This is a genomic window from Enterobacter cloacae complex sp. 418I7 (genome assembly GCF_050030705.1).
Taxonomy (GTDB): domain Bacteria; phylum Pseudomonadota; class Gammaproteobacteria; order Enterobacterales; family Enterobacteriaceae; genus Enterobacter; species Enterobacter intestinihominis.
In genome coordinates this window covers 512,883-570,553 of sequence record NZ_JBLGUU010000001.1, presented here as the reverse complement: position 1 = coordinate 570,553, position 57,671 = coordinate 512,883, and the positions used below count along the sequence as shown (strand labels likewise).

The 57,671-nt window shown below is 52.9% G+C and carries 48 protein-coding genes, 1 tRNA gene and 2 pseudogenes (2 of these 51 cut by a window edge); 27 read left to right on the top strand and 24 right to left on the bottom strand.

All coding sequences use genetic code 11. The features are described 5' to 3' along the window. Both trpS and ACQG0S_RS02750 read left to right on the top strand, forming a co-directional pair. On the top strand, nt 1–286 hold the end of the coding sequence (gene trpS, locus ACQG0S_RS02755) for a tryptophan--tRNA ligase (protein WP_048965579.1). Its footprint begins 719 nt before the window's first position; the window shows 286 of its 1,005 coding nt (coding positions 720–1,005); its start codon lies beyond the left edge, outside the window; its stop codon occupies nt 284–286. 176 nt (nt 287–462) lie between these two features. Beyond that, entirely contained in the window at nt 463–804 is a 342-nt protein-coding gene (locus ACQG0S_RS02750) for a hypothetical protein (RefSeq protein WP_048965580.1), read from the top strand. A 55-nt stretch (nt 805–859) separates the two neighbouring features. On the opposite strand, the gene ACQG0S_RS02745 is transcribed toward ACQG0S_RS02750, so the two are convergent. The 4 genes from ACQG0S_RS02745 to ACQG0S_RS02730 all read right to left on the bottom strand — a co-directional run bounded on the left by ACQG0S_RS02745 (nt 860) and on the right by ACQG0S_RS02730 (nt 2,844). After that, complete coding sequence (locus ACQG0S_RS02745) at nt 860–1,357, bottom strand: Hcp family type VI secretion system effector (protein ID WP_048965581.1); 498 nt, start codon at nt 1,355–1,357, stop codon at nt 860–862. A gap of 18 nt (nt 1,358–1,375) precedes the next feature. Continuing rightward, on the bottom strand, nt 1,376–1,708 hold the full coding sequence (locus ACQG0S_RS02740) for a DUF1493 family protein (RefSeq protein ID WP_048965583.1): 333 nt from the start codon (nt 1,706–1,708) through the stop codon (nt 1,376–1,378). Then, nucleotides 1,702–2,160: an STM2901 family protein gene (locus ACQG0S_RS02735; protein ID WP_048965584.1), complete on the bottom strand. Its 459-nt coding sequence runs from the start codon at nt 2,158–2,160 to the stop codon at nt 1,702–1,704. The genes ACQG0S_RS02740 and ACQG0S_RS02735 overlap by 7 nt, the downstream gene beginning before the upstream one ends. Nucleotides 2,161–2,376: 216 nt before the next feature. Beyond that, nucleotides 2,377–2,844, bottom strand: coding sequence for a SymE family type I addiction module toxin (locus ACQG0S_RS02730; RefSeq protein ID WP_074142845.1), 468 nt, complete (start codon nt 2,842–2,844; stop codon nt 2,377–2,379). A 448-nt stretch (nt 2,845–3,292) separates the two neighbouring features. Between ACQG0S_RS02730 and ACQG0S_RS02725 the strand changes: the two genes are divergently transcribed. Together ACQG0S_RS02725 and ACQG0S_RS02720 are read left to right on the top strand one after the other, a co-directional pair. Continuing rightward, nucleotides 3,293–4,306, top strand: a complete 1,014-nt coding sequence (locus ACQG0S_RS02725; RefSeq protein ID WP_048965585.1) for an HNH endonuclease domain-containing protein — start codon at nt 3,293–3,295, stop codon at nt 4,304–4,306. Beyond that, the gene (locus ACQG0S_RS02720) at nt 4,306–4,890 is read left to right on the top strand and encodes a class I SAM-dependent methyltransferase (RefSeq protein ID WP_048965586.1); all 585 of its coding nucleotides are present in this window, start codon (nt 4,306–4,308) and stop codon (nt 4,888–4,890) included. The genes ACQG0S_RS02725 and ACQG0S_RS02720 overlap by 1 nt, the downstream gene beginning before the upstream one ends. Before the next feature lie 37 nt (nt 4,891–4,927). Here ACQG0S_RS02720 and ACQG0S_RS02715 read toward each other — a convergent pair whose 3' ends face one another. The 3 genes and pseudogenes from ACQG0S_RS02715 to ACQG0S_RS02705 form a co-directional block, all read right to left on the bottom strand. Beyond that, nucleotides 4,928–5,362, bottom strand: a complete 435-nt coding sequence (locus ACQG0S_RS02715) for a hypothetical protein (protein WP_048965587.1) — start codon at nt 5,360–5,362, stop codon at nt 4,928–4,930. Then, nucleotides 5,359–6,060 (bottom strand): hypothetical protein, encoded by a 702-nt coding sequence (locus tag ACQG0S_RS02710; RefSeq protein ID WP_063138015.1) that lies wholly within the window; start codon nt 6,058–6,060, stop codon nt 5,359–5,361. The genes ACQG0S_RS02715 and ACQG0S_RS02710 overlap by 4 nt, the downstream gene beginning before the upstream one ends. Nucleotides 6,061–6,280: 220 nt before the next feature. Next, nucleotides 6,281–6,490 (bottom strand): annotated as a pseudogene (locus tag ACQG0S_RS02705) (hypothetical protein); the annotation flags it as partial. Between the two features lie 263 nt (nt 6,491–6,753). Here ACQG0S_RS02705 and ACQG0S_RS02700 point away from each other — a divergent pair. Together ACQG0S_RS02700 and ACQG0S_RS02695 are read left to right on the top strand one after the other, a co-directional pair. Continuing rightward, nucleotides 6,754–8,397, top strand: coding sequence for an AAA family ATPase (locus tag ACQG0S_RS02700; protein WP_426749991.1), 1,644 nt, complete (start codon nt 6,754–6,756; stop codon nt 8,395–8,397). Nucleotides 8,398–8,483: 86 nt separating this feature from the next. After that, nucleotides 8,484–10,385, top strand: a complete 1,902-nt coding sequence (locus ACQG0S_RS02695; RefSeq protein WP_426749989.1) for an N-6 DNA methylase — start codon at nt 8,484–8,486, stop codon at nt 10,383–10,385. An 80-nt stretch (nt 10,386–10,465) separates the two neighbouring features. On the opposite strand, the gene ACQG0S_RS02690 is transcribed toward ACQG0S_RS02695, so the two are convergent. From ACQG0S_RS02690 to rraB, 8 genes are all read right to left on the bottom strand, one after another. After that, nucleotides 10,466–13,528 (bottom strand): type I restriction endonuclease subunit R, encoded by a 3,063-nt coding sequence (locus ACQG0S_RS02690; protein WP_048966657.1) that lies wholly within the window; start codon nt 13,526–13,528, stop codon nt 10,466–10,468. A 6-nt stretch (nt 13,529–13,534) separates the two neighbouring features. After that, complete coding sequence (locus ACQG0S_RS02685; protein WP_048966658.1) at nt 13,535–14,749, bottom strand: restriction endonuclease subunit S; 1,215 nt, start codon at nt 14,747–14,749, stop codon at nt 13,535–13,537. Next, nucleotides 14,750–16,240, bottom strand: coding sequence for a type I restriction-modification system subunit M (locus tag ACQG0S_RS02680; RefSeq protein ID WP_202815650.1), 1,491 nt, complete (start codon nt 16,238–16,240; stop codon nt 14,750–14,752). It lies immediately after the preceding gene. A 5-nt stretch (nt 16,241–16,245) separates the two neighbouring features. Further along, nucleotides 16,246–17,745: a type I restriction-modification system subunit M gene (locus ACQG0S_RS02675; RefSeq protein WP_048966660.1), complete on the bottom strand. Its 1,500-nt coding sequence runs from the start codon at nt 17,743–17,745 to the stop codon at nt 16,246–16,248. A 331-nt stretch (nt 17,746–18,076) separates the two neighbouring features. After that, nucleotides 18,077–18,161: transfer RNA gene (locus ACQG0S_RS02670), tRNA-Leu, on the bottom strand. A 106-nt stretch (nt 18,162–18,267) separates the two neighbouring features. Continuing rightward, nucleotides 18,268–18,990 (bottom strand): hypothetical protein, encoded by a 723-nt coding sequence (locus ACQG0S_RS02665; RefSeq protein ID WP_048966661.1) that lies wholly within the window; start codon nt 18,988–18,990, stop codon nt 18,268–18,270. Nucleotides 18,991–19,020: 30 nt separating this feature from the next. Beyond that, nucleotides 19,021–19,779 carry a tRNA isopentenyl-2-thiomethyl-A-37 hydroxylase MiaE gene (gene miaE / locus ACQG0S_RS02660; protein WP_048966662.1) on the bottom strand — a complete coding sequence of 253 codons (759 nt, stop codon included), beginning with the start codon at nt 19,777–19,779 and terminating at the stop codon, nt 19,021–19,023. Nucleotides 19,780–19,825: 46 nt separating this feature from the next. Continuing rightward, nucleotides 19,826–20,251 (bottom strand): ribonuclease E inhibitor RraB, encoded by a 426-nt coding sequence (gene rraB, locus ACQG0S_RS02655; RefSeq protein WP_017694625.1) that lies wholly within the window; start codon nt 20,249–20,251, stop codon nt 19,826–19,828. A 99-nt stretch (nt 20,252–20,350) separates the two neighbouring features. Here rraB and argL point away from each other — a divergent pair, with 99 nt between their 5' ends. The 3 genes from argL (at nt 20,351) to xynR (ending at nt 22,736) form a co-directional block, all read left to right on the top strand. Next, nucleotides 20,351–20,446: a putative translational regulatory protein ArgL gene (gene argL / locus ACQG0S_RS02650; RefSeq protein WP_213014385.1), complete on the top strand. Its 96-nt coding sequence runs from the start codon at nt 20,351–20,353 to the stop codon at nt 20,444–20,446. Continuing rightward, on the top strand, nt 20,416–21,420 hold the full coding sequence (argF, locus tag ACQG0S_RS02645) for an ornithine carbamoyltransferase (RefSeq protein ID WP_023299201.1): 1,005 nt from the start codon (nt 20,416–20,418) through the stop codon (nt 21,418–21,420). Before argL ends, argF (ACQG0S_RS02645) begins: the two co-directional genes overlap by 31 nt. Before the next feature lie 554 nt (nt 21,421–21,974). Next, a complete protein-coding gene (gene xynR / locus ACQG0S_RS02640; RefSeq protein ID WP_048965767.1) occupies nt 21,975–22,736 on the top strand; it encodes a DNA-binding transcriptional repressor XynR in 762 nt (253 codons plus the stop codon). On the opposite strand, the gene ACQG0S_RS02635 is transcribed toward xynR, so the two are convergent. From ACQG0S_RS02635 to ACQG0S_RS02615, 5 genes are all read right to left on the bottom strand, one after another. Next, entirely contained in the window at nt 22,721–24,331 is a 1,611-nt protein-coding gene (locus tag ACQG0S_RS02635; protein WP_048965765.1) for a glycoside hydrolase family 43 protein, read from the bottom strand. The two genes, xynR and ACQG0S_RS02635, sit on opposite strands and share 16 nt — an antisense overlap. 11 nt (nt 24,332–24,342) lie before the next feature. Next, entirely contained in the window at nt 24,343–25,779 is a 1,437-nt protein-coding gene (locus tag ACQG0S_RS02630) for an MFS transporter (RefSeq protein ID WP_426749983.1), read from the bottom strand. Between the two features lie 226 nt (nt 25,780–26,005). Further along, nucleotides 26,006–27,973 carry a xylonate dehydratase YagF gene (gene yagF / locus ACQG0S_RS02625; protein WP_217073549.1) on the bottom strand — a complete coding sequence of 656 codons (1,968 nt, stop codon included), beginning with the start codon at nt 27,971–27,973 and terminating at the stop codon, nt 26,006–26,008. Between the two features lie 14 nt (nt 27,974–27,987). After that, nucleotides 27,988–28,896: a 2-keto-3-deoxygluconate aldolase gene (yagE, locus tag ACQG0S_RS02620; protein WP_048965861.1), complete on the bottom strand. Its 909-nt coding sequence runs from the start codon at nt 28,894–28,896 to the stop codon at nt 27,988–27,990. A 235-nt stretch (nt 28,897–29,131) separates the two neighbouring features. Continuing rightward, a complete protein-coding gene (locus tag ACQG0S_RS02615) occupies nt 29,132–29,584 on the bottom strand; it encodes a YhcH/YjgK/YiaL family protein (RefSeq protein ID WP_048965862.1) in 453 nt (150 codons plus the stop codon). A 675-nt stretch (nt 29,585–30,259) separates the two neighbouring features. On the opposite strand from ACQG0S_RS02615, the gene arcA reads away from it, so the two are divergent. From arcA to ACQG0S_RS02590, 5 genes are all read left to right on the top strand, one after another. Further along, nucleotides 30,260–31,480 carry an arginine deiminase gene (gene arcA / locus ACQG0S_RS02610; protein WP_045620964.1) on the top strand — a complete coding sequence of 407 codons (1,221 nt, stop codon included), beginning with the start codon at nt 30,260–30,262 and terminating at the stop codon, nt 31,478–31,480. Nucleotides 31,481–31,490: 10 nt separating this feature from the next. Beyond that, nucleotides 31,491–32,402, top strand: a complete 912-nt coding sequence (gene arcC, locus ACQG0S_RS02605) for a carbamate kinase (RefSeq protein WP_022646884.1) — start codon at nt 31,491–31,493, stop codon at nt 32,400–32,402. 129 nt (nt 32,403–32,531) lie between these two features. Further along, a complete protein-coding gene (gene argF, locus ACQG0S_RS02600) occupies nt 32,532–33,536 on the top strand; it encodes an ornithine carbamoyltransferase (protein ID WP_038415176.1) in 1,005 nt (334 codons plus the stop codon). A gap of 46 nt (nt 33,537–33,582) precedes the next feature. Next, complete coding sequence (locus ACQG0S_RS02595; protein WP_022646882.1) at nt 33,583–34,986, top strand: YfcC family protein; 1,404 nt, start codon at nt 33,583–33,585, stop codon at nt 34,984–34,986. 80 nt (nt 34,987–35,066) lie between these two features. Continuing rightward, a complete protein-coding gene (locus tag ACQG0S_RS02590) occupies nt 35,067–35,546 on the top strand; it encodes an arginine repressor (protein WP_003863366.1) in 480 nt (159 codons plus the stop codon). Nucleotides 35,547–35,549: 3 nt separating this feature from the next. Here the strand turns inward: ACQG0S_RS02590 and ACQG0S_RS02585 are convergent. After that, a pseudogene (locus ACQG0S_RS02585) lies at nt 35,550–35,667 on the bottom strand (hypothetical protein). Between ACQG0S_RS02585 and ACQG0S_RS02580 the strand changes: the two are divergent. The 5 genes from ACQG0S_RS02580 to gbpA all read left to right on the top strand — a co-directional run bounded on the left by ACQG0S_RS02580 (nt 35,647) and on the right by gbpA (nt 39,240). Beyond that, a complete protein-coding gene (locus ACQG0S_RS02580; RefSeq protein ID WP_022646880.1) occupies nt 35,647–35,751 on the top strand; it encodes a pyrBI operon leader peptide in 105 nt (34 codons plus the stop codon). The pseudogene ACQG0S_RS02585 and the gene ACQG0S_RS02580 sit on opposite strands and share 21 nt — an antisense overlap. Before the next feature lie 34 nt (nt 35,752–35,785). After that, complete coding sequence (gene pyrB / locus ACQG0S_RS02575; protein ID WP_003863368.1) at nt 35,786–36,718, top strand: aspartate carbamoyltransferase; 933 nt, start codon at nt 35,786–35,788, stop codon at nt 36,716–36,718. Nucleotides 36,719–36,730: 12 nt separating this feature from the next. Beyond that, nucleotides 36,731–37,192: an aspartate carbamoyltransferase regulatory subunit gene (pyrI, locus tag ACQG0S_RS02570; RefSeq protein WP_003863370.1), complete on the top strand. Its 462-nt coding sequence runs from the start codon at nt 36,731–36,733 to the stop codon at nt 37,190–37,192. A gap of 73 nt (nt 37,193–37,265) precedes the next feature. Beyond that, nucleotides 37,266–37,652, top strand: coding sequence for a 2-iminobutanoate/2-iminopropanoate deaminase (ridA, locus tag ACQG0S_RS02565; protein ID WP_003863373.1), 387 nt, complete (start codon nt 37,266–37,268; stop codon nt 37,650–37,652). 136 nt (nt 37,653–37,788) lie between these two features. After that, nucleotides 37,789–39,240, top strand: a complete 1,452-nt coding sequence (gene gbpA, locus ACQG0S_RS02560; RefSeq protein ID WP_048966074.1) for an N-acetylglucosamine-binding protein GbpA — start codon at nt 37,789–37,791, stop codon at nt 39,238–39,240. Nucleotides 39,241–39,322: 82 nt separating this feature from the next. Here the strand turns inward: gbpA and ACQG0S_RS02555 are convergent, their stop codons facing one another. Together ACQG0S_RS02555 and mgtA are read right to left on the bottom strand one after the other, a co-directional pair. Further along, on the bottom strand, nt 39,323–41,707 hold the full coding sequence (locus ACQG0S_RS02555) for a beta-N-acetylhexosaminidase (protein ID WP_063138008.1): 2,385 nt from the start codon (nt 41,705–41,707) through the stop codon (nt 39,323–39,325). A gap of 200 nt (nt 41,708–41,907) precedes the next feature. Beyond that, a complete protein-coding gene (gene mgtA / locus ACQG0S_RS02550) occupies nt 41,908–44,616 on the bottom strand; it encodes a magnesium-translocating P-type ATPase (protein ID WP_022646877.1) in 2,709 nt (902 codons plus the stop codon). Nucleotides 44,617–45,002: 386 nt separating this feature from the next. Here mgtA and treR point away from each other — a divergent pair, with 386 nt between their 5' ends. The 4 genes from treR (at nt 45,003) to ACQG0S_RS02530 (ending at nt 50,084) form a co-directional block, all read left to right on the top strand. Next, the gene (gene treR, locus ACQG0S_RS02545; protein ID WP_022646876.1) at nt 45,003–45,950 is read left to right on the top strand and encodes a trehalose operon repressor TreR; all 948 of its coding nucleotides are present in this window, start codon (nt 45,003–45,005) and stop codon (nt 45,948–45,950) included. Between the two features lie 127 nt (nt 45,951–46,077). Then, nucleotides 46,078–47,496 carry a PTS trehalose transporter subunit IIBC gene (gene treB / locus ACQG0S_RS02540; protein ID WP_022646875.1) on the top strand — a complete coding sequence of 473 codons (1,419 nt, stop codon included), beginning with the start codon at nt 46,078–46,080 and terminating at the stop codon, nt 47,494–47,496. A gap of 51 nt (nt 47,497–47,547) precedes the next feature. Continuing rightward, entirely contained in the window at nt 47,548–49,203 is a 1,656-nt protein-coding gene (treC, locus tag ACQG0S_RS02535; protein ID WP_048966077.1) for an alpha,alpha-phosphotrehalase, read from the top strand. Between the two features lie 134 nt (nt 49,204–49,337). Beyond that, complete coding sequence (locus ACQG0S_RS02530) at nt 49,338–50,084, top strand: oligogalacturonate-specific porin KdgM family protein (RefSeq protein WP_048966078.1); 747 nt, start codon at nt 49,338–49,340, stop codon at nt 50,082–50,084. 8 nt (nt 50,085–50,092) lie between these two features. Here ACQG0S_RS02530 and ACQG0S_RS02525 read toward each other — a convergent pair whose 3' ends face one another. Then, complete coding sequence (locus ACQG0S_RS02525) at nt 50,093–50,752, bottom strand: MurR/RpiR family transcriptional regulator (RefSeq protein WP_048966079.1); 660 nt, start codon at nt 50,750–50,752, stop codon at nt 50,093–50,095. Nucleotides 50,753–50,931: 179 nt separating this feature from the next. On the opposite strand from ACQG0S_RS02525, the gene ACQG0S_RS02520 reads away from it, so the two are divergent. From ACQG0S_RS02520 to nrdD, 4 genes are all read left to right on the top strand, one after another. Next, nucleotides 50,932–52,329: a PTS fructose transporter subunit IIC gene (locus ACQG0S_RS02520; protein ID WP_074142844.1), complete on the top strand. Its 1,398-nt coding sequence runs from the start codon at nt 50,932–50,934 to the stop codon at nt 52,327–52,329. Nucleotides 52,330–52,339: 10 nt separating this feature from the next. Beyond that, nucleotides 52,340–54,937 (top strand): glycoside hydrolase family 38 C-terminal domain-containing protein, encoded by a 2,598-nt coding sequence (locus tag ACQG0S_RS02515; protein ID WP_048966080.1) that lies wholly within the window; start codon nt 52,340–52,342, stop codon nt 54,935–54,937. A 1-nt stretch (nt 54,938) separates the two neighbouring features. Further along, nucleotides 54,939–55,511, top strand: coding sequence for a PTS sugar transporter subunit IIA (locus tag ACQG0S_RS02510; protein WP_032621401.1), 573 nt, complete (start codon nt 54,939–54,941; stop codon nt 55,509–55,511). A 368-nt stretch (nt 55,512–55,879) separates the two neighbouring features. Further along, on the top strand, nt 55,880–57,671 hold the 5' portion of the coding sequence (nrdD, locus tag ACQG0S_RS02505; RefSeq protein ID WP_022646868.1) for an anaerobic ribonucleoside-triphosphate reductase. Its footprint extends 347 nt past the window's final position; the window shows 1,792 of its 2,139 coding nt (coding positions 1–1,792); its start codon is at nt 55,880–55,882; the stop codon falls past the right edge of the window.

The following is a 57,671-nucleotide window of genomic DNA, read 5'->3' as shown; positions in this document are numbered from 1 at the left end:
CGTGGTGTTTACGTACCTCGACGCGTTTCATCCGGACAAGGACAAAGTGGCGGCGATGAAGGCGCACTATCAGGCGGGCGGGCTGGGCGACCGGGTTTGTAAGAACGAGCTGGAGGCGTGCCTGCAGGAGCTGATTGCGCCGATGCGGGAGCGGAGGGCGATGTATATGCGGGATAAGGGGGAATTGATGGCGATGCTGAAGCGCGGGACGGAACGGGCGCAGGGGGTGACGCAGGAGACGCTGAGGGAGGTGAAGGTTGGGCTGGGGGTGCCGGTGTTTAGTTAAAGTAGGTTTAGCGGTGGAGTGCGTGGAATTGGCATGAAGCCGCTAACTTGATTATTTCGGAAATCAGCGAGGCGCAATAAATTCTGAAATGCTTTATTAGCCAATGTCGTTTGTCATTCTGTTGAGAGCGCTATATTCATAGACTCTTTATTTTTTCAACCGTCTCGAAAAATACTATGGGCAACTTTATTATTTACATGCTTAATATATTATTTTGTGGTTATGTACTGGCTACATGCCTCATTTCTTTGGTTAGTTTTGATAACTGGGAGGACCGTACAATCGCAATAACAATCATATTAGGAAGTGCACAGCTTATTGCGACATTACTTAATCGAGTATTGCCTCATAAGTTACATATTTTAGGGGGGATAGCTGAACTGGCAGAAGGTGCGCTATTAGTGATTGGAGCAATTGTGTGTCTGCATGTGTTAGAACCCTGGCCGATGAAGATTATTGGGATGTTTGCGTGGGTTATTTTTATGATGTTTAGGCCATCATTGACGAAAAGAGATTAGTAATGATAATCCCTGCCCGCGCATACGAAACGCTGGCGGGCAAGTTTATATAAAGTTATGCAGCAGTGCCAGAGGTTGGGCGTTCATTCCACGCATCGTGCGCTAACAAGTTACCGTCCTTGTACAAATGGGTAATCTTCTCATAATTAAACGCCACCTCCTCCATATGCCCCGTCCCCGGACAGCCTCGGGTGTCGTACATGACTGGACTCACAGAAATGACCTTAACGTTCTCGAGTGTGATTCGGTAATACTCCTCCTCCTGCCCGGAATAGTTAATATGGTAAAACCTGAATTCTGCCGTTTTAAGGGTCTGACCCGTTGCTGCCGCTTTGAACAGATAGGGCGAAGAGCTATCCAATTCCTTGGTAAACTGAAACGGCGAATGTTGGCGAGTGCCAGTGACCTTTCCCGTTGCCGAGTCGGTTGGCAGGCTGAGGTTATGTTGTAATCCTCTTAGCTCAATACTTCGTTCCCTTTGTGCAACATCACAAGAACCACAAATCATTGTGCCACCGTCATTGGTTAAAAAGAGATGTACAGGTACGGCCATTCTATTGCTCCTTGCGTTTTAGTCGTATAACCATTTGCCCGCTTTTGCGGATTCGATAAGCATTCCGATAGTGAAATCTGGAACCATCACCACCGGGAATTTTTTGAATGGATTCCATGAAAAAGGCTCATCAGGATAGTAGGTGTTTATGTTAAAATTCCCTCTATCAACATCAAATTCTTTAAAAAACTCTTCCATTAAATCTTCTGCTTCAGTGACATCAAGCTGCATGTCAGTATCCAAATCAGTTTTTGCATTCAGTAATTTCTGCTTCGCTTCGTTATTCATCAGATAAACGCCGTTATAGCGTCTGGCTAAGGCGTAGATGCGCTGCTCAATACTCTCTACCATAGTTTGTCGCTGCCCCGTGCGATTCGATTATAATCACGTATTGCAGCATAGGTGATTAGTGATACATCAGCGACTAATATCACCATACCAACTAATGGAATCGTTCTTCCGATAAACGTACTGATTTGTGAAACCATCCTACAGCGTACAGTCCATGGCGTGTAGCCGCCAATCCAAGTCGGGAGTTTGATGCCATACGGGAACTTTGCTTGTTTAAAATAACGCCTCATGGCTTTCGAGGCTCGAGACGTTCCTTCCTTCGCTCCCGCGGGTTTCTTTCTGGTCTTCTGATTATTAGCACCGCTGTATAGCGCAGCAATTCCAGCGACGTCGTCAATACCAAAATGATCGGCAATGGATTCGCAGTAAATCATAAAGAAAAGGCCACCAGCGGTAAGATTTGTTCTGCCAGCATAAAAATACGTTCCATTTAGTTCTTCGGTTGTGTCCATAGTTCATTCCATTGAGTTGCTCTAAGAAGAATCATAAATGTTCGACAATAACTAAATTGAGATCTCCAGCATACTTCTGTAAAACCTTCTAATATAATCAAAATGATCAAAACACAGCTATAGCATTCAGTTCTATTATATTATTGAAAAAATAGACTACGCCTTCCACTAATTTAAACACCCTCGATTTAGGATCAAGGGTGTTCCAATACGTTATTATTTTGCCTGGCCTATATTGCGCTTAACTAACGGGATATCTCCGGTATCATTCAGCGCTCCCGGAAACGTTTTTAACCACTGAGCGACTTTCTGCTTATTTATATTCACCACACTCATACCTTCCAGGCATCCCCATAATTCTCTTGTATGCTGCGGCGTAATCACAATGCAGTCTTTCATGGCGCGGATTTTCACCGGCATACCGTTGATAAAGCCTGCACGGGTTAGCCACTCGCCGCCCAGGAGAAGATATTTCATGTCTATGCGGGCATACAATTCACAGCAGGCGGCACTGTCCTGAGGCGTTTCCGCGCGGGGATGGACGGGCGCTACGTTGGTCTGGTTACCGTGAAGACGGCGGGCGCTGTTTTTGCGTACCAGCTCGCGGTTTTCAATCATGCCGGTGAAAGCGTCTGATTCTGTTTTGCAAACAGTAAACTCTGGCTTAAAATTCGTCGCAGCCATTTTCAACTCCTGTCTAGTTGGTTGTGGTTAGCGGTATGGGGGTGTTGCAGCACCTTCATATCGCGAATCCCTCGTTAAATATTCTTTGATACTTCATTTGCCGTTCGGCGTACTTTCTGGTGCTCATTATACAGGGCTGAATATAAATACAGCGGTTTGGTGTGGGGTTAATTTGGAATTTGCGAGGGGGATTCAGGAAATAGGGTTTTAATTCGAGAGATGACAACGCTTCGGCTAGAAATCACTTCAACTCACCTCCTCCAGATATCTGTTCGTTCGCAAACCTGGCGCTAATGCCGCATCGGTTGCCTCCACACCTTTCTCACATATCTCTCAAAAATTCATCAAACCTATAGATTAACGATTTACATCACTCTGATTTTGTTATGTGATCCTGTTACAGGCTTTAGTAACGCCCTGCCCAGCCAACCGTAACAGGACTTCATCGATGGAATTTTATCAGGCCGATCCGACGCTTGAGAACTACTGGCGTGGTGTGATCCTCTTTGGAAGGAACGTCGCATCTTACAAATTTGCGCTGGCGTCAGCGTTGTATGAAGTGGATAAGACGGGCAGCGATTTGATAACGCTAGACCAGCTTGCTGTGCCGTTCAGCCGTTATCTTTGCGAGCACCTGAAGCACGCGCCAAAACAGATCACCTCCCGCAGCAGCCAATTTCTGGAAACCTGCCTGAAGTTCAACCGAGGGGAAATCACCCATGCCCAACTCATTGAAGCGACGGTGCGCCTTGGCTTTAACAACGTGATCGATGCCTTTCACTACGTAAACCAGGGCGAGATCGATAAACGTTTTTTCCTCGATGAGCGCAAAACCAACAACGGGATCCGCCTGACGGATAACTTCTTTTTACTGGGCGAACGCCTGCAGTATAAAAACCTCGCCTTTGAAACAAATGCCCGCTGGAACCTGGTAGAACAGGCCTGGTCGATGGGGATTTCACGTAACCTTGTGGGCGTGGAGTTCGACGAAGATAATCAGCTGTTGTTCACGAAGGTGAACGCGCGTCGCGTAGACATCACCAGCTGCCGCGACAGCCTTAATGGTTACCAGAAAGGACGATGCTTTTACTGCTTCAAACCCATCAGCCTAGTACCGGGAGATGCAGAACTGGCGGACGTCGACCACTTTATTCCCTGGGCTGCCCGCCATGAAGTGAGCAATATTAACGGCGTATGGAACTTAGTGCTGGCCTGTCGATGTTGTAACCGTGGCGTCGAAGGTAAATATGCACGCATTCCCGACCTCAGGCTCCTGCAACGGTTACACACCCGCAATGAGTATTTTATTCAGAGCAAACTGCCGTTGCATGAGACGATTGTTCTACAGACAGGGCAACGTCCTGAAGCACGGAAGAGCTTTCTTCAGCGTAACTGGCAGGCCGCGCTGGACAAACTTATCCATACCTGGAAACCCAACGCGGAAGGAGAGGCTACGTTTTAATGACACTTCACTACTATCAGAACCACGCGCAGGATTTCTTCGATGGCACGGTCAATGTCGATATGACCCCGCTATACGTGGCCTTCACCCAACATCTGCCTCACGGTGCCCGGGTTCTTGATGCGGGCTGCGGTTCAGGCCGGGACGCAAAAGCCTTTCATGAGATGGGTTATCTGGTGGATGCTTTTGATGCCTCTTCCGCGATGGTGGAGCTGGCAAAGCAACATACCGGGCTACCCGTGCAGCTGATGACGTTTTCAGAGATCGACGGTAAAGCGCAGTACGATGGGATCTGGTGTTGTGCATCTTTGCTGCATGTCCCCTCTTCTGAGTTGCCTGCGGTGATGCAGAAGCTTGCGGATGCGCTTAAGCCTGGCGGCGTCTGGTATGTGTCCTTTAAGTATGGCAACGGTGAGCGTGTGCAGGGTGAAAGACGGTTTACGGATCTGGATGAAGAGGGGTTGCGGGAGTTGCTGAAGGCGGTTCCGGGGATGGAAATAGCATCGCTGTGGGCGACTCAGGATAACCGCCCGGACAGGGATGAGACATGGCTGAATGGGGTAATACGAAAAAACGCCGCTTGAGCATCAGGCGGTGCTAATCGACACGGAGTAAATTAACTCAGTAATTCATCACTTTGGTCAGCTCAACTTCACCCGTGGCGGCATTGAAGTACAGATAGAAAATATCCCCTTTGACCTGATCGGGTTTAGACCAGATCTCCTTTTCCCCCAGGCGACGCTTTTCCTTTGTGTATCCCAGCGTTTCGAGATACGCGCGCAACGGTGACGCACCGGTAGCCCCTTTAAAGAAGATGCTATTTGAAGGGGCATAACCATCGCCGGGATGCGCCTCGAAATAGTAGTCGTCCGTTACACGCGGGGCGTTTTCAATATCCTTGTCAGTCAGCGTGTGGTAGTAGAAAAAGTCATTTTCGGTGTAAACCGTCGTTTCATCAGAACTTGATGCCACGAGCCAGACAAACAGCCATCCGAGGATAAAGACGGTGACAACCGAGAGTGTGCACCACTTCAGGACTTTTAAAAGGATTGTCATAGCTTAGCCCCCATGAATGAGAGCGATGTCCCATCGTTTGTAATGACCTTCACCACTCCGGATGCAAAATCATCCCACGGCCTGAGCCATGTCATAAAATGCGGAAGATTGACCGTATACGGCTGGTGCCGCACACACTGATCCTCAGGATCAGGAAAGAGAATCGGGCGAAAGCCATGGTTTTTATGGGAACCGATAGCGCCGTAGTAATCCCAGCGGCGAACGGCTGATTCATAGCTCACGGGTTTGAGACGGTAGCCGTACCGGCCAGGAATGATTGCCCGATAGAACCCGAACAGGTCGGAGACCAAATCCTCACCGCTAAAGCCGCTGTCCGTATACCACGAGAATGATTGCAGGCTTTGCAGACCTTCGAATCTGGATGCGGTGTTCATCATCATCGCCAGCATGATTCTGTTAATGTCTTCGGTACTCCGGCCACGCTTAATTTCCCAATGAGAGAACTTCCCGACGCCGAGCCGTGATTTGAATTTTAAGACGCCCATATCTTGCCGATACATGACGGAATAAGATGGCTTACCGCTACGCTCTCCTTCAACGAATTGACGTTTGAGCGTCGCCACGTCATTGCCACGGGCATGTCCCATATCAAGCCAGCCCAACGCCTCGGTGTAGACGATCCCTCTGTCGAGAACGTCAAAGAGTGCCCCATCCTTAATCTCTCTTCTGGTGCTCATGCTTAATCTCTCTTCTGGTGCTCATGCTTACATCTCCATATGTAGTCTAACTGGCTATGTTATAGACGATTTTTTTGGCAGTCCAGACAAGTGTTAGAGAATGAATCGACCGAGGTGCAGTATGAGCATCGAGTGTTTTCGTGTAGTGGCACACTAAATTTGGCCACCTGAATAGAGGTGATATCATCGCCTCATAGCAAAAAACAGGTGACATTTCGACCGGACGTAACATTACCTCGACGGTCTTAACCTGCTCGTCTTCGTCCTCGAAAAACGACTGCACGATCTCTTCATCCAACCTGTCCCGATCGACATCCATCCACTGACTAAATGACTCTTCATCTTTGCGCTCAAATGCCCCTTTTCCAGACTCGGCATCAGCTAAGGTATTACGCCAGTATGAAGTGAATCCTTGAGTATTGCTGTCCATTCCCCATCCTGTGACTTAAATAAGACAATTGATTTTGTTGATGTTGACATAGTTCATGGTTGAAAATTGTGCATTAAGCGAGTAAGAGCGCAACGATTTGTTTGTACAGAAGAAACGATTATTATATGGTCTTATAGGGCAGAGCACATTGCTACCGTCATAGAGTTAAAGATGATTTGGTCGAGACTGTAATGGACCAGACTAAGGGAAGCAGAATTTTAAAAATGACTGTTATAGAGAATTAAAAAAGTGGAACTATAGAAATGCAAATCATGTTACCCAAAAATACCTTATATGATAGAGAGCAAAATATCTTTTTTGAAAAGATAACTGCTTTAATTGGCGAAAATGGCGCTGGCAAATCTTCAGTTTTACAATCTGTATTTATTAATTGTTTAACGAAAAAACACCTACCAGAAACAAAAGTTGTTTGTTTTTCCTCTGGGCAAAACGAGAAATACTCAACGTATTTCTCTGATTATCTTTCTCATGAAAGACAAGCTAATCGAGGACTTAATTTAGATTGCTGTTATTATGATAAATCATGGTCAAAGTTACTAATATTCATATCCACAATTTGTAAATCAAATGGTCTTGTCAGAAGTTTTTTATGTGAGAAAGGCTATATTGATGCATCAGATGATAAAAGTGATGATATATCAAGTAAGCTTACATTGACGGTCCGAGTAAATTCGGCTTACGTTAATCGAGTAAAAATGGCATTAGCACAAGAAGAGCAAGGCATTGAAAATACTTTAAGATATTCAGCTTATCATAGGACTTTAGAAAGTTTCATTAATAATATTGTTAATGCTGATTACGATTTCGAGTCTCCACTTGAAGCTCAAGAGATATTGCTAACTCATTCAAATTTTTTCAACCCATCATTTGAACAAGCAGAAGATTCATTTTTTGATCCTATCATAACATTTTTCACTCAAGCAGCAGATAATGATTACTTTATAATAAAACCATCATTACAGCTAGAATTTAAAAACAATATCGAACTGAATGATATAAGTGATGGGGAGTATCAGGTACTCTTTTTATACTCTCTGCTTGATATTTTTGATAGTCCTAACACTTTATTCCTATTAGATGAGATAGATTCCCATTTACATTACAAGAATATTGAGCTCTTATGGCATCGACTACATAGTATCAATGGTTATGCGATAACAACCACCCATCTATTAGACTCAATTACAGCCACTGATAATGATTTTAAAAACTTAAAGATTGTTGATAAAGGAAAAATAAAAGAAGACGATAAAATAAAAACTATAATAGAACGTTTATCTGTCTTAACAAGAATATCAGATGTTCAGTTCGAAGTGTGTCGTAAACTAGAAAACATTGTACTAATGGATGATTATAATGATTGGACTATTTTTTATGCTTTAGCAAAGAAAAAAGGACTTGATGTATCAAAGTTAGATTGCCTCCATGCAATAAAACAGTCCTCTGGTTACGATAATTTAAATCAAGATTTCGCAAAACCAAAATTAGAGTGGATTAATTCGCTTTTAAATACAAACCCTGAAAAAAAAGTCAAAAGAATATTTATGATCTGCGACAAAGACGAGGCTCCAATTACCTATCAAAAAGATGGGGTTCAAGTCAATGGAAGTGAATATTCAAAGCATATAACGAAGTTGGAAAATAAAAACAAAAATAAAATATACCTCCTTGCATGGAAAAGAAGAGAAATAAAAAACTACTTATTATCTTATACCGCATTGTCTCATCATGGATTTATCGAAAGAATAAACAATGGAGATCTTCCAGCTAATAGCTATTTAAAAGAAAATAATCCCGGAGACAATCCAGCAATTAGTCGGCTTAACGTAAAACCTTGTATCACAGAAATAATTGATTCTGAAGGTATAGGATTAGATATATCATAACTTTATTCATATATAGAACTTATACCACCCTCTGAAATTAGTGATGATATAGAGAATATGTACAATTTTTTGGTGGAGAAATTAAAATGAATGCCTCTTTATTTGAAGAAATGCTTACAACAATCAAGAAAAAGAGCTTGATAAGAAATACTGAACAAGCGGTAGAGTTAATTTCATTGTTTGTTTTTTTTCATTATATAAAATTATATCTGCATGAACATAATAAAACGGTTTTAGATATAAAAAACATATCAGGCAACAACATTAATGAAATTAAAATTCATTACAAGCAGTTATATGAAAACTTTATTTTATCGTTAGATATAAAAAATACAAACCATGACGTGCATGAAAAACTCATGAGCAAAATCGATTTTTTAATTGACAATATCAATGACCATGAAATAATTAAACATATAGATCATTCTCTTTCACATATACATTCACTCACAGAGTTCTATCAATATGCAAATTCTTACCAATCTTTAATTCTTAGAATGGTTAATGAATCTGGTCGATCTGGGGAATATGTTACTCCATCTGCTATAGTTCAGCTCATGGTTGAAATGTTATCACCTACAGATGGCAAATCAATCTACGACCCAGCATGTGGTACCGGAGGTTTATTAATAGAGTCAGCACGACATATTAATAGCAATAAATTGAGCAACAATTTAAATTACTCCCTTATTGGTAATGACACATCATCATTTGCCTGTTTAATCTCAATTGTTAATCTTTTAATCAATAAAGTGTTTAATTTTGAAATAATCCTAAAAGATAGCTTAGAACAAAATTATACAAATGAAAAATATGACTTTATTTTAACTAACCCACCATTTGGGAAAAAGAACGGATGGGATAACGTTCATATTAACACCCATTACAAAGGACCTAATTTAGACTATTACTTCCTGGAGCACGTTATTGATTCTCTCAATGTTAATGGCAAAGCAGCCATAATATTACCAGAGCGTTTTTTATATGATGTGAGTAAAGAATGCATTACACTTAAAGATAAAATTTTCAAAAATTATAATTTAGAATGTATTTTATCTATACCGTCAGGTGCATTATTACCCTACACTGCAGTAAAACTATGTATTCTTTTTATAAGTAATTCTGGCCCAACTGATAGAATATTTTTCTACAATTTAAATAATGGTGAAAAATACTCACGTACAAATACTATAAAATTCGATGATTTTATAGATTTTTTAGATTCTGGAAAAAAAAGAAGAATAACAGAGCACTCCTGGATTATAGATATGAGTGATACACCTTTATCTTATGACTTACTCTTAAAAGATAAAGAGCGAAACTCATATGAGTTCTTTAGTAATTCTATATCTAACATTGAACAGACAATACGTAATAATAAATTATTACTAGCCGAGTTTTCTTTATTAAGAGAAAAAATAGCAACACTAGAATCAACAATAAAAAATCATTCTCATGAATATGAATTTGAGAGAATTAAAGTTGGCAATGTTGCAAAAATAAAATCTGGAAATTTATTACAAAAAAATAAACTATTATCCTCAGGACCAATTCCTGTATATGGCGGAAATGGAGTTATTGGATATAATGATGAGGCAATGGAAAATGGTGAAAATATTATTATTGGTAAGGTCGGAGCTCTTTGTGGAAACGTTCGGTATGTTCAAGGTGATATTTGGGTGACAAATAACTCGTTAATTATTAAGAATGATTCACCAAATAAGATTTTAACACCCTACCTTGCAAAATTACTATCTACTTTAAACTTAAGAAGGCTCGCCGTTGGCACCGCTCAGCAATATTTAACCACAACACAAATAAAAAATGTAGAAGTTAGCATTCCATCTTTAACGACTCAACATAAATTAAATATGTGGCTTGATGAGTTAGATAATACGCTTGAACAATATAATGAGCTCATTGAAAAAATAATGAATGATAAGCAAGCACTTAAAGAAAATTTGTATAAAGGCCTTTTAATACAATAGTTCACAGTAGTAGGGTGTCTATAAAACACCCTGCTACTAGTTGCAAGTACATTGCAATATCTATACTTCCGAAGCTAATATTAATAATGCCCCTCAATGTACCCATACGCCTTCCTGAACAAATCTTTATCTTTCCCTAGTCCAAACTGGGCCAAGGTCAACAAAAGCGCCTTTTGGATTTCACGCGGGCCACTGTTGGAGTTTTGCCAGCCATCAAAGCGTGTAGCTTTGACGATTTTATCAATTTGCTCTACAACATCACCGATTAACTTAGGGGTAGTTTCCGGGCGTGTTTCTAGGAAAAGCTTGGTCAACGCCTGTTTATTATCAGCTTCAGTTACTGGGCGCTCGCCCGTTTCGCGCTCGGCTTGTACGGTATCTTTCGCAGCATCCAACAGGCCTTTCAACCAGTCGATGGCCTTGATAACACCAGCTTCATAGTCCTGACGCAGTTTTTCCAGACGCTCACCCAATGCCACAAATTTAGGATCATGGCTACCGCGTAAACGCCCCATAAGATCAATCTCCAGGCGTTTTGCGCGTTGTTCCTGTTCTTTAGCCGTCAGGGTAAAAATTGCGTGCTCATCCATGATCAACTCGTCAATATCATCGCGAATACGATTGATATCAGTATGCTCATGGATCATTTTGATGGTTTCAGGACCAAGCGCAGCCCAAACAAGCGCACCTGTCTGCCCCACCGGACGCACCGATTCATAAATTTGCGCCAGCCATTTATAGTCTTGACGATAAGGGGTCAAAAAAGGGTCTGGGTTGATAGCTGACCATAACTTGGATAACACTCCAAAGCTGGCAGCGAATTCATCACGTTTCTCGTTGGTCGGCAGGCATTCCTGCGCAGCCATAATACCTTCAAAACCTTCTATAGACCGATCCACACCAGGGAAGAATGACAGGCATTTATTCAGTTGTAACGGCAATAGCTCTTTAAATGCCTCGATTCCCTCTACAACCCCTTCAATTTCCTCAGGATTATAGGCCAGAGCGGTACGCAGATTTTCGAAAACGCCGAGGTAGTCGATAATTAATCCCATGTCCTTGCGTACATCATCGGTTTCATACAACCGGTTGGTTCGGCACATGGCCTGAAGAAGAGTATGATCGCGTAGAGGCTTATCGAGGTACATGCAGTAGCAAATTGGCGCATCAAAGCCCGTAAGCAGCTTGGCGGTAACGATGATAAGCTGTAACGGATGCACAGGATCTTTAAAGCATTCAATAAGACCCTTCTGTACCTGCTCTTCCGCATCGATGTGCTGCCAGCGTTCGAAATCGGCTTGTTTAACACGTAGCTCCAATTCGTCATGCCATTTGAGCCAGTCCTTGTTGAGCTTATCTTTTTTACCACCCTCTTCAGCTTTAACCGGAGCCTGGTCAACGTTCATAACCACTTCAACCGCATCAAAACCGAGCTTTTCACCGAGCAAATAATACATCTGCACACAGGCTTCGCGATCGTATACCACAACCATGCCTTTCATCTTTTTCGGCATAACATGGCTGGTAAAATGCTCAACAATGTCATTACTCACCGCAGCCATGCGTCTCGGAGATTTCAGCATGATGGCCAGCTTGCCGGCGCGTCTGGACAATGCTGCTTTTTCTTCTTCATCCAAGTTGTTTTCGGTAGCCAGTTGCTCGAATTCTTCGTTGATAGCATCACGATCCACTCGGAGTTCAGCCAACCGAGGTTCGAATTTCACCGGGTTAGTCGCGCCGTCACGGATCGACTGCTTATAGCTATAGCGGCTCATATAGCGGCCAGGATCTTCTTCGGCACCGAACAACTTAAATGTATTACGATCAATGCCAGAAATCGGAGTACCCGTCAGGCCATAGAAGTGGGCATTGGGCAACGCCCAGCGCATTTTCTCGCCTAATCCACCCTCCTGAGTCCGGTGAGCTTCGTCAACCAACACAATGATGTTGTCACGGTTGTTCAAGCCATTAGGGTTGCTATCGTCAATTTCGATATCTTTAAATTTAAAGATGGTGGTGATTAAAATGCCACGGCTGTCTTGCTCAATGTATTCGCCCAACTTTTTGCAGCTTTGCACTTTAATCAGATTCTTAACGTCGGCCCCACCAAAAGTTTCATTAATTTGGCTGTCCAGATCTCGCCGGTCCACAACGATAAGTACCGTCGGATTTTTTAACGCATTATCGGCACGCAGCATTTTGGCGGCGTAAAGCATCAACAAGGATTTACCCGACCCCTGGAAATGCCAAATAAGACCTTTTTTTGGATAGCCTCTACGAACACGCTCAACGATTTGTTTTGCTGCTTCAAATTGCGGGTAACGCGGCAGGATTTTAACGCGTTTAGGCGGAGTATTTTTGCCCGTTTTGACGGTTGAAAATAATGCGAAAGATTCCAGTAGCTGCAATAAGGTCTGTGGATTTAACAAACTCTCGCAGCTGTTGAGTACCGATGCTAATCCCGGCAGAATCTCATCACGAAGCTCAGTATTATGCCAGGGCCCCCAGTCTTTAACTCGGGCATTAATTGCACCATAGGCAAAAGTTTTACCTTCGCTGGCAAAGCACAACAGGTTAGGTACAAAGAAAGATTCAACATTTTTCCAATAGTACTTTTTGCCCCCCATGAAGTCGGCGGCGCCGTCTTGCCAGGTCACGCTAGGGCGCGTTGCGGTTTTAACTTCGCCCACTACCAACGGTATGCCGTTCACATACAGGACAATATCAAAATAGACTTCAGTGGCCGCGATATAGTGCACCTGCTGTGCCACCACAAAGTGGTTGTTCTCTATATTGTCAAAATCAATCAGATTGATGGTGATATGGTCGCCATTCTCGCCAAACGGCAAGGTTTTGTCGGCCATCAACCATTCCTGGAAGTTTTCGTTGGCCTTTACCAAGCCGGTATGGCGGGCTTCTAAAACCACTCCTCGCAGTTTGTAAATGACCTCATCGGCATAGTCAGGCTGTCTGCCGATATCAGGGTTTAACGAACAAAGCGCGTCTTTTAGCCACTCATCAACGAAGATATCCTGCGCTTGTTTAGGCAGGTTCTCACCGTGGCAGTAAGTCCACTTGACCCCGCTTAAACCTTTTAAACGGTCGATAATTCCATTTTCTGTGACGGTTTGTTCGTTAAACATTCAACTTTATCCTTCCAATGTTTCACATATGTATTGATTAATCAACTTCAATACACTCTGCTTGTAATTAGTCATTTGATCTTGCAAATAAAATAACTTAGAAAAGATATCAACTATTTCCTTTTGTACTTTCAGACTTGGTACTGGTACTGGAAAATACTCTATTTCACTTTGGCTTATTGTGGTCATCGTAGTTGTCTGACTCACGCATAAAAAATATTTTCTAGCCCAAGGAGAAAGAGAATATATATATAGATATTCAGGAAGTATTTTCTCTTTATTTAATTTTACTCTGATTAAGTGGCAGTCAAACGTAGCAGTATTATCTTCCTGCCTCACTAAAAACGGCCAACCAATACCTGATCTCACAAGTGATGAGCGGTTAAAGAGTACATCGCCGCTCTTTAAATTAAATTTTTTCAAATCTGAAAGACTGCAAGTAACATACTCTCGATTATCCGTAGTAGAGTAAGAATTTACATAGCCGTCGACGACATTAAGAAACAAACTTTTAACCTCTTGCTCTACATCTTTCTTAACGAATAATCCATTTTGAGGTTTACACACCAGTAGATTTTTTAATGGTACAACGTCCACATTTGCTTTAATTTTAATCGGATATTTAGAAAAATCATTCACTCCAAGTTTCGAGCAAAAGACTTCCTGATACATGCATCCTATAGTTTTATTTAGTTGAACAATTAGAGCATCTGATATTGCAGTAACTTTTTCTGCTTTCTTAAGCTCTTCCAGTAACTGCTCTTGTTTTACTTTTTCTGGGAATATAAATAGCTGACGTTCTAATACCTTCCATTTTATTGTAGGTGATAAAGAACCTTCTGAAATCGCTACTGCCCGATTCATAAATACATCAGACTGCATAAAAAAAGGCAAAAATTCTGGAATAACATTATTTTGATTAGCTTCCAGAACCATTGCGTGAGCTGAACAAATACAATCCCAATCAGCTACAGCAACCTTACGTTGATAAGCACGACGCTTGCCAAAAATAATCTGACCTTTTTTCACTAAAAGCTTCTGCCCTTCAACGTCGCTGGGTGTACCATGACGTTTGATTTTCAGGCTGTCAGGGTCTAAATGCTCCAAACCGACATAAATGTCAAGGTCTGTCTCGCTCGGTTCCACTCGTTTAGAGATATGTTTAGCGATATCGCCAAACTTCACCATTTGCCAGCCTTCAGGTAATTGCTGTTCTGTCATTTATTTCTCTACCTTGCTTTCAACGTTATATCCAAGCTCTGCAAGGCTTTGGAATAATTTATTAGTTTGTTTTTTTAGTTGAGTGCGACTTACTTTCCATGCCTCAATTGCATGTTCAATATTATATGCATCACCGTTACTTTGTGCTTGCACATACAGTGGAATCGACAGGTTATACAGATTCTCCTTAATAACGTCGATATCCACCAACGCAGTGATATTATTTTGCCTCTCAGGATTAAGATAAGCTTCATATAGCACCGATAAGTCATCATCAGATAAACGGCTATGGGCCCGTTCACGGGTAACATACTCAACCCCATTGATAAATAACACTTTGTTTTTGCGTTCAGCAGGCTTATTGCAATTAAGCACCACCACGCAAGATTCCATCGGCGAGTTGTAAAACAGATTTGGTCCCAAACCAATCACCGCTTCGATTATGTCGGATTCAATCACCTGTTTACGAATGGCTTGTTCAGAATCACGGAACAGAACACCATGTGGCCAAAGCATAGCAGCACGACCGGTATCGGGTTTTAAACTTTTGATAATGTGAGTGTAAAATGCATAATCAGCGCAACCCTGCGGTGGTACACCATAAAGATTACGACCATAAGGATCGGCTGCAAACTTGTCACGATTCCATTTTTTGATGGAGTACGGCGGGTTCGCAAAAATCACATCAAACTGTTTGAGACGATCATTTTCAATAAACTTTGGCTCAGCCAAGGTATCACCGCGCAGCACATCAAACTCTTCAATATCGTGCAGGAACATATTCATACGGGCGATTGCGGAAGTCAGCAGGTTCACTTCCTGACCATAAAGGTGCACAGAGCGCCACTCTTCACCTCTTGCACGGAGATCCATCACTGCATTTAGCAACATCCCGCCAGTGCCGCACGTCGGATCATAGGCGGTTTCACCCGGTTTTAATTCCATAATGCGCGTCATTAAATGCACGACTGTTCGGTTGGTGTAGAACTCTGCTGCCGTATGACCGGAATCATCAGCGAACTTTTTAATCAGGTATTCGTAGGCTTCGCCAAGATCATCCTGGGCGACAGATTTAATACCGAGCGGTATTTTACTGAAATGTTCAATCAGATCAGCCAGCAAATGATCGGGCAGGCGCTCTTTATTGGTCCACTGCGCATCACCGAAGACGCCATGTAAACGCGGATTATTGGCTTCAATTAGTCGAAGCGCATTCTGGATCGCTTCCCCAATATTTTTACTGGTATTGCGGACCTTTTCCCAACTGGCTTCAGCAGGAATGTTGAAACGGTGAAACATCGGCATGGCGGCGTATTCATCATCACCTTCATGGAGTTCCAGCGCTTCGTTATATTCTTCCAGATAGACATCTGACAAGCGTTTATAAAACAGCAAGGGAAAGACATACTGCTTGTAGTCTGATGCGTCAATTTGGCCACGAAGAAATTCGGCGGCTCCCCAGAGCAGCTCTTCCAGCTTTTTGTTACTCATAGTACTCATACCTCGAACCCCTCTTTGATAAGCAGGGCTTCCAGCTCCTCTTCTGCTTTTTCCAGTTCAGCCTGCTTCCGCTGAAAATCTTTGAGCGCTTCTTCCACAGTAATGGTTTCTTCTTCGAGTGGTTTTTGCACATAACGAGCAATATTAAGATTGAAGTCATTCTCTTCAATCTCCTTCAGAGGTACCCAGCGCGCAACGCCTTCGATTTCTTTTGCATCCGGCCCCTGTTGAGCAAGGCTATGGTAAATTTGGTATATGTCATCAGCCTGCTTGTTGGACAGCGTATTCTGCGCACGCCCCTTGGTATAGATTTCTTCAGCATTAATGATCAATACATGATCTTTATGCGTTGCCGGGCGTGATTTGCGCAGCACCAAAATACACGCAGGAATACCAGTGCCGTAGAACAAATTGGAAGCGACACCAATAATCGCCACAATGCGATTTTCTTGCAGCAATTTGGTTCGAATTACCCCCTCAGCGCCACCACGAAACAGCACACCATGAGGTAATACGACAGCCATACGCCCATTACCGTTAAGTGAAGCAAACATATGCTGCACCCAAGCAAAATCACCATTTGTTTTAGGCGCAAGACCGTATTGCTTTCGCCCATAGGGATCGTTCGACCACAGATCGTATCCCCATTCTTTCAAGCTAAATGGTGGGTTGGCAACAACGCAGTCGAAAGTTTCTAAACGATCGCTTTGCAAAAACTTAGGTTCACGTAGCGTATCCCCGCGAACAATATCGAAATCCTCCTGACCGTGCAGGAACAGGTTCATTCGCGCGATGGCTTCGGTGGTCAGGTTTTTTTCCTGACCTTTGATTTTTAGCAGACGCGGATCTCCACCGTTTTCTTTTACATGGTGAATAGTTTCGAGCAACATACCACCAGTACCACAGGCGGGATCGTAGACACTCTCACCAGCTTTTGGATCAAGAATGTTAACCATCAAGCGAACAATAGTACGTGGGGTGTAGAACTCACCGGCTTTCTTATTAGCTTTGTCTGCAAAACGTTTGATCAGATACTCGTATGCGCGCCCCATATCATCGTCACGGACACTTGAAACGCCAAGGTTCACCTTATTGAAGTGATTGAGTAACGTAGCCAGTAACTCATCAGAAAGGCGTTCTTTATTGGTCCAGCTGGCATCGCCAAAAATGCCATGCAGTTTAGGATTTGCCAGTTCTATTCCACGGAAGGAGTCTTTCAATGCCTGGCCGATGTCTTTGGTTTCAGCGAATACATCACGCCAGTGACAATTCTCTGGTATCTGAATACGGTGAAACATCTTCCCCTTGGCAAGCTCTGCATCCCCAACGCTCTCCATCGCATCGGCAAATTCTTCGTCATATACATCACAAACGCGCTTGAAAAACAGGATAGGGAAAATGTACGTTTTGTAATCTGACGCATCAATAGGCCCAGTGATGATATGGGCTGCATGCCAAAGATGGGCCTCGAGATCTTTTAGGTTAATCAGTGTCATTGTTTTCTCTTTTCGATTCTGCGACGCCGGAGCCTTGTACAACAAAACATCTATGCTGTAGTTGAAAAGCAAACTTTTACTTCAGCCTTCGTCGTTAGACTTTTGGAAGCATAGTGTTATGGAGTTAACATCTCAGCCGGTAGGCTAGTATCGTAAGAATTATTACGCCTATAAACCAGCCTTTTTAACATCAGGCGTGATTAGTGTCGTTATGCATGATTATAATTATAACTTCATCATGACAGCGCCAGCATCGTGATTGGGAATAGCGTTTTTCAAGAATTTCAGAAACAAAAAAAGCCGCCCTTAAGCGACTTTGATTTGCATCTTTTGGTGCCGAAGGCCGGACTCGAACCGGCACGTATTTCTACGGTTGATTTTGAATCAACTGCGTCTACCGATTTCGCCACTTCGGCACTGAAGGGGATGCGGAAACGTTGTGGATTATACCTGTCGCGCGCCGCCATGCAAGCGACGACGCGCGAAACCCGCGCTAAGTGCCCAAAAAACCAGCGCCCTTCGTCACTCCAGCTCAGATACCGCAAGCCGAATCACCCCTGCCGCCTTCTGCTCCGGCAGCGCCAGCACCTTGGCCCACATCTCCTGCACCATATCGCAGGAGAGCTTCTCTTTGCCCACCGCCTTCTCCGGCATCTGCAGCAGCTGGATGTCCTCGCCGTACTGATCGGCAAGTTGCTTCATAATCGGTCGGACATCCTCGACAGCCGCCTCGCGTTCGGCAGGCGTCACGGTGTGGCGGTTTTTGCCGTAGGCCGCGCGCATCATGTCCGCATCGGCCTGCATGCGCCGCGCCATCAGGTCTTTATCCAGCATGCGCATCGGGTTGATGCCGCCCTTCACCATCGGGTAGAGGAAGCGGAAGCAGGCGTCGTCGCTCACCTTCTGGATGGCGGCGGTCTGCTCCATATTGATGGTCATGTAGTTCACCACGTTGGCGTCCGGGGCGTTCTGCAGGCGCGTCATCTGCAGATGCAGGATCTGCGGCTGGATGGTGTCGATAATCTGCTGCTCCGGCTCGCCCGCTTTTTGCAGGGCGGCCATCTGGTCGAGGATGCGCTGATGCAGCGCGGGCTCCTGCTCCTTAATCACCTGCCAGGCGGGCATCGCGTTGAGGGCGTTATCCATCTGCCTTTCCGGGGCGCGCTGCCTGTCGAAAAACACCCAGAACGCCACGGCGGCAGCCGCAATGACGACAATCACAATACGGGTCCACTTTTTATTCATCTCGCATCCTTATCCTTGAGTTATGCCGGTTTACACCGGCACGCCGCTGTGGAAGCGAAACTCGTGGTCCGGTGTCGAGATAAGTGTGGCTTCAATTTCGCCAAAAAGCTGTATGCGGGGTGAGATATCGTCGTCGCTCACCTGCTGAGCCAGCGTCAGGTAGTCCTGATAGTGGCGCGCTTCCGAGCGCAGCAACGAGAGATAGAACTTCTGCAGGTCGTCGTCGAGAAACGGGGCCAGCGCGGCGAAGCGTTCGCAGGAGCGGGCTTCGATGTAGGCGCCGCAAATGAGCTTGTCGATAAGCGTCAGCGGCTCGTGGGTGCGCACTTCCTTCAGCATCCCTTTGGCATAGCGGCTGGCGGTGATTTTGACGTACGGAATGTCGCGGACCAGCATCGCCTCGCGCACCTGCCAGAAGTGGTGCAGCTCCTCTTTAATCAGCAGCACCATGCTGTCGATGAGCGCCTGTCCCCACGGGTCGTCGGTTTTGGGCATCACGCTTTTGCCAATCTGCCTGTGCAGGGCGATGAAGTCCGGCTCCGGGCCGTCGCGGAAGGTGAACTGTTCGTAGGGCTTGAGCCAGTCGAGCAGCGCATCGGCACCGCTTTCGTCGGCGACGTATTTACGCACGAGTAATAGCGCAGTCTGGGCGGCCTTGAGCTCGCACACCATGTGGTCGGTGAGCAGCAACGGCAGGTTCGCCGGGTCGCGGGCTTTATCAATCCATGCTTGCGGGGTCGGGCACTGGAGGAAGTTGAGTACGGGGGCGAGTATCTGCGGGTAATCCATGGTTCTGCCTTGAAAAAGCGGTGGCGCGTGCCACCGCCTGAAACGCTTAGTGACGCACGCCGTCGTCGTCTTCGTCGACGTAATCTTCGTCGTCGCCTTCTTCGCCGTCTTCACCGTTCGGATCTTCGAAGTAGGTTCCCCAGCCGTCGTATTCCACTTCAAACTTCTCGGCCAGGTTCATCAGCTGTTCTACCTGCGCGTCAATCAGCTCCGCCTTCAGCGCGCCTTCGCTCAGGATGTCGCAGCAGATGACGGTGTCGCCCTCTTCCACTTCCAGCTCTTCCGGCTCGGTCACTTCGTAACCCAGCTTGAAGGCTTCTACGGCCATTTTTTCCAGCGCTTCAAAGTCGTCCGCAGAGAAATGGTGTTCGATGGTGTACAGCGCGTCCGGATCGCTACCGTCTTCCAGCAGTTCTTCAATAATCAGACGCGTCTCTTCGCGTTGCTCTTCCAGTAATTCCGGGTTTGCCATGGGTCAATCCTCTTTAAAGTGCGGCAGATACTTCTATTTTCACACACGGACGGGTTTGCCTCCACCTTTGTTGGAAAGATTTGTGAAACGGGGTTGCAAATGAATAATTACACATATAAAGTGAATTTTAATTCAATAATTGGCGTTCGCCATGCGAGGATAAAATGTCTGATCTGTACAAGAAACACTTTCTGAAATTGCTCGACTTTACCCCTGCACAGTTCACTTCTCTGCTGACTCTTGCCGCACAGCTCAAAGCCGATAAAAAAAATGGCAAGGAAGTACAAAAGCTTACTGGCAAAAACATCGCGCTCATCTTCGAAAAAGACTCAACCCGTACACGTTGCTCTTTCGAAGTTGCCGCATTTGATCAGGGCGCGCGCGTTACCTATTTAGGGCCGAGCGGCAGCCAGATTGGGCATAAAGAGTCAATTAAGGATACCGCACGCGTGCTCGGGCGGATGTACGATGGCATTCAGTATCGCGGCCACGGCCAGGAAGTGGTCGAAACGCTGGCGCAGTACGCGGGCGTGCCGGTGTGGAACGGGCTGACCAACGAGTTCCACCCGACGCAGCTGCTGGCGGATCTGCTGACCATGCAGGAGCACCTGCCGGGCAAGGCGTTTAACGAGATGACGCTGGTCTACGCGGGCGACGCGCGCAACAACATGGGCAACTCGATGCTGGAAGCGGCGGCGCTGACCGGGCTGGATCTACGCCTGGTGGCCCCGAAAGCCTGCTGGCCGGAAGAGAGCCTGGTGGCGGAGTGCAGTGCGCTAGCGGAAAAGCACGGCGGGAAAATCACCCTGACGGAAGACGTGGCGGCGGGCGTGAAAGGCGCGGACTTTATCTATACCGACGTCTGGGTGTCGATGGGCGAAGCCAAGGAGAAGTGGGCGGAGCGGATAGCGCTGCTGCGCGGGTATCAGGTGAACGCGCAGATGATGGCGCTCACCGGCAACCCGAACGTGAAGTTCCTGCACTGTCTGCCGGCGTTCCATGACGACCAGACTACGCTCGGCAAGCAGATGGCGAAGGAGTTCGATCTGCACGGCGGGATGGAAGTGACGGACGAGGTGTTTGAGTCGGCGGCGAGCATCGTCTTCGACCAGGCGGAAAACCGGATGCATACGATTAAGGCGGTGATGGTGGCGACGCTTGGGGAGTGATTGACTCCTCTGCGGTCTGGTGCCCTCACCCCGGCCCTCTCCCACGGGGAGAGGGAGAACACCCAGCCCGTAGGCCCGTGCGAGCGCAGCGCCGCCGGGCGAATCAGGCGACGATGCGGCCTGATGCCCTCACCCTGTCCCTCTCCCACAGGGAGAGGGAGAAAACACAACCCGTAGGCCCGTGCAAGCGCAGCGCCGCCGGGCGAATCAGGCGGCGATGCGGCCTGATGCCCTCACCCCGTCCCTCTCCCACAGGGAGAGGGAGAACACCCAGCCCGTAGGCCCGTGCAAGCGCAGCGCCGCCGGGCGAATCAGGCGACGATGCGGCCTGATGCCCTCACCCCGTCCCTCTCCCACAGGGAGAGGGAGAAAACACAACCCGTAGGCCCGTGCAAGCGTAGCGCCGCCGGGCGAATCAGGCAACGATGCGGCCTTATGCCCTCACCCCTGCCCTCTCCCACGGGGAGAGGGAGCAAACCGGCGCCATTTCATTGATTTTTCACCCCGAAAAAGGTACGTTTTCGCCTTCATTCCAGCGTGGACATGCCAGCATTATGCCGATTATTCAGTCTGTTGAACGTGCGTTGCAGATCCTCGACCTGTTCAACGAGCAGGCCACCGAGCTTAAGATCACCGACATCAGCAAACTGATGGGGCTGAGCAAGAGTACCCTCCACTCGCTGCTGAAAACCCTCCAGCTTCACGGCTATATCGATCAGAACCCGGAGAACGGCAAATATCGCCTCGGCATGAAGCTGGTTGAGCGCGGTCATTTCGTCGTGGGCTCCATCGATATTCGCCAGAAGGCGAAAGGCTGGCTGACGGAGCTGTCCCAGCGGACCGGGCAGACCACCCATCTGGGGATCCTGGACGGTCGTGAAGGGGTCTATATCGAGAAGATTGAAGGCAAGCTGGCCGCCATAGCCTATTCGCGCATCGGCCGCCGCCTGCCGGTTCACGCCACCGCCATCGGCAAGGTGTTGATTGCCTGGCTGGGCGAGGCCGAGCTGAACACCCTGCTGGAGGGCTATCAGTACACCACCTTTACCCCTTCCACCCTCGCCTCTCGCGAAGCATTAATGGCCGCTCTGGCGCAGACCCGCGAGCAGGGCTATGCCCTGGACAGCGAAGAGAACGAGCAGGGCGTGCGCTGCGTGGCGGTGCCGGTGTGGAACCACGAATCCCGCGTGATTGCCGCCCTGAGCCTGTCGACCTTGACCTCGCGCGTGGACGACGCCGAGCTGGCTAATTTCCGCGAGCAGCTTCAGCAGGCCGGGCTCGCGCTCTCACGCGCACTGGGCTATGCCGGCTCGTAGGTGAAGTAGTCGAAGTCCGCGTGGCAGCCGTCGCCGCTGATGTCCTCGCAGTGCAGTCCCACAAACGCACCGGTAAAGAAGCCGCGCCCGCCGATGTAGTCGTCCGACAATTTCCACGCCTCATACGTGGTCGGCACGGTATGCCATGTTTCGCCGTCGAACGAGTAGCTGTAGCGGTAGACCAGTTTATCCACGTCCACCCTTAGCCAGACGCTCTCGGCCTGTTCCGGCACCGGAATCGGCTGCTCGTGCAGCGGCCATGACGGCACGTTGTGGTCGAGTTGGATCACCTTGATGGTTCTCCCCTGCCCCTCATCGTAGTCCACAAAGCAGTAGCTCCAGTTTTTGCTGTTGTAGTAGCAGGTCAGCCCCGCGCTCTGCTGGAAGTGGACCGGCGAGAACTGCATCCGCGTCTCGGCCCGGAAGGTGAAATGCTGCCAGCGGCGCGCCACGGTCGACTGGGTGAATGTCGAGTTGAGCGAGTCGTTGCCGTAGAGCCGTAAGTAACCCGGGCGGGCGGTAAGCGAGCCGAGGGTATCGTCGAACGGAATGCGCAGGGTCTGCAGTTCCGGGTCGAGCGAACTGGCGTCGAAATCGTCCCGCCAGATGCCCGGAACGGCTGCAGGCTGCTCCGCCATCTGCGGGCCTTTCACGGTCAGTTGCGCGTGCCTGCCGCCTTCCACGTAAGGCCAGCCGTCGCGCCATTCAATGCGGGCGATGCCGGTCTCGCGCCCCAGCGGGCAGTATCCGCGCCCGCCGGAGGCCAGCAGCGGCACGCCGGGCAGGCGCAGCGGGCGGCTGGTAAGGTAGGCCATGTACCACTCCCCAGTGTGGGTCTGCAGCAGCGAGCCGTGGCCGCTCTTTTGCAGCGGGTTCTCCGGCAGGTGCCAGCTGGTCATCATCGTCACGTCCGGGTGCAGCTCGTACGGCCCGTCGATATTTTTTGAACGCAGCACCACGACGGCGTGCTCGTAGCTGGTGCCGCCCTCGGCCACCATCAGGTAGTACCATCCCGCGTGGCGATAAAGATGCGCCCCTTCGGTGTAGCAGAGCGGCGTGCCGGTAAACAGCGTTTTGCGCTCGGGCGAGAGCGTGCCAGTCTGCGAATCAAACTCCTGCATCACGATGGTGTTGTGCGGGTTGCTGTGGTGGCACGGCCCCCACGGGCGGTAGAGGTAGTATTTGCGGCCATCGTCGTCGTGGAACAGGGAGGGATCGAACCCGCCGTTGCCCATCGGGATCGGCTCGCTCCACGGCCCCTCGATGGACGGCGCGGTGACGAGAAAATTGCGGCCGTTTTTCCACGGCGAGTCGACAATCTTCACGTCGGTGTAGAGCAGCCAGAACCTCCCGTCGGCGTAGCTCAGGCACGGTGCCCAGATGCCGCCGGAGTCCGGGTTGCCCTTCATGTCCAGCATCGACACGCGGTCCAGCGGGGTGCTGACCAGCGACCAGTTTTTCAGATCGCGGGAGTGGTAGATGCGCACGCCCGGGAACCACTCGAAGGTCGAGGTGGCGATGTAGTAGTCCTCGCCCTGACGGCACAGGGACGGGTCCGGGTTGAAGCCGGTGAGTATCGGGTTAGTAATTTCCATGTTGCCTCCGGTTAATGGGATGCGGCTGTCGCAGCGTCGGGAACGGCCTCGCCCTGCGACGCGCGGTGCTTGATCAGCTGCTGGCTGATGGCCTCCACGCGGGCGTCGGTGAGCTTGTAGAACGACAGCATGATGAACATGCCCGCGTAGAGCACCACCGGCACCACGCAGAACAGAATTTTGATGGTGGTCAGCACCTCGACCGGCTGCACGCTGCTGCTGGCGGAGTAGTTCACGTACGCCAGGATCCAGCCCACCACCGCCCCGCCAATCGCCAGGCCAATCTTCAGGCTGAACAGGTAGGTGGAGAACACCAGCCCGTCGAGGCGGCGACCGCTGCGGCTCTCCTCGTAATCCACCACGTCAGAGGCCATCAGCCACTGCAGCGGCGTGGTGGTGTTAAAGACGAACAGGAACAGAATGTTGAGGGCAAAAATCAGCGCGATGTGCTCCGCCGGGGTGACGAAAATCAGCAGGCTAATCAGCGAGTAAGCGACGATGATCCACTTGAAGGCGGTAACGCGGTCGAAGCGGCCCAGCAGGCGGGAGGAGCAGAGCGAGCCGAACATGGTGGCGAGGCTGCCGTAGAGTAAAAATTGCGTCGCCATCTCCGGGTGATCCATCACGTATTTCACGAAGTAGAGCGTCGCCCCGCCGCGCACCACGTTGGAACAAGTCGCCATCATCTTGAACGCGCACATGATCCGCCACTGGCTGTTGCCCAGCAGCAGCTTAAGATCTTTCGCCACCGACGAGCCAGGCTGCACTTCAAAGGTGTAGCGCTCTTTGGTGGTAAAGAAGCAGACGTAGAGCAGCACCACGCCGCTCAGCCCCAGCACGCACATGGCGCCGAAATAACCCACCTGCTCGTTGCCTTTGCCAATGATGCTGACCAGCGGCAGCGCGATGCCGCTGATGGCGAGCGACCCCGCCGCCGCCAGGAAGAAGCGCCAGGACTGCAGGGCGTGACGCTCTTTCGGGTCGGCAGTAATGACGCCCGGCATGGCGCAGTACGGGACGTTAACGAAGGTGTAGACCAGAGTCAGCAGAATATAGGTCACGCAGGCGTAGATGATTTTGCCCTGCGCGGAGAAGTCCGGCGTGTAGAAGGTCAGCATGCAGACGATGCCGAACGGGATGGCGCCCCACAGCAGGAACGGGCGAAACTGGCCATGCCGCGTGCGGGTGCGGTCTACCAGCAGCCCCATCAGCGGGTCGGTCACGGCGTCGAGCACGCGGGAGACTAAAAACAGCGTCCCCATTATGCCCGCGGAGAGGCCGAAGACGTCGGTGTAGAAATAGGCCAGCAGGAACATCGTGGCCTGCCAGACGAAGCCGCAGGCGGTGTAGAAATAGGCCAGCAGGAACATCGTGGCCTGCCAGACGAAGCCGCAGGCGGTGTCACCCAGCCCGTAGCCAATTTTGTCTTTCATGGTTAATTGCGTCATCAGAATTACACCCTTATGTAGTGTGCTGAATTACAACATCGTGTTAATGGAGTGTAATGAGCTGTTCAATTAACCAGCAATGGTCATATCTTATTTCTGAATTACGTTATTTCGCTTTTGTGACGTCAACGATATATCGCAACTTATTGTTTAAATTAATAAATTGCAGACACGTAAAAACCGCCCGCGGACTATTTTCCGCAGACGATTTTCTCTCACAAAATAATTAAATACCGAGCGCTTTTTTACCGGCGTTAATTACCTCAATGATTTTATCGGTGTCATAAATACAGCCTTTCCAGGTGCCGCCGCTCACGGACTGTAATGCCGCCCACAGCCGGGTATCGTCCGGCAAAAAGTCGTGAGCGTGCAGGTCCGGATGCGTCTGCCGCCGTGCCAGCTCGCGCGCGCCCTCTTCCGGCGTCAGCGGGTTGTCCGCAGTACCGATAAAGTTTACGCTGCCTGTTAATGTCAGGCGGTCCACCGCAATCTCAATGATGTCGTTATCGCGCAGCTTGCCTATCGGCCCGCCCGCCAGCGCCTCCGGCGACACGTGGCCGAAACAGGCGCCCGTCGACACGCCCGAGAAGCGCGCATCGGTGATTAACGACACCGTTTTGCCCCACGAGATGTGTTTGAGCGCGGAGGTGAGCTGGTAGGTCTCCTCCATGCCGGTGCCGGACGGTCCACCGCCGATCACCACCATGATATCGCCCTGCTCAATCTCTTCCCGCTTGATGGCCCTGATCGCCTGCGCCTCCGAGACAAACACCCGCACCCGGCCGGTGTGGCGGTAAACGCCATCTTCACCGACGACCGACGGGTCGATCGCCGTGGCCTTGATCACCGATCCTTCCGGCGCAATGTTGCCCGTCGGGAAGCAGACCGTCGAGGTCAGCCCTTTCGCTTTTGCTTTTTCCGGCGGCAGGATCACGTCATCCGGCTCCACGCCGTCCTGCTCGCGCAGGCACTGGCGGAAGCGCGCCCGGCGCTCCGAGCTCTGCCACCAGTCGAGGTTCTCGCCCACCGTCTGGCCGGTGACGGTCATGGCATCCAGGTGCAGCAGGCCGAGATCGCGCAGGTGGAGCATGACTTCCGGCACGCCGCCCGCGAGGAACGCACGCACGGTCGGGTGATAGTCCGGGCCGTTGGGCAGCACGCTCACCAGGCGCGGCACCCTGCGGTTGACGCGCGTCCAGTGTTCAACGTCCGGGATCGTGCAGCCCGCCGCGTATGCAATGGCCGGAATGTGCAGCAGTAAATTGGTGGAGCCGCCGAACGCCGCGTGGATCACCATCGCGTTTTCGATGGCTTTATCGGTGAGGATATCGCGCGTGGTAATGCCGCGGTTATCCAGCTCGCTCACCGCCCGCGCCGACTGGCGGGCGATCTCCAGCCACACCGCCTGTCCGGACGGGGCCAGCGCGGAGTGCGGCAGCGCCAGACCCAGCGCTTCGGCGACCACCTGCGAGGTGCCCGCCGTACCGAGGAACTGACACCCGCCGCCCGGCGACGCGCAGGCGCGACAGCCCAGCTCGGCGGCCTCCTGCAGGGAGAGTTCATGGTTGGCGAAGCGCGCGCCGATGGTCTGCACCTTGCCCGCATCTTCCCCCACGGTCGGCGGCAGCGTCGCTCCGCCTGGCACCAGAATGGTCGGCAGGTCGTGCATCGCGGCCAGCGCAATCATGGTGGCGGGCAGCCCTTTATCGCAGGTTGCCACGCCGATCACCGCCCGCCGCGTCGGAAGAGAGCGGATAAGACGACGAAACACGATCGCCGCGTCGTTACGATACGGCAGGGAGTCGAACATGCCGTGCGTGCCCTGCGAGCGCCCGTCACACGGATCGCTGACGAAGGCCGCGAACGGGATCCCCCCGTTGCGTGTGATCTCCTTCGCTGCCGCCTGCATCTGCATGCCGATTTCCCAGTGGCCGGTGTGGTAGCCCAGCGCAACCGGGCGTCCGTCTCCGGCGCGGATGCCGCCCTGAGTACCGATAATCAGCACCTCTTTGCCGGTCAGCTTGTTGGCGTCCCAGCCCATCCCGGCGTTCTGCGTCATGCCGAACAGGTTGCCGCTGGGGGATTCCATCAGCATCTGCGGAGTCAGCGGCAGCGCGCCCTGCGGCCCCGCCGCGTGGGTGATCACCGCATAAAACGCGTCGTCCTGTGGGGTGAAAATTTTCTCAATGGTCATCGTTATCGTCCGGCTCAGCAGAGCTTGAGCTGTTGTAGCAGGGCTTTCAGCTGCGCCTTACGCGGCTCGTCCAGCGGCGAGGCTGGTGGCAGGACGTGCGTAGAAATTGGACGACCGCAGAGCACGATCGCCTCTTTAATCACGTTCACAAACGGCGTATCCAGCTGATACATCTGCGGGATTTGCAGCAGGGTCTGATGATACTCAGCCGCTTTCGCCACGTCTTTATCCCGCCAGGCTTTCAGAAGATTTACCGACACCTGCGGAGCAAAGTTACCGCTGGCCGAGATCGCCCCGTCACCGCCGAGCAGCAGGGTATTAAACAGATGATCGTCGTAGCCGCAGAGCACGGTGAAGTGGGGATGGGCCGCTTTAACGGTGTGGATCATGCTGCGCAGGTGGGCGACGGAGTCGATGGTGTCTTTGATGCCGACGATGTTACTGCGCGAGTCGGCGAGGGTTTTCACCAGCGCCGGGGTCAGATCCTGCCCGGTCAGCGCCGGGAAGTTATAGAGCATCACCGGCAGCGTGACGCTGTCCGCCACCTGCTCGAAGTAGCGGATCAGGTTCGCTTCCGACACTTTCCAGTAGTAGGGGTTGATCACCACGATGCCGTCCGCGCCCGCCTGCTGGGCGTGCTGGCTCAGTTCAATGGTTTCCCGGGCGTTGGTGCCGCCGGTGCCGATCAGGACCGGCACACGACGATCGACATGATCGATCGCAAACCGGGCAATGGATTTACGCTCTTCGGCGCTGAGCTGGGAGAACTCACCGCCGCTGCCCAGGAAGAACAGGCCGTCGACGCCTGCCGCGATCAGATCGTCGATCAGCGCGACGGTGCCCGGCTTATCAAGCTGGGCATCGGCGGTAAAGATGGTGGAGACAGGGGGAATGATACCCGTGAACAACGCGGACTGCGGCATATGATCTCCTTGCTGAATCATTTTGTTCTACATTATAGAACAGTGTTCATTAATTTAACGATCATACTATGACGGAGAAAAAGCACAGGTAAATGGGAGATGAGGAGGGAGTGCGGGAAGTTTAAGCTGGATCACATATTAGAGGGTGCGGTCTGGTGCCCTCACCCTACCCCTCTCCCACGGGGAGAGGGAACTTTTACACCCTCTCCCCTTGGGAGAGGGCCGGGGTGAGGGGTTACTCTACCTGCATCTTCACCACAACCTTACGCACCTGCGCCGGCGCCCCCACCGCGCACAGCGGCTTATGCACTTCGCCCGGGTAAAACACCACGAAATCTCCTTCGCTCAGCACCACGGTTTTCTCCTGCTCGCCTTCCGGCAGGAACGCGATGTCTTTGTCCGCCAGCCAGTCGGTGTCCGGCGTGCCGTGCGGCAGGGTGCTGAAGGTCATCCCTTCCTGCCCCTTCAGCACAATCTGAATATCCAGGTAGCGTGCATGGTATTCAGCGCGACGCTCGGCGAACGGCTGGGTCATGTCCTCCGATACCAGATAAAACAGGCTGTTGCCGCTGATGTCGTGCTTGCCGGTCGGCGTCGCGTCGGTGACGTGGGTCTTAACGTGCTCAATGGCCTGGCGCAGCTCTTCTGGTAGCCAGGACTGGAGATGATGAATATTGCCAATAATCATGATACAACCCTCAAATTAAAACATTGTTTCATTTTAATCTTTTATACGAGAATCGCCTCTCCCATACCAGCCCTTTTTAGACAAGATTTGCGCCAGCGCATGTTTATCGGAAAATGTGTTAATTCACTGTTAATTACATAAAGGCATTTATGCAGTCGTTATGCATAACCTCATTTCCTAAGCTTTACGCAACTTATCTAACTCGCTGAATTTAAAACGTAACTCACAAAACCTGTTGTTGCATCACACTTTATCACTTCGGTTATTTCCTTTAAAAATCCATAATTATTTATCGATTTCTCTTAAGTGAAAAATAGTTAACTGTCATTATTGCATAGCTATTCTCGAGGCAAAATTTTATTCATTGAAATCAACAGCATAACTAAATATTTCAAAGCATGTAATTCTACAAAACAATAACAACCTCAAATATTGCCACCCGTTCCTGCTTAGCTATTCATCCCGTAATAATATGAAATTAATCATTATCTGATACGAATCATGCAATTGAAAATAAACTGCTCAATATCGGTTTTCGCGTGAGCAGCGTCACAATAACCATTATTTAAGCGCCTACTATGAATCACGAAATCAATTGAGCTTAGCCGCCATGAAATTAAACGCATCACATGGCGCATGCCCTTTTTATTCTGAAAAAAAGTTAAAGGAATAATTATGGAAAAGCATTACGTCGGTTCTGAAATTGGTCAATTGCGTAGCGTTATGCTGCACCGTCCTAATTTAAGTCTTAAACGTTTAACGCCATCGAATTGTCAGGAGTTGTTATTTGATGACGTGCTCTCGGTTGAGCGGGCGGGAGAGGAGCATGATATCTTCGCAAACACGCTGCGCGAGCAGGGTGTGGAAGTCCTGCTATTGACCGACCTTCTTACGCAAACGCTTGATATTGCCGAAGCAAAAGCCTGGCTTCTTGAAACACAAATCTCCGACTACCGCCTCGGCCCAGCCTTTGCCGGCGACGTCCGCGGCTGGCTGGCGGATATGCCGCACCGCGAACTGGCGCGCCGATTAAGCGGCGGATTAACCTACGGCGAAATTCCGGCGGCTATTAAAAATATGGTGGTCGATACCCACACGGCGAATGATTTTATTATGAAACCGCTGCCGAACCACTTATTTACCCGCGATACCTCCTGCTGGATTTATAACGGCGTGTCCATTAATCCGATGGCGAAACCGGCCCGTCAGCGCGAAACCAATAATCTGCGCGCAATATATCGCTGGCACCCCGCATTTGCCGATGGCGAGTTTATTAAGTATTTCGGCGACGAGAATATTAATTACGACCACGCCACCCTGGAAGGCGGCGACGTATTAGTGATTGGCCGCGGGGCGGTATTGATCGGCATGTCAGAGCGCACGACGCCGCAGGGCGTGGAGTTCCTCGCCAATAGCCTGTTTAAACATCGCCAGGCCGAACGCGTGATCGCCGTTGAGCTGCCAAAACATCGCTCCTGCATGCACCTCGACACCGTGATGACCCACATCGACGTGGACACTTTCTCCGTTTACCCGGAAGTGGTGCGCAAGGACGCCCAGTGCTGGACGCTCACCCCGGACGGACGCGGCGGCCTGCTGCGTACCCAGGAAACCGACCTGCTGCATGCCATCGAGAAAGCCCTCGGCATTAACCAGGTGCGCCTGATCACCACCGGCGGCGATGCCTTTGAAGCCGAACGCGAGCAGTGGAACGACGCTAACAACGTCCTGACCATCCGCCCGGGCGTGGTGATCGGCTACGAGCGCAACGTCTGGACCAACGAGAAGTACGACAAAGCGGGCATCACCGTGCTGCCGATCCCGGGCGACGAGCTGGGACGCGGTCGCGGCGGCGCGCGCTGCATGAGTTGCCCACTGGAACGCGACGGAATTTAAAGGAGCCATCATGGAACGAAAACCCACTCTGGTTGTGGCCCTTGGCGGCAACGCGCTGCTCAAGCGCGGCGAACCGCTTGAAGCGGACATCCAGCGCCAGAACATCGAGCAGGCCGCCCGCACCATCGCAGGCTTAACGGAGCAATGGCGCGTGGTGCTGGTGCACGGCAACGGCCCGCAGGTCGGGCTGCTGGCGCTGCAAAACAGCGCCTACGACAAAGTCACTCCCTACCCGCTGGACGTTCTTGGTGCAGAAAGCCAGGGAATGATCGGCTACATGCTCCAGCAGGCGCTGAAAAACAATCTGCCCCAGCGCGAGGTCAGCGTCCTGCTCACGCAGGTGGAAGTGGACGCCGCCGACCCGGCGTTCAGCAACCCGACCAAGTACATCGGCCCGGTCTACAGCGAAGCCCAGGCGAAAGCGCTGGCCGCGGAAAAAGGCTGGGTGTTCAAAGTCGACGGGGCCTATTTCCGCCGCGTGGTGCCCTCTCCGCAGCCGAAGCGCATCGTGGAGAGCGACGCCATTACGGCGCTTATTCAGCGCGACCACCTGGTCATCTGCAACGGCGGCGGCGGCGTGCCAGTGGTGGAAAACGCCAACGGTTATCGCGGCATTGAGGCGGTGATCGACAAAGACCTCTCCGCCGCTCTGCTGGCGCGGCAGATCGAGGCCGATGCCCTGCTGATCCTCACCGATGCCGACGCGGTGTACCTCGACTGGGGCAAACCGACCCAGCGCCCGCTGGCGCAGGTCACGCCGGAACTGCTCAGAGGCATGCAGTTCGACGCCGGATCGATGGGGCCAAAAGTGGCCGCCTGCCGCGAGTTTGTTGAAGCCTGCAACGGCATTGCCGGGATCGGCGCGCTGGCCGACGGCGCGGAGATCCTGGCGGGCGAGAAAGGCACGTTGATTCGTAACTGAGCACCCATTTCCCCTCACCCTAACCCTCTCCCCAAAGGGGAGAGGGGACGATTACACCCTCTCCCCTTTGGGGAGAGGGCTGGGGTGAGGGGTAAGGTCTTAGACATTAATTTTAAAAAGGATTTACTCATGACCATCAACCTGAAAAACCGCAACTTCCTGAAACTGCTGGACTACACCCCGGCGGAGATCCAGTACCTGATCGACCTCGCCATCGAGCTGAAGGCGGCCAAAAAAGCCGGGCGCGAAAAGCAAACCCTGGTCGGGAAAAACATCGCCCTGATCTTTGAAAAAACCTCCACCCGCACCCGCTGCGCCTTTGAAGTGGGCGCGTTCGACCAGGGCGCGCAGGTCACCTACCTCGGCCCAAGCGGCTCGCAGATTGGCCACAAAGAGTCGATGAAGGACACCGCGCGCGTGCTGGGCCGCATGTATGACGGCATCGAGTACCGCGGCTACGGCCAGGCCATCGTTGAGGAGCTGGGCGAATACGCGGGAGTGCCGGTGTGGAACGGCCTGACCGACGAGTTCCACCCGACGCAAATCCTTGCCGACCTGATGACTATGCTGGAGCACTCTCCGGGCAAAACCCTGCCGGAGCTGAGCTTTGCTTATCTCGGCGACGCGCGCAACAACATGGGTAATTCGCTGATGGTCGGCGCGGCCAAAATGGGGATGGATATCCGCCTTGTGGCGCCGAAATCCTTCTGGCCGGAGGCCGGGCTGGTTGAGCAGTGCCGCGCCATCGCCAAAGAGACCGGCGCGCGCATCACCCTCACCGACGATGTGGGAGAAGGCGTGCAGGGCACCGATTTCCTCTACACCGACGTGTGGGTTTCCATGGGCGAGCCGAAGGAGGCGTGGGCCGAGCGCGTTAGCCTGATGAAGCCGTATCAGATTAATGCGGACGTGATGAAAGCCACCGGTAATCCGAACGTCAAGTTCATGCACTGCCTGCCGGCGTTCCACAACGAACATACCAAAGTGGGCCGCGAAATCGAGATGGCGTACGGCCTGAAGGGGCTGGAGGTGACGGAAGAGGTCTTTGAATCCCCGAACTCCATCGTCTTCGACGAAGCAGAGAACCGCATGCACACCATTAAAGCGGTCATGGTGGCGACACTCGGCGACTAATCACCGCCCGGCGCGCCGCGGGGTGCGCCGGGTTCAGGAGAACATCATGGGCAAGTTCAAATTTCCCTCCGCTTATACCATTCTCTTTTTTCTGATTGCCGTGGTTGCCGTGCTGACGTGGATTGTTCCGGCCGGGCAGTACCATATGGCGATGAACGAGGCGCTCGGCAAAGAAGTGCCGGTTGCTGGCACTTACGCGCACGTGGCAGCGCACCCGCAGGGGCTCGTCTCCGTGCTGATGGCGCCGATTGCCGGGCTGTACGATCCGGAGTCCGGCCAGGCCGGGGCGATCGACGTGGCGCTGTTTATTCTGATCATCGGGGGGTTCCTCGGGATCGTCACTAAAACCGGGGCGATAGACGCCGGGATCGAGCGCGTCACCACCCGACTGCGCGGCCGCGAAGAGTGGATGATCCCGATCCTGATGGCGCTGTTTGCCGCCGGCGGCACGATTTACGGCATGGCCGAAGAGTCGCTACCCTTCTATACCTTACTGGTGCCGGTGATGCTGGCAGCGCGGTTCGATCCGGTGGTTGCGGCCTCTACCGTGCTGCTCGGCGCGGGGATCGGCACGCTCGGATCCACCATCAACCCGTTCGCCACGGTGATCGCCGCCAACGCCGCCGGGATCCCCTTCACCAACGGCATCATGCTACGCATCGCGCTGCTGGTGATCGGCTGGATCATCTGCGTGGCGTGGGTAATGCGCTACGCCCGCAAGGTGCGCAAGGATCCGTCGCTGTCGATCGTGGCGGATAAGCAGGAAGAAAATCTTGCCCACTTTCTCGGTAACAAGGGCGAGCAGTCGCTGGAATTTACCCCGGTGCGCAAACTCATCCTGGTGATCTTCGCCCTCGCCTTCGCGGTGATGATCTACGGCGTGGCGGTGCTGGGCTGGTGGATGGCGGAGATTTCGGCGGTGTTCCTCGCCAGTGCCATTATTGTCGGGCTGATCGCCCGCATGAGCGAAGAGGAACTGACCTCAACCTTTATCAACGGCGCGCGAGATTTGCTGGGCGTCGCGCTGATAATCGGCATCGCGCGCGGTATCGTAGTGATCATGGATAAGGGCATGATTACCCACACCATTTTGCACAGCGCCGAGGGAATGGTCACCGGATTGTCGACGGTGGCGTTCATCAACGTGATGTACTGGCTGGAAGTGGTGCTGTCGTTTCTTGTGCCTTCTTCGTCCGGCCTGGCCGTTCTGACGATGCCGATCATGGCGCCCCTTGCCGATTTCGCTAACGTCAACCGCGACCTGGTGGTTACGGCTTACCAGTCGGCGTCCGGCATCGTCAACCTGATCACTCCCACCTCTGCCGTCGTGATGGGCGGGCTGGCTATCGCCCGCGTGCCCTACGTGCGTTATCTGAAATGGGTCGCGCCGCTGCTGGGGATTTTAACGGTGGTGATTATGGTGGCGTTAAGCCTGGGCGCTTTGTTGTGATTTGCCGGATGGCGCTGCGCTTATCCGGCCTACGGATCGGTGCGGTGCCACCGGTTATTTCGGGAACTGATATGGGAACTATGATGGATTACGAAGAGTACTCTCCCAAAGAGCAACTACAGCTAACGGTCTGCCAGCGTCTGATCGCGGAAAAGAGCTATCTCTCCCAGGAAGAGATCCGCCGCGACTTACAGGAGCGTGGTTTTGAGACCATCAGCCAGTCCACCGTTTCACGTCTGCTCAAGTTGCTTGGTGTCATAAAAATTCGCAATGCCAAAGGGCTAAAGATTTATTCGCTGAATCCCCAGCTGCGCCCGGCCCCCGACGCGGCGCGTACGGTCTCTGAAATGGTGGTGAGCGTGGAGCACAACAGCGAATTTATCCTTATCCATACCGTCGCCGGATATGGCCGCGCGGTGGCGCGTATTCTGGATTATCACCAGTTACCGGAAATTTTAGGTGTAGTGGCCGGGAGCAGTATTGTCTGGGTCGCGCCCCGCGTAGTGAAGCGCACTGCGCTGGTGCATAAGCAAATTAATTATTTACTCAGAACGCATTAATATTCACAAAGAACCGTTTGCATTGAGTAAAGCGTGCATTAAATCGCTTGATCCCAAAAGCGAGCTGCGTATAATGCCCGACAATTTGCCGGGAGGAAGCATGGTCAAGCGTGTACGACATAACGTCTTACCGCGTCTGAAATCAGACGCTGGCCTGCCGTTTTTCTTCCCGTTGCTAAACCTATTCCCAGAGCCCCTCATTTGAGGGGCTTTTTTTTGCCCGGCGTCAGGAGATAAACATGAATCCGCTTTATCAAAAACACATCATTTCCATAAACGACCTCAGCCGCGAAGAGCTGGAACTGGTTCTGGAAACCGCGGCAAAACTGAAGGCCAATCCGCAACCGGAGCTGTTGAAGCACAAGGTGATTGCGAGCTGCTTCTTCGAAGCCTCGACCCGCACCCGCCTCTCCTTCGAAACCTCCATGCACCGTCTGGGCGCGAGCGTGGTGGGCTTCTCGGACAGCAGCAACACGTCGCTGGGCAAAAAAGGCGAAACCCTGGCGGATACCATTTCGGTTATCAGTACCTACGTTGACGCGATTGTGATGCGCCACCCGCAGGAGGGCGCGGCGCGTCTGGCGACCGAGTTTTCCGGCGGCATTCCGGTACTGAACGCCGGTGACGGCGCCAACCAGCATCCGACGCAGACCCTGCTGGATCTGTTCACCATTCAGGAGACGCAGGGCACGCTTGAGAACCTGAACATCGCCATGGTCGGCGACCTGAAATATGGCCGCACCGTCCACTCCCTGACCCAGGCGCTGGCGAAATTTAACGGCAACCGCTTCTTCTTTATCGCGCCGGACGCGCTGGCGATGCCGCAGTACATTCTCGACATGCTGGACGAGAAAGGCATCGCGTGGAGCCTGCACGCCAGTATCGAAGAGGTGATGGGCAACGTGGATATTCTCTACATGACCCGCGTGCAGAAAGAGCGTCTGGATCCGTCCGAGTACGCCAACGTGAAGGCGCAGTTCGTGCTGCGCGCCAGCGACCTTGAAGGCGCGCGTGACAATATGAAGGTGCTGCACCCGCTGCCGCGCATCGATGAGATCACCACAGACGTGGACAAAACGCCGCACGCCTGGTACTTCCAGCAGGCCGGAAACGGCATCTTCGCTCGCCAGGCGTTACTGGCACTGGTTCTGAATCGCGAATTAGCTCTGTAAGGGGAGACGACCATGACACACGATAACAAACTCCAGGTTGAAGCCATCAAGCGTGGCACCGTGATTGACCACATCCCTGCGCAGGTGGGCTTTAAACTGCTGACGCTGTTCAAACTGACCGAAACGGACCAGCGCATCACCATCGGCCTGAACCTGCCGTCGGGCGAAATGGGCCGTAAAGACCTGATCAAAATCGAGAACACCTTCCTGACCGACGAGCAGGTTAACCAGCTGTCGCTGTACGCGCCGGACGCCACGGTTAACCGCATCGACGATTACGACGTGGTGGGCAAATCCCGCCCAAGCCTGCCGGATCGCATCGAAAGCGTGCTGGTCTGCCCGAACAGCAACTGCATCAGTCATGCTGAGCCGGTTTCCTCCAGTTTCGCAGTGAAAAAACGCGCCAATGACATCGCACTCAAATGCAAATACTGCGAAAAAGAGTTTTCTCATTATGTGGTGCTGGCCAACTAATTGAGGTTGGTAATGAAATCCCGGCTGTTATAATGGCCGGGAACATTCTTAACGCTGTAATTCTGGAGAAAAAATGAGCAAAGTACTCGCGACGGAAAATGCACCAGCGGCTATCGGCCCATACGTTCAGGGCGTTGATCTGGGCAGCATGATCATCACTTCTGGTCAGATCCCGGTGAACCCAAAAACCGGTGAAGTGCCCGCCGACGTAGCGGCGCAGGCGCGTCAGTCGCTGGAAAACGTGCAGGCGATCGTGGAATCTGCCGGTCTGAAAGTGGGCGATATCGTCAAAACCACCGTGTTCGTGAAAGATCTGAATGATTTCGCGACCGTTAACGCCACTTACGAAGCGTTCTTCACCGAGCACAACGCGACCTTCCCGGCTCGCTCTTGCGTGGAAGTGGCGCGTCTGCCAAAAGACGTGAAAATTGAAATTGAAGCGATTGCCGTACGTCGCTAATTCAATTCAATTAAGAAAGGGCAGCTTAGCTGTCCTTTTTATTTCGACTATTTTTACTCTCCATATAAAATGACAAATCGCACCGTCCATTATTAAGCTTCTCCACCCGGTAATATTCTCTAATAATGGATGAGTAATGAAACTTTCAAAAATTGCACTTGCCCTCGCGACAGTGACCGTTGCATCGTCGGCATTTGCTCACGGCTATATTGAATCTCCAGCCAGCCGCGCCTATATGTGTAAGCTTGGCCAAAATATTGATTGCGGCGCTGTACAGTATGAACCGCAGAGCGTGGAAAAAACTTCGGGTTTCCCGACCGGCGCTATGCCGCCGGACGGCCAGCTCGCCAGTGCAGGTATTTCCCAGTATTCTCAGCTGGATAAGCAAAGCCTGAATGCCTGGACCAAAAACCCGATAACAGCAGGCCCGCATGAGTTCGTCTGGCATCATACTGCACCGCATAAAACCACTAACTGGCGCTATTACATCACCAAACAAAACTGGGATCCAAATAAGCCGCTGACTCGCGATCAATTTGAATTAACTCCATTCTGTACGATCAACGGAAATAGTCAGGCACCAGCCGTAACAAAATCTATGACTTGCAATGTTCCTGCGCGTACGGGGTACCAGGTTATTTACGGCGTGTGGGAAATTGCGGACACCTCAAATAGCTTTTATCAGGCCATTGACGTTGATTTCGGGAATGGTGGCAACGTTACCCCGGATGAAACGCCTGCGATCGTTTCCGAATGGAGCAAAACCCTTAGCGGCCAGATTGCCGGTAATAACCTGAACGTGGGCGATAAGGTTATCGCACGCTTCTTCGACGCCAACGGTGAAGTGACCGCCATGCGTACCGAAATGACCATCGGCTCTGCTGAACAAGGCGACGCTAACCAGTGGTCTTACGATCTGGCGCAGAAGATCAACACCGCTCAGAGCGATGTCCGCGTCGGTGTGAAAGATGAAGCCGGTGACATCAGCCCGGTTCACGGCGCCAACAGCGTATTCGTGAAAGACGGCAGCACGCTGAAATCCGTTGCCATCTCCTATGAAGAGCAAAAAGCGCAGGTGAGCGAGACCATCGCCGTTTCCGATCTGCAATACAGCAAAATCGAACATGGCAACGCGACCGTCACCTTCCACGTCAACACGCAGGGTGACGTTAATTTTGAAGCACACGTGATGAACCACCACGGTGCGGAAAAAGGTTACCTGAAGCAGGACATGAACAACGTCAATCAGGACGTGACCATGACGCTGACTGACGTGACGGCGGGACACCATATGCTGAAATACTACGCGACCAATAAAGACGGCACGATGTTCGCCCAGGACGTGCTGAACCTGATGCTGGAAAGCGATGCGGCTGCGGACAGCACCGGCCACCACGACTTTACCTTCCCGGAGAATATCGCCTCGTACAAAGCAGGCACCGTGGTACTACAGCCAAAAGACGGTAAGACCTACGAATGTAAGCCTTTCCCGTACAGCGGCTACTGCGTGCAGTACAGCCCAACCGCAAACCAGTTTGAGCCTGGCGTTGGCGCGCACTGGAAAGAGGCGTGGGTGTTGAAGAACTGAGTGTTCTGATTCCCTCACCCCAGCCCTCTCCCAAAGGGAGAGGGTGTATATATTCCCTCTCCCTTTGGGAGAGGGTTCTTTACTACTGATTCCGCGTCGCTCTGAGCAGCGTTTCCAGCGGGTACACCGCCGCAATCACCACCTCGTCCTGGATTTTCGCCGCGTTATCCAGTTCGCTCTGGATCGACGCGATCTCTTTATCATCCAGCGTTCCCTGACGTGCCACCAGATCCGTCAGCCGCAGGCCAATCGAGGCCAGCTTGTCCACCTCCTGAATCACCGGTTTGATGGCCTTCAACTGATAGCTGTTTTCGCTCAAGGCCAGCACGTCGCTGGTGTTGTTCTGCCAGCGGTTAAAGACGTGGCGCAGCGCGTCGGCGCTCTCCGTGTCTTCCGCATCGCTCACCAGACGGTCAGCCCATTTATTCATCTGACGCACGGTCGCACTTTCCGCGTTTAGCGCGTCAGCGAGCCGGTTGAGCGGCTCAAATTGATGATAGTTTCCGGCCTGGAACTTAAGATGCTGACGGGTGTAATACTGCGCCGGTTCAAGCGCCTGGGCGAGGATTTGCAGCGGCAAGGTATCCGCATTATTAGCGAGGCGCGTGAACTGTATCTGCTGCTGGGTATGCTGCTGTAGCCCAACCGATACCGTGGACCAGCTGTCCATCGCCTGGAGCCGGGTATACATGTTGTCGATGTCGTTGACGTCCTTCGCCGACCAAAGCCGCTCCGCCACCGCAAAGGCGCGCGGCCACAGACGGATATCCAGCACTGGCGCGACTACGTTTTCCGCCCACAGCGCGGCTTCACCGCCGAGCAGATTGGCCTCGTTCGCCGGGTCCGGCACCACCGGCGGAACGCCTTTCGGCACTTCGTCCTGACGCGTGCCGCTAATCGGGTAGCGGGCGTTACCCACCAGGAAATAGCCGCTGAGCTTATCGTTCTCAACAGAAACGACCGGACGCGTTTCACCCATCCAGGTATCAACGGTAAACGTTACCTGATTGTCGTCCCGCCACTGAATGTTATCCACCGCCCGACGCGATTTCCCGGCAAAATCAATGAATCCGCGCCAGCCAGCATCGCCTTTCACCAGCGTAAAGCTGCCTTCCACCGGCTTGCCTTTCAGACGCGGCATCGAGAAAGCCCAGCTCTGGACGCTGTCGGTGTCTGCTATCACATCCACGCCGTTCAACCCCTGCGGCACAATTTCATTGCGGTAGTGGTAGGCGGTGGATTGCGGCTGATCGAGGTAGAAACCGGTAGAAAGAATGCCCTTATAGCCGTTCTGCGCCACCTGCCCCAGCGCGTCCTGTCCCTGCCAGGACTGGATCAGAATGCTTTTCGGCAGATCGGGATGGTAGATCTCATCCCAGCCAACCATCTGCCGGTGGTGCTTCTCAAGGATCGTCTCCAGCTTGCGGTTGAAATACGCCTGCAACGCATGGCTGTCCGCCAGTTTGTTGTCGCGCATGAATCTCTGGATCGCAGCGTTCGCTTTCCACTGGCTGTCGTCAACCTCATCGCCGCCAATATGCAGATACGGATCCGGGAAGATCGCCGCCAGTTCGCTGACCATCGCGTCGGCAAAGGTATAGGTCGCCTCTTTGGTGGGATCCAGCACTGGCTTAAGCACGCCCCAGTGGCGCTCCATGGCGTACGGCCCCGGCGCGCTCATCAGCTCCGGGTAGGCGACGGCAATCGCCGAGGCGTGGCCCGGCATATCAATTTCCGGCACCACGCGTATGCCGCGCTCGGCAGCGTAACGCACAATCTCGCGCATCTGCTCCGGGGTGTAGAACAGCCCATCGCTGGCAAGCTGGGTTAATTTTGGATAACGCTTCGAGGTAAAGCGCCAACCCTGATCGTCCGTCAAATGCCAGTGCAGGACGTTGAGCTTAGCCGCGGCCATGCCGTCGATCTGGCGTTTGATATCGGGTAACGGGATGAAATGGCGCGCTGAATCGAGCAGCAGCCCGCGCCACGGGAAGCGCGGCGAATCTTCAATGGTAACCCACGGAATCGAGGTGTTTTCGGCACCGTTCTGCATCAGCTGGAGCAAGGTTTCCATGGCGCGCAGCGCGCCGAAGCGGGTGTTGGCGGAGATATTTACGCCGTTGGCGTCCACCGTGAGTTTATAGCTCTCATCGCTGTCCGGCAGCGGCTGCGGCTTCACCTTTTTCGCGATGGAAATAAGGATGGTTGGCTTGTCAGGTTTTTCGGCCTGCGGCTGTAGCGTCCAGCCGGTTTGCAGGGCGATGCGCTGGCGCAGGCGGTTGACCGCATCCCCCAGATCGTCGCCGATGACGCTCACGGAGAGTTGATTGTTAAGCACCAGCGCACCCTGTGTGGTCGGGCGTTCAACCTTCGCAGGCCAGGGCATTAAGGGAAGGTCGCCTGCCGGGGCGGCAAAGGCGGAGGCGCCGAGCATGAGCCCGGCGGTTAAGAGGCTGTACCGTAACATGAATGTTCCTTATCTGACGGGCCAAATAAAGGCAAAACATTCTGTTAACATGCGCTCAAATTGTCGTCAAGCGAATGCGCCGACGGAGATCACAGGTTGTTGAATTTGGGAGGAAAGCCAGCTGCCGGGTGGCGGCTTCGCCTTACCCGGCCTACGTTCGGATCGTAGGCCCGGTAAGCGCAGCGCCACCGGGCTTGCCGTTACTGCCATCCATACCGACGGCTATAGAACCCTTTGACCATCTGCGTCAGCACCATGTAACCCGCGAGGATCGCCACCAGCCACGGGAAGTAGCTCAGCGGCAGCGCCTGAAGTTGCAGGTAACTTGCAAGCGGCGAGAACGGCAGCGCGATCCCGAGCGCCATCACAATGCCCGTCATCACGATCAGCGGCCATGCGGCACGGCTCTGGATAAACGGAATGCGGCGGGTGCGGATCATATGCACAATCAGGGTCTGGGACAGCAGCCCCACCACGAACCAGCCGGACTGGAACAGCGTCTGATGTTCCGGGGTGTTGGCGTGGAACACAAACCACATCAGGCAGAAGGTCAGAATATCAAAGATGGAGCTGATCGGCCCAAAGAACAGCATAAAGCGCCCCAGATCGGCGGGGTTCCAGCGCTGCGGCTTCTGGATCTGCTCGTCGTCCACGTTATCAAACGGGATGGCGACCTGAGAGACATCGTACATCAGGTTCTGAATCAGCAGGTGCAGCGGCAGCATCGGCAGGAACGGCAGGAAGGCGCTCGCCACCAGCACGCTGAAGACGTTACCGAAGTTGGAGCTGGCGGTCATTTTGATGTATTTGAGCATATTGGCGAAGGTGCGGCGCCCTTCGATGACGCCCTCCTCCAGCACCATCAGGCTCTTTTCCAGCAGAATGATATCTGCCGCCTCACGGGCGATATCCACCGCGCCGTCCACGGAGATACCGATATCCGCCGCACGCAGGGCTGGCGCATCGTTGATGCCGTCGCCCATAAAGCCCACCACGTGCCCTTCACGACGCAGCAGAGTGACGATGCGTTCTTTATGCATCGGCGTCAGGCGGGCAAACAGCGTGGTGCGCAGGGCAAGCTCGGCCAGCTCATCGTCGGACAGGTGCTCAATGTCACTCCCCACCACGACGTCGCCCGCGTCCAGGCCCACTTCGTGGCACACTTTGGCCGCCACCAGCTCGCTGTCGCCGGTCAGGATTTTGACGGTGATCCCGCTCGCTTTCAGTGCTTTCAGCGCCGGCGCGGTGGTCTCTTTCGGCGGATCGAGGAATGCGATGTAACCCTCGAGGATCAAATCGGATTCATCGATACGCTGGTAGTCCCCTTCCCGCGCGGGCAGGAACTTGCTTGCTACCGCCACCACGCGCAGCCCCTGACGGTTCAGGTTATCGGTGACGCGTTTGATGCGGCGCAGCATGGTCTCATCCAGCGGCACGATCTCGCCGTTATGACGCACCTGCGTGGAAACATTCAGGATCTCCTGCAATGCCCCTTTGCAGATCAGCTGATGTACGTCCGGCTGCTCGCTGACCACCACCGACATGCGTCGCCGTTCAAAGTCGAACGGAATTTCGTCCACCTTCTGCCAGCGGCCGGAGAGCATGCGGGCAGACTCTTCATCCACACCTTCCAGCACCGCCACGTCGAGCAGGTTTTTCAGCCCTGTCTGGTAGTGACTGTTCAGCCACGCGCTGTACAGCACCCGTTCGCTGGTCTTTCCGGCGATATCGGTGTGGTTCTCCAGCACGATTTTGTCCTGGGTCAGGGTGCCGGTTTTATCGGTGCAAAGAATGTCCATCGCGCCAAAGTTCTGGATGGCGTCGAGGTGTTTGACGATCACCTTTTGTTTAGAGAGTTTGACCGCCCCGCGCGCCAGCGTGGAGGTGACAATCATCGGCAGCATTTCCGGCGTTAAGCCGACAGCCACGGAGAGGGCGAACAGCGCCGCTTCCCACCAGTCACCTTTGGTGTAGCCGTTGATCAGCAGGACAATCGGCGTCATGACCATCATAAAGCGGATCAGCAGCATGCTGACGCGGCCAATGCCTTTCTGGAATGCGTTCGGCTCGCTCTCCTGCTCGCTGACGCGTCCGGCAAGCTGTCCAAACCAGGTGTTGCCGCCGGTAGCGGTGACAATGGCCTGCGCCGTGCCGCTGACCACCGTGGTGCCCATAAAGCACAGGGTGTCGCATTCCAGCGGATTCATCTGCTGCGGATCGCGGGTCCTCGCCACCTTCTCTACGGGCAGGGATTCACCGGTGAGTGACGCCTGCGCGACGAACAGATCCCGCGCCTGGATGATGCGTAAATCCGCCGGGATCATGTCCCCCGCCGCCAGCTTCACCAGATCGCCCGGCACCAGCTGGTCAATGGGCAGTTCAATCCAGGCGTTTTCGCCGAGGTCGTTAATCACGCGCGACACGGTGGCAGTATTGCTGACCATCGCTTTCAGCGCATCCGCCGCTTTGGTGGAACGCGCTTCCTGAATAAAGTTAAGCAGCGTGGAGATCCCCACCATCAACGCAATTACGCCTGCGGCAAACAGATCTTCAGTGGCGTAAGAGATAATCCCGAGCACCGTCAGCAGCAGGTTGAACGGATTGCGGTAGCAGAGCCACAGGTGGACCCACCATGGAGAGGGTTTTTGCGCCGGGATCTGGTTATCGCCATGTTCCTCGCGGATTTTTGACACTTCTTGCGCGTTCAGCCCTTCCGGGTGGCCGCCAAAGGCGCGCCAGACTTCGTTTTCATCCATCGCCGCCACGTTCAGGCAGCGCTCGGTCAGGGAAGCGGGGATTTCCGCGCCCGCCAGGGTGTTGGCATTTGGCAGCGGATCGCGCGCAATCAGGCGATGTGGCAGGTGGCGGCTCAGCTGCGCGAACAGCTGCCGGGTGATATTTTTCAGCATAGTCATTCCCCCGCATCCGCAAAGGCGGACGCAGTTTTCCCGCAGGCGTGGCAGAGCCGTACCTGTCAGGCACTTAATTTATCAAGCAGGAACGTATGAACGTTGCTGCCTCACGCCGGTGAGACAGCAAAAGGCTGGCTTACCGGAAAGAAGGTTTTCTCCTGGTCAGGAGAGGTGTGGGATCGGGATCCATGTGGCCTCCGGTAAGTTAAAAATGGGATGTCGTCGCGCAGTATAAGGATTTAACCATACCTTTTGTGACTATTCGGGCGGTATGATACCCCCTCGTAAATAAACCGCACGTAAACCAGACTTTGCCCATAGCGAATTCGCAGGATAGCATTAGGCTCAACTGATTATTTTATCGTTGTTACAGGGAATACAGCATGCAGAACCGCCTTACGATTAAAGACATCGCGCGTTTAAGCGGCGTGGGGAAATCGACCGTCTCACGCGTGCTTAACAACGAAAGCGGTGTCAGCGAGCGCACACGCGAGCGCGTCGAGGCGGTGATGAATCAGCACGGTTTTTCCCCTTCCCGCTCCGCGCGCGCCATGCGCGGGCAGAGCGATAAAGTGGTCGCCATTATTGTCTCGCGTCTGGATTCCCTCTCCGAAAACCTCGCCGTACAGACGATGCTGCCCGCGTTCTACGAGCAGGGCTACGATCCGATCATGATGGAGAGTAAGTTTTCCGCGCAAATGGTGGAGGAGCATCTCGGTATGCTTCAGCGCCGCAACATTGATGGCGTAGTGCTGTTCGGGTTTACCGGCCTTAAAGAGGACATGCTTAAACCCTGGCAGCCGTCTCTGGTGCTGCTGGCGCGCGACGCCAGCGGGTTTGCCTCTGTCTGTTACGATGACGAAGGGGCAATCGTGATCCTGATGCAGCGCCTGTATGAGCAGGGCCATCGGCATATCAGCTATCTCGGCGTGCCGCATGCCGACATCACCACCGGCAAGCGTCGCCATGAAGCGTACCTGGCGTTTTGTAAAAAAAACAATCTCCCCGCCGTGGCCGCGCTGCCTGGACTGGGTATGAAACAGGGATATGAGCAGGTCGCCAGCGTGCTGACTGCACAAACCACCGCCCTGGTGTGCGCCACGGATACCCTTGCATTGGGTGCGAGCAAATATTTGCAGGAACAACGCATCGGGGAGCTGCAGTTAGCGAGCGTGGGAAGCACGCCGCTGATGAAGTTCTTACACCCGGAGATTATCAGCGTTGACCCGGGTTATGCCGAGTCTGGCCGGCAGGCTGCCGCGCAGCTGATCGAGCAAATTACCGGGCGTACCGAGCCCCGTCAGATCGTTATTCCAGCCCGCCTCTCATAATTTTTTTGAATGGATTATTGTGATCTTCGCCCGATTTCGGGAACGTTCCCATTTTCGCCGTCACGTTGAAGGAGTAGGCTTGCGCACAGGTCATAACCCCTTTCATCATCTGTCATGAGGTTTCATGATGAGTAAAGTCAAACAAGCCGATATCGATCAGCTGATCGTCCTGGTCGGCGGACGCGAGAACATCGCCACCGTCAGCCATTGCATTACCCGCCTGCGCTTCGTGCTGAACGATCCGGCCAAAGCCAATCCGAAAGCCATTGAAGAGTTGAAAATGGTTAAAGGCTGCTTCACCAACGCCGGGCAGTTCCAGGTGGTGATTGGTACCGAAGTGGGCGATTACTATCAGGCTCTGCTGGCGACTACCGGGCACTCTTCCGCCGATAAAGAGCAGGCGAAGAAGGCAGCGCGCCAGAATATGAAATGGCATGAGCAGCTGATTTCCCATTTTGCGGAGATCTTCTTCCCACTGCTGCCGGCGCTGATCAGCGGGGGCTTAATTCTGGGCTTCCGTAACGTCATCGGCGATGTGCCAATGAGCGACGGCAAAACCCTGGCGCAGATGTACCCGGCGCTGCAAAGCATCTATGACTTCCTGTGGCTGATTGGCGAAGCCATCTTCTTCTATCTGCCGGTCGGGATCTGCTGGTCAGCGGTGCGCAAGATGGGCGGAACGCCCATTCTCGGAATCGTACTCGGCGTGACGCTGGTCTCTCCGCAGTTAATGAACGCTTACTTACTTGGTCAGCAAACGCCAGAGGTGTGGAACTTCGGCCTGTTTACCATCGCCAAAGTGGGCTACCAGGCGCAGGTTATCCCGGCATTGCTGGCGGGTCTGGCGCTGGGCTTTATTGAGACGCGTCTGAAGCGCATCGTGCCGGACTATCTCTATCTGGTGGTGGTCCCGGTCTGCTCGCTGATCCTGGCGGTGTTCCTGGCGCATGCCTTTATCGGTCCGTTTGGCCGCATGATTGGCGACGGCGTGGCCTTCGCGGTCCGTCACCTGATGACCGGCAGCTTCGCACCGATTGGCGCCGCACTGTTCGGCTTCCTGTACGCTCCGCTGGTGATCACCGGCGTGCACCAGACCACGCTGGCGATCGATATGCAGATGATCCAGAGCCTCGGTGGCACGCCGGTCTGGCCGATTATCGCCCTGTCTAACATTGCGCAGGCCTCCGCTGTAACCGGCATTATCATCGTCAGCCGTAAGCACAACGAGCGTGAGATCTCCGTTCCGGCTGCTATCTCCGCCTACCTCGGCGTCACTGAACCGGCGATGTACGGTATCAACCTGAAATATCGCTTCCCGATGCTCTGCGCGATGATCGGCTCCGGTCTGGCGGGCTTGCTGTGCGGCCTGAACGGCGTAATGGCAAACGGGATTGGCGTCGGCGGCCTGCCGGGTATCCTCTCCATTCAGCCTTCATTCTGGCAGGTATTTGCGCTGGCGATGGCGGTGGCGATTATCATCCCAATGGCGCTGACTACCGTGGTTTACCAGCGTAAGTTCCGTCAGGGCACGTTGCAGATTGTTTAATTCCCTTTTTCGGGGCGCAGTTGCGCCCCTTCGCATTTGCAGGAACGTACTATGAATACCCTTCCTCACTGGTGGCAGAACGGCGTTATCTATCAGATTTACCCAAAGAGTTTTCAGGATACCACCGGCAGCGGCACCGGCGATCTGCGCGGCGTAACGCAGCGCCTTGACTACCTGAAAACCCTTGGCATTGACGCCATCTGGCTGACGCCGTTTTATATCTCGCCGCAGGTGGATAACGGTTACGACGTGGCGAACTACACTGCCATCGACCCGACCTACGGCACGCTGGACGACTTTGACGAGCTGGTTGCCCGGGCGCATGAACGTGGCATCCGCATCGTGCTGGATATGGTCTTTAACCACACGTCCACGCAGCACGCCTGGTTCCGCGAGTCGCTGGATAAAGCGAGTCCGTACCGTGAGTTCTATATCTGGCGCGACGGTACGCCGGACGCGCTTCCCAACAACTGGCGCTCCAAGTTTGGCGGCAACGCCTGGCGCTGGCATGCCGAAAGCGAGCAGTATTATCTGCACCTGTTCGCGCCGGAGCAGGCGGATCTCAACTGGGAAAACCCGGCGGTGCGCGCCGAGCTGAAAAAAGTGTGCGAGTTCTGGGCCGATCGCGGCGTGGACGGCTTGCGTCTGGACGTCATTAACCTGATTTCAAAAGATCAGGATTTCCCGGACGACACCATCGGGGATGGCCGACGTTTCTACACTGACGGGCCGCGCATCCACGAATATCTCCAGGAGATGAGCCGGGATGTCTTTACGCCGCGCAACCTGATGACGGTGGGCGAGATGTCCTCCACCTCGCTGGAGAACTGTCAGCAGTATGCGTCGCTCGACGGGCGCGAGCTGTCGATGACCTTTAACTTCCATCATCTGAAGGTCGACTACCCCGGCGGCGAAAAGTGGACGCTTGCGAAGCCGGATTTTGTGGCGCTGAAAACCCTTTTCCGCCACTGGCAGCAGGGGATGCACAACAAAGCCTGGAACGCGCTGTTCTGGTGTAACCATGACCAGCCGCGCATCGTGTCACGCTTTGGTGACGAAGGGGAACACCGCGTGGCGGCGGCGAAAATGCTCGGCATGGTGCTGCACGGGATGCAGGGCACGCCGTATATCTATCAGGGTGAAGAGCTGGGCATGACCAACCCGCATTTCAGCCGTATCACCGACTACCGCGACGTAGAAAGCCTGAACATGTTCGCCGAACAGCGGGCGAACGGCCGCGATACGGATGAACTGCTGGCGATTCTGGCGAGTAAGTCACGTGATAATGGGCGCACGCCGATGCAGTGGGACGCCTCGCACAATGCGGGCTTTACCGGGGGCGAACCGTGGATTGGTGTCTGCGACAACTACGAAACCGTGAACGCCCGCGCGGCGCTGGACGACCCCGATTCGGTGTTCTACACCTATCAGTCGCTGATTCGCCTGCGCAAAACCCTGCCGGTGCTGACGTGGGGGGATTATGAGGATCTCCTGCCTGACCACCCTTCCCTGTGGTGCTATCGCCGTCAATGGCAGTCACAAACGCTGATGGTAGTGGCGAACCTGAGCCACGAGCGCCAGCAGTGGCAGTCCGCCCCCGCAGAGCGAGCATGGCAGGTGGCACTCAGCAACTATGAAGAGGTTCCCTTCCGACCCGATACGTTGCTATTGCGCCCGTTTGAAGCTATCTGGTGGGTACAGGAATAAACCTCAGGAGATACAGCATGCTGTATCTCTTTTTTTATGTTTAGCGATACGCTAAATGTACGACGATAACTTTTACAATATGGCGCACTCAAAATAAAAATAGCCTGCCAATTAAATAACCTCGGCAGGATATTATGAAAAAGACAATTATTAAAGCAACGTGTATTAGCGTATTATTATTGAGCACGCAGGGATGGTGCGGAAATACGTCCGTCGATCTTCGCTTTGGTCATAATACGCGCTCAGATGTAAATGATTCACGTATTAAGGTCATGCATCAGGCGAATAACGGTTTTTACTTTTCCGTTGAAGCCGCACAAAACCATAACGATACGTTTTTTGGTGATACCGACAGATATAATCCCGACGACAAAGGGCTAACGGAAGCGGCACAGGAAATCGAAACGCGCTGGCGTTTTGATCTGGGAAATGGTTTCGCCGTTGCGCCAGGGATGGTAACCGTCTTCACCACCAGCAATACGCATTACCGCCCTTTTATTCAGGGCTGGAAAGCATTCGATAACGGTCTGAATCTCTCCGCCCGCTACCGCTATAACACCGTCAATGACGCGCACAGCGATAAAGAACTCGACGGCAGCGGTTATACCCGCCGCCAGTCACACCAGTTCGACATTTGGTTCGCGTATAACATCGGCAAATTCGGTATGTCCTACAACCCGCGCTTCCGCTGGCAGGATAACGTCGATCAGGGAACCGGGGATGACACCTACTGGGAGCATACCGTCGCATTCAACTACAAGCTCGACGACGGCTGGACGCCTTACGTCGAGCTTGTATCGCTGGATAAAACCTATATCAACGATGACGGCAACCATGAAAATGATTATGCCGTACGTCTGGGAATAGTTAAGCAGCTCTGACGGCCTGACTACACCGTATCGTGCTGTAGCAGCCTGCAGCCGATACGGTCCACGGCGCTCAACAGTTCAAGCTGACCTTCCCGCTGATACAAAGACACTGCGTTAATGTCGATTGGTAACGGCCAGCATAGCGTTGAGATCGACACCAATGTCGACCCCTGACGGGTAATCGCAATAATCTTCAACCCTTTGCGCAGCGCGTTACGCGCCATTTCAATCAGCGACTGCGTCTCCCCGGATTTACTGATCAACACCAGCGTCCCCTTCGATACCCGCGTCAGCTGGTGCATGTCATTCAAAATAAGGTGCGGCAGGCTCGCCAGCGACAAAAAGCGCGACAGGTAGTTGAGGCTGGTGAGCGAGGCTCCCCGTGCGTACAGATAGATATGGCTGGAATGCGTAAGCAACCTGGCCATTTCTGTCACAATATCATCCGCCTGTGACCCCGTGTCGGGGGCGGCAGGTGCAGACGTAAAATGGTCGCGTAAAAAACGGTACCGAAGCTCGGTATAGCTTTTATAGCCCATTTTTTTACATACACGATTAACGGATGTTGTCGTGGTAAAGGTGTCACGGGCAATCTCTTTTGCCGATATATTAGAAATATTATATGCATGATGCTGAATGTATTCAAATATCAAACGCTCACTTCCCTGGAATGAATTCATCTATTACGCCCCGTTTAATCCCGAGATGATATTAACACAACAGAGAAATAGTCTCTGGAAGGCGCTTCACACATTGCATTTACGCGTATCATGATACGTAATTAGTATTAGCAAACATTAAAAACTGTTTTAGGTTCTCTTTATACTTCCCCTGTTTTCACATTCAGGGAATTATGACAATGACGAAACAAAAAGTTGTCGCGGTAACAGCCTGTCCAACAGGCATCGCACACACCTTTATGGCGGCAAATAAAATTATTGCATGGGCTAACGAGCACAATATTGAGGTAAAGGTCGAAACGCAGGGCAGCGATGGCGTTCAAAACCGCTTAACAAAACAGGATATCGCCTCCGCCACGGCCATTATTCTGGCAACCGACGTTCCCATTCAGGATGCCGAGCGTTTTGAAAACCTTCCTCACCTTCAAACCCGCACACAAGAGCTGATCAAACATACCGATCGCTATCTGCGTCGGGCGCTGGCCATGGAAAAAAACGTCACCACTGTCGCACAAGAAGACGATCTCCAGCGTTCGGCTTACCAGATTTTTATTGGCCATATTATGGCGGCCATCAGCTATATGCTGCCGGTCGTGGTGATGGGCGGGCTGATGATGGCGACGGCCAAAATTACCGGGCAGTTTATTAACATCGAACATTCGCCGTTCAGCGTGCTGGATAAAGTGGGCTTTATGACCATTAAGTTCATGTATCCCGTTTTTGCGATGTATCTGGCGTTTTCCATTGCTGGTAAACCCGCGCTTATCCCCGGGCTTATCGGCGGCATCATGTCAGACGAAGTCTATAAGCGCTTCTTTGATATCGAAGGCTTTATGCCATCCGGCTTTTTTGGTGCCATTGGTATCGGCTTTTTTGTGGGCTATCTGGTGCGCTGGCTCAATGATTCGATTCACGTCCATCAGCAGCTCACCACCATTAAAACCATGCTTGTCGTCCCACTCATCACCGGCATTACGCTGGTGATGGTCATGGAATATTTGATCAACCCGATTTTTGGCTCGCTTAACCAGCTGATGGTGGTCTTTTTTACCTCGGCAGGTGACACAGGACGCGGGTTCTATTCCGCGATGATCGCCGCAGGTACCGCGTTCGACCTGGGCGGTCCGGTCAACAAGGCGGCAGGCTCGGTCGCGCTCGGCCTGAATGGCATGAGCGAGACGTTTGATTTAACCGCCCGTGAACTCTCCATCGTGATCCCCTCCATCGGCGTCGGCTTTGCTGCGTTCCTCAACGGTCGCTTTGGATTACCGGATGTCTTTAGCCAGGAGGAGAAAACCGTCGGTAGCACCTCGTTGCTGCTGGGCGTGATTGGGATCTCCGAAGGCGCGATCCCGTTCATCCTGAAAAATCCACGTCTTATCCCGGTGTTCATGACCGGTGCCGTCACCGGCGCGCTGGTCGCTATTACCCTTGGCGTGAAGCAGACGCTGCCTCTGCCAGCCGTCTGGGGCTGGCCGCTGGCGACTAATGTAGCGGGCTACCTGGCGAGCGTCGTTATTGGCGCATTGATTTGCGCTCTGGGCGTGCTCTATGTCAGCCCAAAGAACGCCAGATAAGGGGAAGGTCATGAATCAGATCCACGTCATTGCTCATACGCACTGGGATCAGGAGTGGTATTTCACCCGCCAGGACAGCATGGTACTGGCGTCATATAACTTTGCGGACGTCATCGACACGCTGGAGCAGGACCCCGCTTACACCTGCTATCACCTTGACGGACAGATGGCGGTAGTGGAGGATTTTCTCGTCATCAATCCCGATTATCGCGCCAGGCTGGAAAAACTGGTCAGAGAAAAAAGGATCTTTGTAGGGCCGTGGTATACCCAGACGGACACCTACAACGTGCATGGCGAATCCATTATTCGCAATCTCAAGTACGGCATCTTCGCCGCCCGTAAGCTGGGGCACGCCATGCAGGTCGGGTATCTTCCGGACACCTTCGGCCACAATGCGCAAATGCCCACGATTTTGCAGGGCTGCAATATCGACAACATCGTCTTCTGGCGCGGCATCGATCACGACAGACAGGCGAAAAGCAGCCAGTTCCTGTGGCGGGCGCCGTCAGGTGCGACCGTTATCGCCTGCGCGATGGCATTCGGTTACGGCGCGGCTAAAAACATCTCTTCAGACGCGGGTCATTTGCAGGGAAAAATCTTCCCGATGGTCAATCTCCTGCGCTCGCGGGCCGGAATAAATGACCTGCTGCTGCCCTGCGGCGGCGATCAGGTCAGTATCGACCCGGCGCTGCCGAAAATTCTACAGATCGCCAGCGCACACTCCCCCAATGAAGACCGGTACGTTATCAGTTCGCTGGAGCGCTACGTCGACATTCTGCGCGCGCAGCGTGAACAGTTTGAACGCTGGGAAGGAGAGCTGAAATCGCCGCGCTATACCCGCATCCATAAAACGATCGGCTCCGTGCGCTACGACATCAAAAAGAAAAATGATGATGTTGAGCAGTTCATCCTGCGGCAGCTGGAGCCGACAATCGCCATGGCGCGTCATCAGGGGCTCCCAGTGAACCTCTCGGTGGTCGATACGCTCTGGAAGAAGCTGTTGCGAAGCCATGCCCATGACTCCATCGGCGGCTGTAATAGCGATACCACCAACCGCGACATTCTGCATCGTCTGGAACAAACCGAACAGCTGTGCCATAGCCTGTGGAATCTGGTGGTGAAAACCCTGGCCGCCGCCTGCGCTCAGGAAGGCGACCTGCTGATTTTTAACCCGCTGGCTACCCCAACGCAGCGCGTGGTGATAACCACCCTGTATAGCCGGGCTGATAATATCGCCCTGACGTATCAGGGGCTGCCCATCCCGTTCGACGTCCTGAAAAGGGATATTCTGCCCGGCGGAACGGCGATCTCCCTTACCGCCGAGGGCGAGTGCGAAACGGCCATTCCCCCTTATTACCGCTGGCACGTAGCGGTAAAGACACCGGTTCTGCCGCCGATCGGCTATCTCACCGTTAACGTTGTAGATGACCGTGCGCCTTTTCAGGAGCCTGAAAAGATAAAGGGCAGCGAGATTGAGAACGCGCATTATCGACTGTCGCTGGACGCCGGAACGCTTACCCTGGAAGACAAACGCAGCGGCAGACGCATCCCCTCTTTCTTTACTCTCGAAGACTGTGCTGATGCGGGCGACAGCTACGATTTTTCGCCACTTGCAGGCGACACACCGACGCGCTGTTCGCATTTTACGCTCGTCGACGGCGTGAAAACGAAGCTTGTCGAAAAGCTAACCGTCGAGGCCACAATGCTTCTTCCGCAGGATCTCGCCAGCCGTCAGGAAACGGCACGAACGCCGTTATCCATTCGTCTGGTCTGTGAATTACGCCATGACGATCCGAACCTGTATGTCGAGGCTTCGCTGGAAAACAGCCACTGCGATCACCGGCTACGTTTACTGATCGGCAGCGATATTCACACCCGTCACGCTATCGCCTCACTGCCCTTCGCAATCATCCAGCGCGAAACGGGATATGACGGTGAAAAATGGCAAGAACGCTATCGTGAGAAGCCCGTGGATATCGAAACCAGCGAGGGCATTATCGCTGTTACGGAACCGGGTAAAGCGCTGGTTGTGACTAGCCATGGCATGAAAGAATTTCAGATTATCGGCAGCGAACCAGCAGCTATTGCCCTGACGATGTTTAAATCGACGGGCGTGCTCGGACGCAGCGATCTCGAGTGGCGACCGGGTCGGGCCTCCGGCATCAATAATACGGTGGTTGAGACTCCTGATGCCCAGTTGCTGAAACCGTTGCACTTTTCATTCACCGTCGCGCTGGCCGACAACGCCGACCACCTCACGCTGCGCCAGCTGGAAAATCAGGCGGCTGGACAGCCTTTTTCCTATCAACCGCAAGCGTTACACACGCTCGATAGCCGTCTTGAGCGCTTTGCGTTGCGTCTGCCCGAACGCAGGCTTCCGGCAGAATTCTCGCTACTGACCTTGCCGGAGCCGCTCATCCTTTCCGCACTGCCCCATGCGCAGCAGTTGCATGGCACCGTCTTACGCGTATTTAACGCCGGGACACAGCCGGTTCCCGTTCCGACAAGTCTGGCGGGGCTTCGTCAGCTCAACTATCTGGAAGAGCCCGTGCAACCGGTAACAGCGATCTCACCTTCCGCAACCTGCGATTTTTTGATTGAGGCTTAATATGAACTTGCTGGCATTGACGCATCCCGATCGGGTGTTTATCAACCCGCCCCAACGTACGCCTGAAGCATTGATCCGCTGGCTCACCGAGCCGCTCGCCAGGCAGAATATCATCAACGATCGAGAGGCATTTATCGAAAGCGTTTTACAACGCGAAAGTGAAGGTCCTACCGCGCTGGGTGAAGCACTCGCCGTCCCGCACGGTAAAACCGAGGCGGTTCTACAGGCAGCATTTTGTCTGGCGCTCTTTGACGATCCGATATGCTGGCCGGGGCTGGAAGGTGATGAAGAGGTGAGAATGGTTTTCCTGCTCGCCATTCCGCCAGCGGAAGCAGGCAGTACGCATATGCAACTGCTGACGACGCTGACCAGCAGACTAACGGATGAGCGGGTGCGTGAGCAGCTTCTGGCGGCGCGCACCCGGGAAGAGGCATTGTCCGTCCTGAATGCTGAAGAACCGCCAGTACAGGACGATGGCCCCGATCGCTCCTTTCTCATCCCCGTGGTGCTGGGCAGTATTGCTACCGCAGCCTTTTTACAGGCAGGGTTGAGCTGGGTCTGCGGGGTGAGTTAATCGAGCAGCGCTCAGCACAGGCTCTGCTGAGCGCTTGTTTTTGTTGAATAATTAATCAGATTTTTCCTTCATGTCTTTACAATTGCCTCAGCGCCCGCCGTTTGTACTCTCGTCTTTTTACTTTGTCCTGCATCAAAAAAATCGCAAACATGTTTGATGCAAATCACTATATGTAGCACTTAAAATGCACGCCGACCCAACATCTTGTATTTATCGTCTACTATTCCAACAACAAGACGGCGCGAACGCTGGCCGGAATTGTGGATAACACGAGCTGGGCACGCGGGAAGTCTTTGCCTCGGCGAGGAATACGCCCGGTGAATACTTCTCCACCTCTGTGGATAACCTGTTTTTAAAATGGAGTGATCATGACACCGCATGTGATGAAACGTGATGGCTGTAAAGTGCCGTTTAAATCAGAGCGCATCAAAGAAGCCATTCTGCGTGCAGCTAAAGCAGCGGGAGTCGATGACGCAGATTACTGCGCCACCGTCGCAGAAGTCGTTAGCAGCCAGATGCACGAACGCAGCCAGGTGGATATCAACGAGATCCAGACCGCGGTTGAAAACCAGCTGATGTCTGGTCCGTACAAGCAGCTGGCGCGCGCCTACATTGAGTATCGTCACGACCGTGACGTCCAGCGTGAGAAACGCGGTCGCCTGAACCAGGAGATCCGCGGCCTGGTAGAGCAAACCAACTCGTCGCTGCTCAATGAAAATGCCAATAAAGACAGCAAAGTGATCCCGACCCAGCGCGACCTGCTGGCTGGTATCGTCGCCAAGCACTATGCCCGCCAGCACCTGCTGCCGCGCGATGTAGTCTCGGCGCACGAGCGCGGTGAGATCCACTACCACGATCTCGACTACTCGCCGTTCTTCCCGATGTTTAACTGCATGCTGATCGACCTGAAAGGCATGCTGACCCAGGGTTTTAAAATGGGTAACGCCGAGATTGAGCCGCCGAAATCCATCTCCACCGCGACGGCGGTCACGGCGCAGATCATCGCCCAGGTGGCGAGCCACATCTATGGCGGCACCACCATTAACCGCATCGATGAAGTGTTGGCCCCGTTCGTGACCGAGAGCTTCAACAAACACCGTAAAACGGCGGAAGAATGGCAGATCCCGGACGCCGACGGTTATGCCCGTTCCCGCACCGAGAAAGAGTGCTACGACGCGTTCCAGTCGCTGGAATATGAAGTAAACACGCTGCACACCGCCAACGGCCAGACGCCGTTTGTGACCTTCGGGTTTGGCCTCGGAACCAGCTGGGAATCACGCCTGATCCAGCAGTCTATTCTGCGTAACCGTATCTCCGGCCTCGGTAAAAACCGTAAAACGGCGGTGTTCCCGAAACTGGTGTTCGCCATTCGCGACGGCCTGAACCACAAGTTTGGCGATCCGAACTACGACATCAAACAGCTGGCGCTGGAGTGCGCGAGCAAGCGTATGTACCCGGACATTCTGAACTACGACCAGGTGGTAAAAGTCACCGGTTCGTTTAAAACGCCAATGGGCTGTCGCAGCTTCCTCGGCGTGTACGAAGATGAGAACGGCGAGCAGATCCACGACGGGCGCAACAACCTGGGCGTCATCAGCCTGAACCTGCCGCGCATCGCGCTGGAAGCCAAAGGTAATGAAGCGGCCTTCTGGGCGCTGCTGGATGAACGTTTACAGCTGGCACGTAAGGCGCTGATGACCCGCATCGCCCGCCTTGAAGGGGTGAAAGCCCGCGTCGCGCCAATTCTCTATATGGAAGGGGCCTGCGGCGTGCGCCTGAAGGCGGATGATGATGTGTCGGAGATCTTCAAAAACGGTCGCGCGTCGATCTCTCTCGGCTATATCGGCATTCACGAAACCATTAACGCGCTGTTTGGCGACAAGCACATCTATGACAACGACGCCCTGCGTGAGAAAGGTATCGCGATTGTGCAGCGCCTGCGCGATGCGGTAGACCAGTGGAAAGAGGAAACCGGCTACGGTTTCAGCCTGTACAGCACGCCGAGCGAAAACCTCTGCGATCGCTTCTGCCGTCTGGATACCGCCGAGTTCGGCATCGTGGAAGGGGTGACCGACAAAGGTTACTACACCAACAGCTTCCACCTCGATGTGGAGAAGAAGGTGAACCCGTACGACAAGATCGACTTCGAAGCGGCCTATC

Coding starts and splice junctions, on each gene's coding strand:
- ACQG0S_RS02680 (WP_202815650.1), bottom strand. CDS start 16,240: ATGAGTAACAAAAAGCTGGAAGAGCTGCTCTGGGGAGCCGCCGAATTT.
- pyrI (WP_003863370.1), top strand. CDS start 36,731: ATGACACACGATAACAAACTCCAGGTTGAAGCCATCAAGCGTGGCACC.
- rraB (WP_017694625.1), bottom strand. CDS start 20,251: ATGGCAAACCCGGAATTACTGGAAGAGCAACGCGAAGAGACGCGTCTG.
- ACQG0S_RS02580 (WP_022646880.1), top strand. CDS start 35,647: ATGGTCAAGCGTGTACGACATAACGTCTTACCGCGTCTGAAATCAGAC.
- arcC (WP_022646884.1), top strand. CDS start 31,491: ATGGAACGAAAACCCACTCTGGTTGTGGCCCTTGGCGGCAACGCGCTG.
- treC (WP_048966077.1), top strand. CDS start 47,548: ATGAATACCCTTCCTCACTGGTGGCAGAACGGCGTTATCTATCAGATT.
- ACQG0S_RS02715 (WP_048965587.1), bottom strand. CDS start 5,362: ATGACAATCCTTTTAAAAGTCCTGAAGTGGTGCACACTCTCGGTTGTC.
- ACQG0S_RS02710 (WP_063138015.1), bottom strand. CDS start 6,060: ATGAGCACCAGAAGAGAGATTAAGGATGGGGCACTCTTTGACGTTCTC.
- ACQG0S_RS02735 (WP_048965584.1), bottom strand. CDS start 2,160: ATGGACACAACCGAAGAACTAAATGGAACGTATTTTTATGCTGGCAGA.
- ridA (WP_003863373.1), top strand. CDS start 37,266: ATGAGCAAAGTACTCGCGACGGAAAATGCACCAGCGGCTATCGGCCCA.
- ACQG0S_RS02675 (WP_048966660.1), bottom strand. CDS start 17,745: ATGACACTGATTAACCTAAAAGATCTCGAGGCCCATCTTTGGCATGCA.
- xynR (WP_048965767.1), top strand. CDS start 21,975: ATGCCGATTATTCAGTCTGTTGAACGTGCGTTGCAGATCCTCGACCTG.
- yagF (WP_217073549.1), bottom strand. CDS start 27,973: ATGACCATTGAGAAAATTTTCACCCCACAGGACGACGCGTTTTATGCG.
- ACQG0S_RS02555 (WP_063138008.1), bottom strand. CDS start 41,707: ATGTTACGGTACAGCCTCTTAACCGCCGGGCTCATGCTCGGCGCCTCC.
- ACQG0S_RS02665 (WP_048966661.1), bottom strand. CDS start 18,990: ATGAATAAAAAGTGGACCCGTATTGTGATTGTCGTCATTGCGGCTGCC.
- ACQG0S_RS02750 (WP_048965580.1), top strand. CDS start 463: ATGGGCAACTTTATTATTTACATGCTTAATATATTATTTTGTGGTTAT.
- ACQG0S_RS02615 (WP_048965862.1), bottom strand. CDS start 29,584: ATGATTATTGGCAATATTCATCATCTCCAGTCCTGGCTACCAGAAGAG.
- ACQG0S_RS02745 (WP_048965581.1), bottom strand. CDS start 1,357: ATGGCCGTACCTGTACATCTCTTTTTAACCAATGACGGTGGCACAATG.
- ACQG0S_RS02725 (WP_048965585.1), top strand. CDS start 3,293: ATGGAATTTTATCAGGCCGATCCGACGCTTGAGAACTACTGGCGTGGT.
- ACQG0S_RS02690 (WP_048966657.1), bottom strand. CDS start 13,528: ATGTTTAACGAACAAACCGTCACAGAAAATGGAATTATCGACCGTTTA.
- argF (WP_023299201.1), top strand. CDS start 20,416: ATGTCTGATCTGTACAAGAAACACTTTCTGAAATTGCTCGACTTTACC.
- ACQG0S_RS02740 (WP_048965583.1), bottom strand. CDS start 1,708: ATGGTAGAGAGTATTGAGCAGCGCATCTACGCCTTAGCCAGACGCTAT.
- ACQG0S_RS02515 (WP_048966080.1), top strand. CDS start 52,340: ATGAATCAGATCCACGTCATTGCTCATACGCACTGGGATCAGGAGTGG.
- ACQG0S_RS02695 (WP_426749989.1), top strand. CDS start 8,484: ATGAATGCCTCTTTATTTGAAGAAATGCTTACAACAATCAAGAAAAAG.
- ACQG0S_RS02510 (WP_032621401.1), top strand. CDS start 54,939: ATGAACTTGCTGGCATTGACGCATCCCGATCGGGTGTTTATCAACCCG.
- ACQG0S_RS02595 (WP_022646882.1), top strand. CDS start 33,583: ATGGGCAAGTTCAAATTTCCCTCCGCTTATACCATTCTCTTTTTTCTG.
- ACQG0S_RS02630 (WP_426749983.1), bottom strand. CDS start 25,779: ATGACGCAATTAACCATGAAAGACAAAATTGGCTACGGGCTGGGTGAC.
- ACQG0S_RS02525 (WP_048966079.1), bottom strand. CDS start 50,752: ATGAATTCATTCCAGGGAAGTGAGCGTTTGATATTTGAATACATTCAG.
- mgtA (WP_022646877.1), bottom strand. CDS start 44,616: ATGCTGAAAAATATCACCCGGCAGCTGTTCGCGCAGCTGAGCCGCCAC.
- ACQG0S_RS02685 (WP_048966658.1), bottom strand. CDS start 14,749: ATGACAGAACAGCAATTACCTGAAGGCTGGCAAATGGTGAAGTTTGGC.
- pyrB (WP_003863368.1), top strand. CDS start 35,786: ATGAATCCGCTTTATCAAAAACACATCATTTCCATAAACGACCTCAGC.
- ACQG0S_RS02730 (WP_074142845.1), bottom strand. CDS start 2,844: ATGGCTGCGACGAATTTTAAGCCAGAGTTTACTGTTTGCAAAACAGAA.
- ACQG0S_RS02520 (WP_074142844.1), top strand. CDS start 50,932: ATGACGAAACAAAAAGTTGTCGCGGTAACAGCCTGTCCAACAGGCATC.
- ACQG0S_RS02530 (WP_048966078.1), top strand. CDS start 49,338: ATGAAAAAGACAATTATTAAAGCAACGTGTATTAGCGTATTATTATTG.
- ACQG0S_RS02720 (WP_048965586.1), top strand. CDS start 4,306: ATGACACTTCACTACTATCAGAACCACGCGCAGGATTTCTTCGATGGC.
- argF (WP_038415176.1), top strand. CDS start 32,532: ATGACCATCAACCTGAAAAACCGCAACTTCCTGAAACTGCTGGACTAC.
- treR (WP_022646876.1), top strand. CDS start 45,003: ATGCAGAACCGCCTTACGATTAAAGACATCGCGCGTTTAAGCGGCGTG.
- ACQG0S_RS02700 (WP_426749991.1), top strand. CDS start 6,754: ATGCAAATCATGTTACCCAAAAATACCTTATATGATAGAGAGCAAAAT.
- argL (WP_213014385.1), top strand. CDS start 20,351: ATGAATAATTACACATATAAAGTGAATTTTAATTCAATAATTGGCGTT.
- yagE (WP_048965861.1), bottom strand. CDS start 28,896: ATGCCGCAGTCCGCGTTGTTCACGGGTATCATTCCCCCTGTCTCCACC.
- treB (WP_022646875.1), top strand. CDS start 46,078: ATGAGTAAAGTCAAACAAGCCGATATCGATCAGCTGATCGTCCTGGTC.
- gbpA (WP_048966074.1), top strand. CDS start 37,789: ATGAAACTTTCAAAAATTGCACTTGCCCTCGCGACAGTGACCGTTGCA.
- miaE (WP_048966662.1), bottom strand. CDS start 19,779: ATGGATTACCCGCAGATACTCGCCCCCGTACTCAACTTCCTCCAGTGC.
- arcA (WP_045620964.1), top strand. CDS start 30,260: ATGGAAAAGCATTACGTCGGTTCTGAAATTGGTCAATTGCGTAGCGTT.
- ACQG0S_RS02590 (WP_003863366.1), top strand. CDS start 35,067: ATGATGGATTACGAAGAGTACTCTCCCAAAGAGCAACTACAGCTAACG.
- ACQG0S_RS02635 (WP_048965765.1), bottom strand. CDS start 24,331: ATGGAAATTACTAACCCGATACTCACCGGCTTCAACCCGGACCCGTCC.